Source organism: Pseudomonas sp. CC120222-01a (assembly GCF_003097235.1).
GTDB lineage: Bacteria > Pseudomonadota > Gammaproteobacteria > Pseudomonadales > Pseudomonadaceae > Aquipseudomonas.
On the sequence record NZ_QEQQ01000008.1, the window covers coordinates 171914 to 222750 of the forward strand.

A 50837-nucleotide genomic window follows, 5' to 3' on the forward strand; every position below is an offset into this window, starting at 1 on the left:
ATTGCAAGTCTTATGTTAGAGGCTTTCTGCCATACCCACAACCAACGCACGGTCATGCATCAGGTTTCAGGCGCACACAATCAGATCCTCATGTGCTTGCAGCTACTGTTGGCCCAGCTTGGTAAACACGGCACCATAAGGATCCTGCAAACGCTCATCGCTGATGGGTAGCGGTCTGCGCAGAAAGCTACGCCACTGCTGCGCGTCACTGATCCTTAGCTGTTTGTCGAAGTGCACCTGTACGCACGCATCCATTTGCTCTTCCACCTGATGCTTGCGCTCGATGAACGAAGCAACCTGGTCTTCATCAACCGATCCCTGCAGAAACGGATAGTGAATGCTCAACTCCGCGTTACCTGACCGCTGCAGCCGCTGGTTCACGCAGCCAAACAGGCGATCCAACCGGCCCACGCGCTGCTCATTGTCACCGGGTGAGCCGGCTAGGCCGTAGTGATGGATCTGGTGGCACTGCAAATGCAGGTTAACCCCTTCCTGGAGTACCGAAGTGGACACCAACACGTTGGGATAGAACGGGCTATTGAAGCCGAGGATGAGACGCTGACGACCTTCGCTGTTGTCTCCACTGGCGTACCAGCATGGGCTGGTGAGGCGCTTGAGGCTGCGCCACTCCTCGTCCCATTGATCCAGGCCATGGTCGATGATCTTGCCGCATAGCGTGTCAAACGTTTCCAACGCGGCGGTGAAATAGCGCAGCATCAACGAGCCATCGACCCGTAGGCTTACCCAGTCATGAAAACCACGGTACGCACGCTGCACCTCACGCTCGCGGGTCTGCTGCCGGTATTCGACAAACCAGGCGTAGAGCTCGACGACGACAGGGCTCGCATAAAGAAACCCGGCCTTGATGTAGTTCGCGAAGTTCTCCGCAATCGCCTTGTTGTCGCGCGCCCAGCCTTCGAGCTTGCGATACAACGCCGGCGGCAGGCGCGGTACCAACAGCGACCAGACGCTGTGGAGCGGATGTTCCAGGCGGTCGCGCGGTGCACCTCGCATGCGGGCGGCGGCATCGTGGACCCCCGGCACGTCCCAACCGTGCAAGCGTACGTACTTGGCGGCATTGGCATAGTCGATCCGACCTGTCTCCGCCTTGGCGTAGAACGCGGAGTAACCGCCAGTCAGGTAGTCCGATGCCGGCTCGAGGAACAGTGCAAAGACGCTTTCCGGCTTGCTGAAGCGCAGGCGCACATTGGCGCAATCGGTTTGCCCACCTGAGCCTTTCTTGACCACGAACAGCTCGGCGATGCGCGATGCCAACTGCGTACCCTCCCCCTCGCCCTCGTCTTGCCCTGCCTCCTCGTGCGCGTCCACTTCGGCAAGCGAGTGCTTCACGCCTTCATGAAACTGGGCATAGCCATCGCGTGACCAACCCTGATGGCGCCAATGCCTGACTGCGGGATCGTCCGCTTGCTTGCCCCATGCATTGACGATCATTCCGACCAACAACTCGTCGTAGCGCTCGTTGATGCGCTGGGTCAGTTCACGAACAGAAGGTATACGGCGAACGAAAATCAGGTGCTTCAAGTCCTCGAGCGCAGTGCCGAGGCCATCAGCCGCCTTCGGCACGCACTGGTCGATCATCAAGCCGTACTTGGGGTGATCCGGGAAGGTGTGAAACTGGTCGCGATAGCGACGGGTAAGGTCGCGCAACAGCTCGGTATCGGTAGCCTTTGAGAAATCCTCCACCATCCGGTCTTCGACCGCATCCTGATAATCCGCATCGGCACCAGAATCGATCTGCGGTTTCCAGCCAAACGACTCGAACCCTTCCAGGTAGCCATAAGTGAGACTCTTGTTCTCCTTCTGCCGGCCCAGGTCGGCCACCAGCCGCTTCTGATACAGAGCAAAAAACATCTCGGCATCCGGACGCCCATCGAAGCTCGCAGGTACGGCTTTTTCGTGGCGGTAGTGCCGCTTGCCGTACAAACCGCCCTGTCCCTCCATCAACCGCAGACGCCGCAAGGCATACCGTTGCAGCAACTGACGCGTGCGCTCGGCGCCGCTCATGGCTTCAAGGGCAGGATCACGATCGAGCTGGGTAAAATAACCCAGGATGTTCTGCACATCATCCAACCGGGTATGGCTGGGCGTCGCAGTGAGCAATAGGTTCCAGACACCCAGCCGGCTGTCAGCGTTGCCAAACAGCGCCTTTGCGGCACTCACACGCTGCGATCCACCCGAGACGTTGCGCAGGTAATGCGCCTCATCGACGATGATCAGGTCAAAGCCCGAGGGCCCCAAGTGCTGCTTTAATCGATGATGGCAATTGGCCGCGATACTGCCTGCGCCCTCGGCACCTTCCGCGCGCCGCTCGGGGCCGAGCAAGCCACTGAGCGCGTAGACCGTGGTGAGGTAAAGCTGCCCCTCATTGTTTTGCACCGACTGCACCAGGTGCTCCAGCTTGTAGCACTCACAGACCGTGGCTACGGGCATGCCATCTTCGGTTTTAACTCGGTCATCGGCTTGGCGAATGTGCTCACGAATGAAGCCTTCGAACTCCCTGCGCCAATGCCCGCACAAATGTCGATTGGGCGCCATTACCAGCACCTTGGCATCAGGCTTGTTTTTCCACAGCCATGCAGCCACACCCAACGCCTGGAAGGTCTTGCCCATGCCGACTTCATCCGCCAGTAGCGCCACTTTGCCCGCTACCAACAGGTTCCACAGGTAAGCCACCCCTTCGGTCTGCTTGGCCGCCATGGATTCGCGATCATCTGCCTGATAGGTCCAGTTGGAATCCTTACGCCCTTTGAAGTTGATCCACTGGGATACGGTTTCAGGGATGAGCACACCCTCTTCAAATCGACTCATGTCCCACCCCACTTGCTTTCCAATCCGCCGAGCTCCTGCTCAAGCATTTGCCGAAAATCATCATTGGTCTCGGCAGGTAACGGTGGCATATCGACCTTCAGTGTCCGCCAACGCGACAAGGCAATCCTGCTGTCATCCTTGGGCAAGCGTTGACGGAGTGCCAGCGCCAACTTGCAGAGCGCGTTAACCTCCTGGACCAGGAACCAGTCGAAAACATTGGGCGTAGATCCACGAAGTCGCTGGCGGGTCTTGTCTACCCATTCCTGCAGGCATCCCGGTCGCACGAACACCCAGTGTTCAAGCACTGACAATCGTTCAACCCCACGCAACCGGGCCGCGAATTGGTAGCTGGCCGTGAATAACCGAAAGTAGCTGATATGCGCAGAGTCTGAACCGTCTTGCTCGCTTGCCACGGCGCCTAGGTCGGCGCTCAGCCCATCAACCTGTGGCTCACCCGTTGCAGATTCGCGGACACGAAATCCGACATCATCCTGATTGGGCACAATATCGATTTGCGCCATGGCGTCGACCAGGCCAACCAAGTCGTCGTACCGCTGCGCGCGTCGGAACTCGGGGGTAGTCTCCAGCAACATGCCGACGAAGCACTCCCGGCCGTCCTTGAGCACCTGGAAGCTGTGATCGAACAACAGTGCATGCACGTGCGCCACCGGCACTCTGCACGCCTTCAATTCGTGGCTTCGTGGTTTCCAGTCGAGCGCGAATGCAGCGTCGATATCCGGCAACTTGATCCTATATCCCTGATCTGGTTCTTGCCCTATATGCCATTGGCCGCGCAGTTGGTAAACCTGCTCCGCCCAGTCGAACTCCACCACGATGTCAAAGGGAAGGTTCTGCGGGATTTTCAACGCTTGCGCCTGTAATGCTTCGTCGCTCAAGAACAATGCCGGGCTGGTGTCCATCGTGGCGCCGAGGACGCTTTCCACTGCACTGTTGTTCGGCAAGATAAAGCCCGCCTCGATGTTGTTGCCGGGTAGCCTTTTACCCCGTGAGTCGAGCAGCGAATTGCTGCCCGCCCGGGTGAAGTTCCACGAGCCGATGGCCAGGTGCGTGGAGGTTTTCCAGAGCTTGGCATGGGTCATTGGTGTGCGCTCATCGACCGTGGTCGGGTTGTGCCGCAAGCGCAACTCATCGTTTGCCAGCAGGTCTCCAAGCGCCTCGGTCCAACCGGTACGCAGGAACTGCCCATCGAGCCGGTCCGGCACCAGGCTGACCTTCATGCGCGTCTGCTCGTAGCTGCTCCTCAGGTGGCTGACGAACAGAGCCAGATCCTTCGGTAGATAAGGGGACCAGACTGCCAGGTGATGGCAAGCACGCTCGCCCAGCAACTGGACGAGAAACGGTTGCCTCTGAAAACTGTGGCAGAACCGCACGGGTGACTCAGCGCTGGCGAACGAGCTACTGCGCCTATTTTCCAAGGGGCACGGTACGCCCACATTTGTGAACAGTGCCTGGAAGAACGCTTTAACGGACTGGTAAAGCGAAAGCGCATTGATCGGCTGGAAGTGGAATACCTCCTGATTGCGCGCCCATCCGCTAAGTGTGAGGTTGGCACTGCCCGCGCCGAGCACGCGCCCCTGCTCACCTTCCAGATAGATCACCTTTGCATGCAACAAGCTGTCTTCGCCAACACCTGGGTAGCTCCATTCCGTTTTTTGCGCAGTACAGACTCCGTGCACCTGGAGCGCGGTGCGCTTGTTCTGGTCGGCACCGATGAAACGCCGGTCACAAAAGACCCTGAGGTCGATTTGCTGCTCCGTCAGCGCCAACTGAAGCGCCTCGTACTCCATGCGTGTGCGGGGAGTCTCGGCACCCAGTACGGTTGGCAACACATAGGTTTCGATGAATTCGATATCGATGTTGAAGCTGGTAAGCCAAACCCTGCGCAACCGGCCGCAGGCCTTCACTTGCTCGCTGAATGCTGAATGCAGTTTCATGCCTGGCCGCCCCGATAACCGGTCACCAAATGGTCAAACTGGGGAATGTAGTACGTGTTCACCCAGCGCTGCATGGGCGTATCCTGCGCCTCAGGCAATGCCCTGGTACGAGCACTGAGCTTGACCTTCTCGGCCTGGTCGATTTGAACCCAGGGTATCTGGCCACGCTCGCGCATCACCGTCGCGTGGTAGTCCACCATGCCGAGAAACTGGTCACTGAAGCGTTCCTGACGCGCCAAGCTCATGAGTCGCTCCAGCCGTCGGCGGCCGGTGTGCGAAAGAATGCCGAGCAGTTCTGAATGCGCATCGATACGCGCGGCGGCCGCCGGCAAGGTTGCGGCATCGCGCCCCAGCCCTTGCCAGTGCGCCTCGATTTCGCCAAGGCTCTGGTGCCGGCCATGACAGGCCAGGGTAAACAGCAGATCGACCTGAGCAAGGAGTGGTTCGACCTGCTGCACGTGCACGAGCTTGCGTCGCTCGGGCGTTTCGCTGCAGTTTTTTTCGGCCAGGGCGAACAACTGCTGGATCGGCAGGTGGCTGTCTGGATTGTGTTGAGCTTGATCATCCATCACCCGCAGCAGTGCACCCGCAGCGCCCGTGTCGAGGCCGGTCAAGGCTAGCCAGAAGTCGCGCGTGTCAGCGCCTACTTGCGCGGAGTTCGGCAGTGCTGTTCGGTAGGCCTTGATCAGACTGCCCGGTACTTGCTTGAGCGCGCTTCCGCCACCTGCCTTGAAGCGCAGGAAAATCCCCTGCAAATGCATGCGCGCTTCTTGGAACAACCTGTGAAACGGCTCGTGAGTTTGAATCATCCCCTTAACTTTCACCCACAACAGTCCTGCTTCTTGACTGTGGTGGTAGTTGTAGCGGTCGTTGAAGAAGCCTATCTGCATGAACGGTGTCTTGTAGCGCCCACTCACACCCAAGCCCAACTGACGCACCAACAGGTGCCCGGCTGGTTCATGGGTGAAGCGCAGAAATGGGTTACTGTCGACCTCCAGACGTGCACGAGCCTTGCTGGCGCCCAGCACGCCTTGACTGTCAACGCCGGTATCGGGCGCAGCAGTCACCATGGCATACGTGAATATGTTCTCCAGATAGACTAGACAAGCCTGGCACAGCGCCAGCCCATAACGTCCTCCTGACTGCTCACGCAACGCTTTGCTCGGGCCGGTATCAACATCGTCGAACAGGTCCTTAATCACTGCATGATGCAGCAGATTGAGCGTGTAGTTCCGTACGTCGTTCGAAACCGAGTTGACCCGGTTGCGAAAGATTTCCTGGCCAAAGGCAGACCAGATGGTCAGTACACCCAACGGATCAATCTGGCTGTCGCCACTGAGGTCTTCATCGTATTCAGTCAGGTATTGGCTCAACCGCATGAGGTTTCTCAAGACAAAGGATATCAACAACGCGACCGAGCAGCAGAGATTATGCTACGCCAGTCTCACGATACAGATTTCAAGCGAGGGTTAGGTGCTGCGGGCGACAGGGCAGGCGCGGGTGCAAGGCCTTCGACGCACCTCGTACGGATCGCCGACACCACGCTCGCGTCAGTCGCGCAGCCCTGTTGCACTCTAGACATGGTATTGCGACCGCTTGCGGTGCTCCTCCCCGACCCATCACCGCTCCTTGATTCTGGGCTTACGCAGCTTCGGCGCCTGCTGCTGGACCAGTTGCTGCTCCAGCGTATCAGCACGCGCCTGCTGGGCCACGCCCGTATGTCGCACCTCGTCAAGCATTTGCTGCATGGCATGCAAGCGGCCTTCCAGAGCTTGCCGCTGCTGCTCGCCCTGCTCCGCCGCCACTTCGGCCCGCGCCTGCTGGGTGGCTGCCTGGCGCTGCGTCTCGCTCAAGACGTGACGGTCTTGCTCCGATCGTTGCTGAAGTTGGTCGAACTGGCGCTGGAGCTCTCGACGTTCAACCTGGCGTGTTTTGCTCTCCTCGCGCGCCCGGTCAATTTCGCGGTAGGCGCGCTCCTCGACACCGCGCACGTAGGCTTCTTGTGCCAGCCGAGCCTGCTCGACTTGATGCAGGGTGTCGTGCTGTTCGGCCTGCAGACCATGCAACTGCTGTTGCAAGGTGTCGCAGGTCAATTGCAAGGCGCCACGTTGTTCCTGCAGATCCTTAATCTGCGCCTGACGCTGGGCCAGCAGTAGCTCTAGATCGGTCAGGCGGGTTTCAGCGCTCTGCCGCGCAGATATTGCCTCTGCCGTCTGCTGTCGCGCCTGAGCAACGTCCAGCCGGGCGCGGGCATCCAATGCTACGAGTTCCTCTCTTTCCTCTGCGAGCACCTGCCGCTGGATGGCCAGTGACTGCTCGACCACGCCTTGAGCCAAGGTGGTCGCCTGCTGCCAGATAGCGACAAAGGCCTGGGCCACTTCCGCCGGCAGTCCGGGCAACCGCGTTTCACCGCGCAGGCGGCCGGCCAACTGTTCCCACCATTGGTCGAGCAAGGCACCGACCCGCGCCGGGCTGCCGCGACCCAGTTCCAAGCGCACCCGTTCTACCGTCGGCCGCTCGCCACGGGCCAGCACCGCGTCTGCCGCGGCAAACACGTCGTTTTCCGGTACGCCTACCGCCATGCCCTGCCCTCCGCTATATTAGGTCTGATAAAGAAAGATTATCCGACCTTATAAATTTAAAACTCAATTTATAATACGTTGAACGTAATGAATAATACAGATGCACTGCAGGCACGGTTTGATAACCCACTAGCCCTGCACGAGATCGCTGACACTACCCGCGCGGCCGCCGAGGCGTTCATCGCCGCCGGCACGGCCGTCAACACCGTGCGCAGCTATCGCAGCGCCCTCGCCTATTGGGCCGCCTGGCTGCGCCTGCGCTACGGCCGGGCGCTCGGCGACGGCGCCCTACCACCGGAAGTGGCGGTGCAGTTCATCGTCGATCACCTGGCTCGCCCGAACGCCGACGGTACCTGGAGCCACCTGCTGCCGGCGAACGTCGATGCAGCGCTGGTCGCCGCTGGGGTCAAGGGTAAATTGGGTGCTCTGGCGTTCAGTACGGTGAGTCATCGTCTGGCGGTGGTGGCCAAGTGGCACCGGCTCAAGGATTGGGACAATCCGTGCGAAGCCGCGGCGGTAAAGACCTTGCTTCGTGAGGCGCGCAAGGCGCAGGCGCGCCAGGGTATGGCGGTGCGCAAGAAAACCGCGGTGGTGCTGGAACCCCTCCAGAGGATGCTCACGACCTGCACCGATGGCGTGCGTGGGATCCGCGATCGCGCCCTGCTGCTGTTGGCCTGGAGTGGCGGCGGCCGGCGCCGGTCGGAGGTGGTGGGCCTGCAGATCGAAGATCTGCGCCGCCTGGATACCGACACCTGGCTGTACGCGTTAGGCGCGACCAAGACTGAGACCAGCGGGATTCGCCGCGAAAAACCGCTGCGTGGGCCAGCGGCACAGGCGCTCGCCGCCTGGCTGGCAATAGCGCCGGCTGTCAGCGGACCGCTTTTCCGACGGCTGTACAAAGGCGGCAAGGTGGGTACCGCCGCGCTGTCAGCGGATCAGGTGGCGCGCATCGTTCAGCGCCGCGCTCAGTTGGCCGGCCTGGAGGGCGATTGGGCAGCGCACAGTTTGCGCTCGGGCTTCGTCACTGAGGCCGGGCGTCAGGGCGTGCCGCTCGGCGAGGTCATGGCCATGACCGAACACCGCAGCGTGAATACGGTCACGGGGTACTTCCAAGCCGGAGCCATGCTATCCAGCCGCGCCACCTGCTTGCTGGGTGACGAAGAGCTGCATCGCCCTGATCAAAATGCCTGAACCGCAGCGTCACCGTCATTACGCGATAGGGACATACCTCTGCACGCAGCACCGACAGCCGATACCGCGCCACGGCGTCCCACTCGATCCACATTATCTAGCCAGGAACCGCAGAGAGGGAGGCGCACTCATAGAGCTGGCACAGGACAGCAAAAACGCAGTGGCGCTTGGCCACGTGGCTCAATGGTGTGGTACAGCGTAGTGCTGGTCAGTCCCTTCTCTCGTGTAAATCTCACCATCCGACCTAAAGCACAGCTTCGTTCTGTTCAAGAGCCCCGTCTTGCATTGGTCCCAGTCGAGATTGACCCCTTTCTTCGCCAGCACCGCGGCCTTCGCTTCCATCTCGGCGATTTGCCTGCGACGGAACTCAATTTCCTCGTGGCTCGGTAACAGAGGGCTGGCCAGGAACCATGCGGCCGCACCGATCACGGCAAGAGCACCAACCAAGGTCACAAATGTTTTCACCCCCAAGAGGCGTCCTGCTTTCTCATAGCGCTTTGTTGCCACCGCTGCAGCTTCATTGGCCTGGTCGAATTTCTCAGTTAGCAATTTCGCAGCCTCGGTAGCAGTTGCATCCGCAAGGTTCGATAGGTCATTTCTCGCGCTTGAGATCTGCCTGTGCACCTCTTGCTGAAGCCTGCTCAGCGCCAGAACGGCTTTGTCAGCGGCGTCCTGTGTCTGCAATCCTGCCGAGAGTAATGAAGTGAGCATTTCAGCTTGCGCTCGAATTTTCTCGTCGTAGCTTTCGTATTCTCGCGCAGTCACGAGGGTCGTCATCGGCTCAAACCTCGATCGTAGGTCATCTGTTTGGCAAGCTCCTTTTCTTGCTCTTGCCGAAGCAGCAGTTCGTGGCTGCGCTCAGCACGGGCGATCCGCTCCATCACCCAATCGCGGTGGTTCATATTAAGCTCAAGCATGTCCTCCAGCGGCGCGAACTTCAGTACGCCACCGGGTTCAGCCAAAAGCAGCAGTCCGCCAGTGCCTGAAGCGGCTTTGCCACTGACAGTCTTGATAGCCAAGAGGTACTGGTTGATTTGCGCACCGGAAAAGCGGGTTTGCTGAGTGGCGATGGCTTCAGCTGTCGACTGAACAAGGGCCTCAAGCCGGCCGCTTCGTGGATGATGATCCCTGGGGAAGGCATCCAGATACGGGACCGTCAGCAGACCTAACGTATCAGCGGTGGCTTTAGTCTCAACGTACCAATGCACTTCTCGGGAAATTTCGGCGAGACCCAGGTCGTTAATGATTTGCTTGAGTCCTGCGTGTTTGCCCCGCTCCTTCCTTAAGTCCGCTCCCTCTGCTTTGAACTCCAAGAGCCGGACCACTCCGCTAAACTTCACCAACACATCGCCCAACAGTTGGTCGGCAGGCGTTTGTTGGAGCAAGTTGACAGATCCCGCCGCTCCCAGGCCGGAGGCTCGTTGCTTATCGCGTATCGAGTAACCCAACGAGAAGAGGAAATTGCCGATGGTGATGTTTTCGTAAAGCTTCATGGGACGTATTGATCCTATCTACCGGAATCCTACCTACAGGCGCCGTAACAAAAGCGGCTAAGCACGAACGTTGGGCGTCGGATCAGGAGCCGATGCGGATAGCACCGGTTGAATAGCGCTGCTTGAAGGCCAGGTCGATGGCCGCGACGTATTGGCTTGGAGAGACGTCGAGCGAGCGTCCCAGCAAACGGTGCACGGCTTTCACGGTATCAGCGCGCGCCTGATGACTGCTGACAAGCTGGACCGTTAGCTGAAGATTACCGGGTTCGAGAAAGTCGTTGAGCAGCGTGGCCTGGGCATGCAGTTCTCGCTCGATAACAGCCAACTCAGTCATATCATTGAGCGCCGCTTCGGCTGACTCCAGTTCCGCAGTGTTCAATCGTGATTTGGTTGGGATTGCCTCAAGCCGCTTGCGCATTTCAAACAAACGCTCCTGATACCGCTGCCCCCCTAGCTGTAACCACACTCCCAAGCCCTTGAGCGTGCCGAACGAATGCGGGTACCAGTGGCGCTCCTCGTAGGGTTTGCCTTTCTCGTCGCCCCCCTTCTTGACGACTTGGTAGTCCCAGGAGATTCCCAGCACATTACTCTTCCAGCGGTTATTCAGAAGCTCCCCAATGCGCTGAGGAAGGGAAGACAGAACCTCACTGGCGCGGCCTTGCAGTTCACGGTGTTTGCTATTCGCCGCGCGAACTCGCTCAATCAAAGATTGCCGCTGGCTAAGCAGGGTTTCGACCCTGTGGCGCCGGATGTTCTGCCGCTCGGTAGCGCTCAGCTGCTTGAACTGTCCCCTGACCTGCTCGTCATCCAAACCCAGGTGATTGAGCGCGCAGCAGTTACCGATCAGCACTTGTGAAGCATCATGAAGCTCGACGACGTAACCATGCTGATGCAACTGAGCACAACGCCTTCCATGCTTCTGGTACTGACAGCTCGCCTCGGCCTTTATCAACCGATAGGGTCGCAGTGGAGTCCGATACTGCTCCTTGGTAAAGGTGCACTCGGCTGCAAGCTGATAAAGCGAGTTCAAATCCGCAAGCGTTCTCAGCTCAACAATTTCAATCGAAGTAGTCATCAGCGTCCTCGTGGAAACCCAGTCGCGCATATAGCTGTATATTAACCCAGTACTCGCATAATGCCATCAATTGCGTTCAATACGCCGAGCCAGGATTCCGTGCTGGCTGGGCTACTCAAGGCGTAAGGGCCGCGCCCTTTCCAATCGTTTACGGTCGAGTCGCCACAGGGTTGTAATGTCCGCTACGTGGAACCCATCTCCTCCTCGGCGAAGGTGGACCTGGCAGGTCCCTCGTGATGGCAATACCGCCTACGCTCACCGGCACGAGCACGCGGTGTACTGCCCGGCCAAGGTCCGACGCAGTCCACCAATGCCATCCCCCTACGAGTGGGTAACACCTCTTCCTTGCCCTGCATGAACGCCTCAATAACGGCTTACTGATTCACTTCACCGCACAGGCTGGCCAATGCGGATGCAGCAACTCAGGCGGAGAAACGTGAGCAGTGAAGTGGTTAGGCTGCGGGCGTTTCGAACGTGCGGCCGACAAGCACGCCGCGAGCCGTGCCGCTCTGCCCCAAGAGGCCTGGTCTATACTCTTAGGACGGTGCATGCCCCCCCGATTAAAAGGAATTCACGCGAGGGTGTGGCGAGTCACTCCACGACGCGATCTATCTAAGTCGAGGGGATGGCTATGCCTAATAAGACACCGGAAAATGCCTTTTTGGCGCGGCTGCGGGGACGCAAGTCGACGCGCAGCAACTTGTGGCTGGTCTACAGCCATAAGATTCGCTCTGACCTCATTTTGGAAAGCAATCAGGAGCTCGCTCACTGGTTGCTGCACCTGGAGTTTGAACCAAGCATCGTCAACTTCTGGATTCCAGGAGCGAACGAACTCTACGCTGACCAACGCGGCGGTCGAAAGACCCGGCCGGACGTGATTGCCACGAATGCTTCTGGCGGGCTGGAGTGGCACGAAGTCAAGGCAGGATACGTCGAGGAAAACACAGTCAGTGAGCAGATCATCGCGCAACGTCAGATGGCTGCCGACAATGGCGCTACCTACCGCTTGTTTGATGAATCAACACGCCTGACGCACCGCTATGAGTTAATGCCCCGACTGCGACTCATGCATTTCGTCGCCGTTACCCGCAGCCAGTCCATTGATCATGTCCGACAAGCGCTCCTGAATTATGTGAGCGAAGCACAGTCGGGGACCCTGGGTGAGATGCTGCAAGCCAACCCTGTACTACCGCCCACCCATCTCATTGCAGCGTTGATCCAGCTCTCGATCGAAGGCCGCGTGACACTCGATATTGAGCAAACCACTCCGACGCGGCAAACGCGGTGGTCAGCGAGAGCGTCGCTATGAAGCGTGTTGGCATTCCGCAAGCAATTAAGGACGGCGCTTGGCCACGCGTCCAACCAGCGTCCGTCCCGCAAGAACAGTGGCCGTTTTTCGCCCGCAAACGGCTGGCGGTGGAACTGTACATTGACGGTCGCCCGATGACTGAAATCAGAGTACGAACCGGTTTTCCAGCCAGCGAAGTCAATCGAATCGTTGATCGTTTCTGCGCCATTGATGCGGACGGACATTACTTTGGCGAACGGGCCTTGCTGACTCACGCACGAGTGACGCTCTACGAGCGCCGGAAAGCTGCAGGGCCAAAACGGACGGAACAGCGGGGTGGCATGTCTGGCTTGCTCAACAAGCTGCTGGGCGAATACAGCAACATCGAATTGGCCATGATCGAACGCTTACGTAGACCTGGCGCTCCGCACGATAGCACTCGAAGCGAACTGAGCTATTTGATTAACGAGTTTTATAAGCTGCTGAATAAAGCAGGGATCACAGCCCCCGCTTGGCCGTTCAACACCAAGCATGCAGGGCGCACCAGTATCCGCAAGTACCTGAAAAGGCTACGAGCACGGTACGCAGTTCAATACATACACAGTCACGGAAGTCCGGAAGCTGTGGCGCATCTCGCCACGGGTACCGGCCATGAACGTTACATCAAAGCCCAACGACCCTTTGATTGTGTGCAACTGGACGGCCATTACATTGACGCTTTCTTTGCCTTGCGGGTCGAGCAGGCACCCGGCATCTACCAATGGATCACCATTGATCGAATCTGGCTGCTGTCAATCATTGAAGCTTTTTCCAATGCTGTCTTGGCGTACAAGCTGGTATTGAGAAGTGAGGTGTCGGCAACTGATGTCCGCGAAGTCATTGCCCAAGCGTGTCTTGGCCGCTGGCGGCCGAGGGCGCTGGTTAATCAAGCATTTCCCTATACGGCAGGGGCAGGACTGCCCTCGGGCATTCTGGATGAGTGCCATGGGATTGGTTGCGGTGTGTTTTTCGCTGACAGCGCCCTGTCCAACCTGGCCAAGAAGATCACCACTGTGGCGCGCTGCGACTTCGGTTTCCACGTGTGCATCGGGCCGGTGGGACACTTCGAGACTCGCGCAGAAATAGAACGCTCCTTCCTGGAAGTGGCGCGTACAGTACATCAGCTCATGTCATCGACTGGCAGCAGCCCTCACCAAGGGCGTGCCGCGGAGGCGGAACAGAAAGCAGTCACGTACGAAATTGACCTTCTGCTGATGGAGGATGCGATGGATGTCTTCCTGTGCAATTACAATGCTAAGCCGACTGAGGGTTTGGGATGGCTCTCCCCCCTGGCTTACCTGCGGCAGTACTTCGATCAAGGCATGCTCCATCCCCACTATGAGGCAGACCAGATTCAACGCCTAGAGGCGGACATGAGTACGGTCAAGGCGACAGTACGGGGCGGATTAAACAGTGGCCGCAGACCGCATATCCAACTGGATCGGGCCCGCTACACCAACGAGGTGTTAGCAGGTGACTTTGGGTTTGTGGGGATGGAACTGCTGATCAAAGTGGATTATCACGATTACCGAGCCATCGAAGCGTATCTGCCGAATGGTGAGTGCCTTGGTTTTCTTCGCGCCCAGGGTTATTGGGGGACCTTTAAACATACGCCCACAGTGCGGCGCAGGATCAATAGTTTGATCCGTACTGGCGACTTGAGAATTGATAGCGAACGTGACCCCGTGCCACAGCTCGTCGATTACTTCACCCAGCACGGGCAGGCTGCCGTGGCGCTGTCCATCAGTCGAGACGCCGCCCCTCTAGCAGAAAAAACCACCTCGAAAAAGCAACGAGCACTGCGCCCGGACTATTTCTTACAGCCGGATGTCGAGTACGGAGAGCTACCCACACCCGGAAAAGCGCTGAACCGAGGTGAACGATGAAGGCTTCCGGCCACCCTCTGGTCACCGCTCAGGCGCAGATCATCACCCAACAGATGGTGCGAGTCTATCAACTGTGTCTGGACCGCGTTGGTGCGAGGCGGGCCGCAGTATTGTTCGAAGGATCGTCGCGGACTGGAAAAACCTGCTGTTCCGAGTTCGTTGCCGCACGTATGAGAATTCAGTTACCGACAGTACTGGTAATACTCCACGTGGCCCGTTCTCGACTAGCCCGACAACGGCAATCCGTATTGAAGGAACTTTGCACTTCGGAAAATATCCTTCCACAAGCGCACGGCGTAGATCACCTTCAGCATTTTTTAGCGTATATCGAGGCCCATGTAACCGGCCAGGTGGCGCCCCATTGCATACTGATTGTTGATGAGATCCAGAACTGGGAGCCCACTGACTTCCATATATTGGCAGACTTGCATAATTACCTGCACTTGCAGGGTATCACGCTCACACTGATAGGCTTCGCCCAACCCGAAATATACAGCCGCCTCAGTGGGCTTAAGGCGGTGAAACATTATCAGATCATTGCGCGTTTTTTCGCCGAAATCATCCCATTCAGGGGCTGTCAAAGTGTCGACGAATTAGCAACGATTTTGCAGGCGTGCGATACCGGTTCAGAATTTCCTTTTGGCTCCGGCATAAGCTACACCGCCTACTTTATACCCCAAGCCTATGCGGCTGGATTTAGACTTGTCCCTCTGGCCGAAATGTTCTGGAACGCCTTCAGCGAGAGCGTTACTGGTAAATATATAAAAAATTTACCCATGCAGCACCTACGCGAATCAATCGTCTGCCTATTGCTTCTTCTCGCCCCTCATGACAGCGAACTGCTCGAGACTGATGACAAGCTTGTCAATGAAGCGGTACGGCGCTCAGGTGTCGGGGTATTTTGCGATGCATTATAAGAAGGGTCTCTTTTTTCCCGATAATTTTCCGTGGCCACATGACTCTACAATAACCACCCTGCATAAAATTGCAGTGATAAATGGTGTCAGCGGCAGTGTATTACTGCGCACCTGCCCCATGAAAAAGACGCGTGATAAGTCAGCAATTGGCAGAAGGAATCACATGTCTATGGTTCTGGATGAAATTTACGACTCTAAACATCAATATTTTTCGCTACTCAACGAAGGTGACTGGATAATTAATCACTTTCCAATCAGCACCAGGGGCGTGGCAAAGTATTGTCCACGGTGCGTAGAAGAAGCTGGATTTGTTCCAAGCTTTTTTTCACTACAGTTTATGGTCCGTTGCCCATGGCACAATCAAGCACTCAAGCCAATGTGTAAAATTTGCTTGAATATCCATAAATTTGTACCGCGCCCATTTGGCAGTTCGATAGGTTATACATGCCCTGAGTGTGGATATTGGGTGCCGAAGCGCGCAGCTATTTTCGAAATCTGTCGTTATCGTGCTGCTGATCCGTTGCTCAGGGCCTGCGGAAACTTCTTCTTAAACTTAGAAAGATTAGCGAGGTTGTCGGTGCTGGAGGTACTCCATTACGGCCCATCGGCCGCGACTGATCCCAACGCTTCGAACATTTATGATGCTCGTGAGTTCTTGCCAGACAATACTGTAACAATATGGTGCAAACGATTGGAGATTACCGCACCACGCTTCTTGCCTCCTTCCTCTGATTTGTATTATCGCAGGTTCATACATTTTCATCAGCGTCGGCTGCTTAAGGCACACCATGACTGCGCCTGTTGCAGCTCGCTGTCGCGACCTGATCTAGGCGAGCAACAACGCAACATGTGCACTTACGCCGCAGCGCTCTCCTTGTTTCGGCAAAAATTTGAATACTTGAGTAATGACTTGCACCCACACTTATCAGGACCAGCTGCATTAGCGTTAAGCAAGCTTGCCATGATGCCCTGTACGGCACATCACTTCTTTCAGATAGTGTTTTACCAACTCGTTTCCCGACTTTGGTTCTGGAGTCGCTCGGCATCTAGATTTGTCGTACATATCGATCCCGAACATTTCTTCGAAATACTGAATAATGGGACGACTTCGGGGATGCTCGATCGACTGCTGGGACAGCGATTAGAGGGGCACTACCACTGCTTACTGGACCTTCCCGCCGATCGAACGTCTCTGCGCCGACTCATCGGGGCCGTGACGGAAGACCAAGGACTTATGATGCGTAACTTCGGCAATCGGGCCGAACTCACTACAACCGCTCAGCCCCATCTGTTCTTTGGATCGTTGAAAGCGACCGCCATGTTCTATCTATAGCTCGTGGGCTCTGACGCTGATAGTCATAGACTGCGATATGCCTCAGACCAAACACTTTACCTGACACCGGCGGAGGTATGCGACAAACCGATGCGGAGCAAGCTGCTGGCAGAGTGCGTTCGGGTGAATACGTGTCGAGGCACCACATCATCATGCAGTTGACGATCATTGATACACGCCGTATCGAATGCCAGCCAGATAATGCTGGACGGCTTGATAGCCAAGTACGTTGCCGACCATTTCCAGCGGTACATATCCCTCAAGATAAGGGCACGGACGAATGAGCCATTTCACCGCCAACTCTCGGGTTCCAAATACTGCGATTGCCTGTTCGAAAACCTCCGCATACAGATACGCCACTGCGCTTTGTTGAGGACTGAGCCGCATAGGACTCTTACTGCTGGGCCGCCTCTGATTTATGGGGATGGGCACACCGAGAATGCAGTTCATGACCTGTTTTCTAAAACTAGCGTCATAAACCGACAGCATGCCCCATACATCTTTCAGGTTGATGCCTTGCCGGATATGGCGGTAAAACACAATGCAGCTGTGCTCACCAGGTTCGCCAGGAATGAGACAGTTTGTTGGCGTTCGATCTCCGTACTCGGACCTTAGCACGTCTACATCGATGGGTAGCATCGCGCATTCCCCTTTGCCAGGTTGTCCTACAACGTGTCCATACTACACACGTTACCCATATTATATCCTGTATGGCACAGCGGCGCATGAGGCCGTTACATCTGAGCTGAGGTCGGATTCAAATTACTATCCTAGGGCCCGCCCACCCGCCCGGACATGGACAGTGCACACGCGGTCCACAGGAGGCGCAAATAAGCTGGCCGACCAAGAGCTATGCTAAACAGTTGAAAGGATGCCAACCCTAGGAGGTAAGGCACATATGAACAGGAGTGATCTAAACTCTCGTCGGGAAGAGCTCCATTGTCAGGGCGTGATACAACACTACCTCCAATCACCCCAGCGAAATTTGCCGGCGCTGCCGTACGAGGTCTGCATTTACCTGGCGGAATGCTACGCCTGTGGCAACGTCAGACTACTCAAGTCCAAGCTCTTGGCGATCAGGCGCTGGCACACGGAAAACGGATTTCCCGACCCTACCGAATGCCGAGCGGTTATGCAATTAACGCAACTGATCCGGGCTAAAACAGAACTAAAGGCGAACGCGCTACAGCCTCCCCCAACAATCAGCGATATCAAGTGCATCGCGGATGTACTACAGCAACATTATCACCACACTGGCGCTACTCCACGTAGACTCACATTCCACCAAAAAACCGCCTGTAGAAACAGGGCGATTTGGGTTATAGCCTTTTGGTTCGGATTAAACACTTCTGATGTTTGTCGACTAAGAAGGCGGGATGTGCATTTGGATCAAAACTCTTTGACGATCACCACGAAATGGATAAGCGACCAAAGCGAAGAAAAGCTTTCGTTCAGGTTAACTCGCCTTCCGGTTATCTGTCCCGTGTCAGCACTAGAAGTTTGGCTTAGAAACTCCATCGACCCGGTTGATTACTTGTTCCCGAGGACTACCCGAAAATCACTGACTGGCCCTGTCAGCTCTCGATCGGTTCACGCTTACGTTAAAAAATTAATGGCAGCAACTCCTGGCACGAGCGCAAACACAAGCGATCAACGCTACAGTCTATATTTTTTCTTAGCTGCCAACGGTTGGTCCCGGCATGAAATCCTAAAGGTACTGCCTCTCTATAGTAAATCGCCGTCAAAAACACGCATTCTGAAAACCAAAAATCGGTTGGATTCGGAGAATGTACCGCCATGGCTAAACGATGGCGATATGCTCACAATCAATCAAGCGCTCATGGCTAGCCAAGCTCACATATAGAATTATATTATTTTGGAATATCCATGCTTCATTTTTGTCCCGCACATTTACCAATCTTTAGTTATCACCCAGCAAAGGCCCGCCGAATGCGTATTGTTCGCATAACTAATTCTTTAAACAGAAGAGAGACCGGGGCGATCCCAGCCCAAATTGAGGGCTTTCTTTATTGTGGCAATTTCTAGTTATTAGTTCTGAGCACTTGAGCCACCATCGCGAGGCCTAGGATAAACACCACAAGTCCATGTTCCCGCGCCTCAACTCCACAGGAAGTCAAAAATGATCGCTAACCTCGTCAAAGTTTCACTGGTGGCCGGTGCTGTGTTGCTGAGCGCCTGCTCGGCTTCGGGTGTGAGCACCGGAAACGATTACTCGGTCGACTCCGTGGTGCCGGCCGGGTTTGGTCCGGGGCCGACGAACAGTGGAAAGCAGATGAATTTCCACGGTAGCGCGTTGAGCAACAGCTTTGGCGAGTACAGTTCCGGATTGCTGCACGACGATTGAATGAGCACTGCATCTACCACGTCCTGAGCTTTTCACTCGCCGCTGGCTCGCTTCGTTCGGATGTCAGCTGCAGGTTGCTTGCAATCACGCGTCCTGAATCACACCCCTAAACGACGTTTATGGACCGTCGTGTCGAGGTCAGGATGGCAGGCAACCTCATCCAGGATGTGCAAATCATGAAATCTTCAGCCACTGCCATTACCGCTCCAACCCAATTTGTTGAGGTGAATGACCGTCGCCTGGCTTATCGAACCATCGGTAGCGGCCAGCCACTGGTACTGCTGGTGCGATACCGCGGCACGATGGACGACTGGGACCCGCTGTTCCTCGACAAGCTGGTCGAGCGCGGTTTTCAGGTAACCCTCTTTGACTACAGCGGACTGGGCCAATCGAGTGGCACAGCTAGCTACAATCCCGGAGCACTGGCCAAGGATGCAATCGAGCTGATCCAGGCGCTGGGGCTTGGCAAAGTTGTGATTGGTGGGTGGTCGCTCGGGGGAATTGCCGCTCAGGTGGTACTGGCGCAGGCGCCACAACTGGTAAGCCATGCCGTACTGATTGGTACGACGCCACCCGGTCAGTTGGCCAAACCCGGTGAAGCCCTGTTCTATGAACTGGCTCGTCGAGAGAACGACTTTGAGGATTTCGTAAGCCTTTTCTTCGAGCCAACCTCAGATACCAGTCGAGCGGCAGCCGAGGAAGCCTGGGGACGACTGGCTTCACGCATGGCAGATCGCAGCCCCCAAGTGCCTGTCGAGTGGGCGGCCCAGCAACTCGGAGACGGTCCCAAGAACCCGGTGTTCCCAGTTGAAGCGGTGTTGCATGCACTGAAGCGTACTACGATCCCCCTACTCCACTTGGGCTCCGACCACGACATCGTATTCCCGGTCGAAAACTGGTACGCCCTGAACAGTCAGCTGCCTACGCTGACTCTCGTGAGCTTCCCAAGCGCTGGCCACGGGCCTCATATGCAGTATCCGGAGGCCGCGGCTGGTCACATTGCTGCTTTCATCTCGGCTTAGGCTATTTGCGGGGCCACACGTGTGGCCCCTATCATCGTTGGGTTCGTCCTACCCTGCTGGTCAAAGCCGTCGCGCCCAGCAGCATCAGCCCGCTGGCAATGAATGTCGCCTGGTAACCGACGTGGTCATAAAGCATACCGCCAAACGTTGCGCCCGCCGTGATCGCCAGCTGTATCACAGCGACCATCAATCCGCCTCCGGCCTCGGCATCCTCGGGCAGGATCTTGGCCAGCCAGGTGAACCATCCCACTGGCGCACAGGTGGAAATCAAGCCCCAAGCCCCCAATAGCACCGCCGCTGGAATAATCCAGGCGCCCATCGAGACGACAGCGAAGGCAATCAAGGCCATGAGCAGTGGTATGCCGAGCAGCACCCTGAAGAGGTGCTTGCTGACAAGCGCCCCCACCCACATCGTGCCCAGCAACCCCGCAACGCCGATGATCAGCAGTACAATCGAGAGCGTTGGTGCATCAACCAACGTAACCGTTTCCAGAAACGGTCGTAGATAGGTAAACAGCGTGAACTGCCCCATGAACAGAAGCGCTACCGCAGCCATGCCAAGGGCGACCTTGCTGTCCTTCACCAGGCGCAGGGCCTCGGTCGCTGCGACGGTACTACGCTCGCTCGGCATCTTTGGCAAGGTGAACGCCTGCCAGATCAACGCCATGGCAGCCAAAGGCACTACGCAGATGAATGCCCCTCTCCAGCCAATGATACCTCCCAGGTAACTTCCGACCGGGGCCGCAATGGCGGTGGCCAACGCAGTGCCACCCTGCATGAGCGCAATGGCTTTTGGGACGAGCGCTTCAGGTGCGATTCTCATCATGACGGCAGTGGACATCGACCAGTAACCACCAATGGCGATTCCGAGCACGGCGCGGCCCACCATCAAGGTAAGGTAGTCCGGAGCAAACGCCACCATTGCACCGGATAGGATCATCAAGGCAGTCGTGACCAACAGCACGGGCTTGCGATCAATGCCTTGTGTCAGGCTGGAAAGCAGAAGACTGGTGACTACGGCGAACAAGCCCGAGATGGCAATGGCTTGTCCGGCCTGGCCTTCAGTCAGTGACAAATCAGAGGCAATCGGCGTGAGCAGGCTCACGGGTAGAAATTCAGACGCGACCAGGGCGAACGCACACAGGGACATCGCCAGGACTGCGCTCCAGACCCGGCGGCTGGATTGAGGAAGCGGTATGGCTGAACTCGTCATGACAGTACTCAATCTACAAATTACACGTTGCAATGGCTCGGCCCAGCCCGTTTTGGGCTGAGCCGATGCCTCAGCGGCAGTTACTTGAGGTTTTCGTGGAAGAAAGTGGCCAGCTTGCCGAAGGGAATCAACTCGACACGATCATAGAGATCGACATGGCCGGCGCCGGGCACGATCACCAGTTCCTTCGGCTGACCCGCCAAGCGATAGGCCTCCTCACTGAACTCGCGCGAATGGGCATGTTCTCCCGCGATGAACAGCATCGGACGTGGCGAGATCGTCTCGATGTCATTGAAGGGATAGAAGTTCATGAACCTGACATTGCTGGTCAGCGTTGGATGAGTCGTCATCGAGGGCGACATGCCCTTGGGCGTAAACTCACCGCGAGGCGTGCGGTAGAAATCGAAAAACTCGCGCTCGATGGCATTGGAGCGGTCAGTCAGTTTCTCGACCGTGCCGCTGGTGTATTGCGTTTCTCCTCCCGCGTACTCGACATCGCGCTGAGCAGCCGCTGCGGCAATGGCCTGCTTGCGCTGCTCGACGGTTACGCCATGCTTGAGGCCGTTACGGTTGGCAGCGCCCATGTCGTACATGCTGACAGTGGCAACCGCTTTCATTCGAGGGTCGATCTTCGCCGCACTGATGACGAAGCTGCCGCTGCCGCAGATGCCCAGCACACCGATCCGGTTGCGATCAACCATCCCTTGGGCGCCAAGAAAATCGACAGCCGCACTGAAGTCTTCGGCGTAGATGTCCGGCGAAACCAGATTGCGCGGTCGGCCATCGCTCTCCCCCCAGAACGACAGATCGATTGCCAAGGTCACAAAGCCCTGTTCGGCTAGCTTCTGCGCATAGAGGTTCGAGCTCTGTTCCTTCACCGCCCCCATCGGGTGGCCGACGATGATGGCCGGGTAGCGGGTGCCAGGCTTCAGATTTTCAGGAACAAAGAGGTTGCCAACCGTGGTCATCTGAAACTGGTTCTTGAAGGCCACCCGTTCGGACGAAACCTGTTCGCTCTTGTAGAAATTGTTGGCGCCATGGGACATGTCGGCAGCTCCAGCTGAAAGTGAACTGGCCATCAAGGCAAACGCTACGATCAAGGACTTCATGCATATCTTCCTGTCTGCTCAGAATGGAGTGAGTAACGCCATCCATGATCGAAGGAGGAAGGGGCAAAACAGTAGAGCAATCGGTTGGTTTTCTTGCCTAAACGTCCAGCCATGCTGAGTGGGCATGTACACCTGGTGCGCCACGCAGATACTGTACGTCCACGAGATGATCGGAAGCCTTTGTCATGCCCAGCCTCATTCAACCCCCTCCGTTGGCTAACCCGGTGGCGACGCTGTGCAGGATCATCGGCGCCCACGCGAATACCGCTGGAGACTTCTCGACCTGCATTCCGGGCTTGAGCGTATATCGACGTGACGCCCCTGCCCCGCCGATCACGTGCATTGTCGAGCCGAGCATCGTGCTCGTGGTACAAGGCGCTAAAGAAATGGTCATCGGTGCAAACGCCTACCCCTACGATACGACCCGTTTCCTGGTCACCTCGCTGAACATACCCGCCCACTCGGCAGTGACGATTGCCAGCGACACCGCACCTTGCCTGGGCCTTGTGTTCAAGCTTGATCTGCGCACACTGGCGGAACTGATCGCGCAGGACGGTCGCCTGCCGATCAGCGAGCACGCCCTCCACACCAGTGCAGGAGTGGGTGCCTTGAACCCAAAACTGCTGGGGAGCTTCACCAGGCTCATTGAACTGCTGGAAGAAACCGACGCGATACCTGTGCTCTGGCCCCTGCTGCAGCGTGAAATCCACTACCGACTGTTGCTGAGCGACCAGGCACCGCTGCTTCGCAATATCGCTTCGGTAGGGAGCAAAGGCCACCGGATTGCAAAAGCCATCGACTGGTTAAAACTCAACTATGCAGCGCCCCTGCGGGTGGATGCCCTGGCTTCCCAGGTGCAAATGGGCCTTTCCACCTTCCATCAGCACTTCCGCCAGCTCACGGCGATGAGCCCCTTGCAGTATCAGAAATGGCTGCGCTTGAACGAGGCGAAGCGCTTGATGCTGAATGAAGACTTGGATGCCGCCACTGCGGCCTTCAAGGTGGGCTACGAGAGCCCTTCCCAGTTCAGCCGTGAATATGGGCGTCAGTTCGGTACGCCGCCCAAGCGCGATATTGCCGAATTGCGTCAGGGCGCCGAAAGAAAAGCTGCCGCGTCGCACAGTGTTTCAATTGAATGAAGACCTGATTAGGCAAATCGATTATCGCTGGCTGTCCCCGGGTGGCGACGCCGGGGCGTTGTACCAGCTCTCCCTGGGTACGACCTTGTCCTGCTCAGGGTCACCCAGATAATGAGGCGACATGATCTGCACGCCGTACTCGTTGAACACGTCCTGGATATTGGCATGCAGCATGGTCAGCAGCTCTGCCCGTGGGCGCGGCTCGCTCGGCACCGCCTGGGCCACCAGGCGATATTCGGGGTAGAAATCCGACAGGGCAGTCTGGAACACCTGGGGCTGTGGGGTCTGCAGCACCCCGTCCGTGCGTTTCGCCGCCTCCAGCAGCATCGCCTCGACCTGGCGCCATGGCGTGTCATAGCCGATGGTGACCGTGGTATCGACCACATACCCCTGCCCTTGCACCACACGTGAATAGTTCTTGGTCACCGCTCCGGTGATCATCGAGTTGGGCAGCGTCAGTACCTCGCCCAGGCCAGTACGAATGCTGGTGGTGAACATCCCCAGCTCGGTGACCGTGCCTTCATGCTCGCCAATGCGTACGTACTCGCCGGGGCGCAGGGTGCGTGTGTAGGTGAGGATCAGCCCGGCGGCGGCCTGGCCGACCACACTGGTCGCGCCAAGGGAGATCATCAGGCCGATCAGCACCGAAAGCCCCTTGAACGCGTCGGTGTCGGCACCGGGCAGATAGGGGTAGGCCATGGCCACGGCGAACAGCCAGATGGCCAGGGCCGTCAGCCGGGTGGTCGGTTGCAGGGTTTCCTGGGTCAGCCAGCTGATCGTGCCGGGCCGCGCCAGGCGCTCGAGCAGGCGCTTGCTGAAGGCACTGAAGCCACGGGCGATGAAGAAGATCAGCAAGGCGATCAGCAGCCCGGGCACTGCATCGACGATACCGGTCAGTACGTGGCGCAACAAACCCAGCAGGTACAGGTTCAGGCTCTCGCCCCACGGCCGCGTGTAGGGGAATCGTTGCAGGACGAAAGTAAGCCATTCATAGGTCAGCAGCAGGATGAACGTCCAGCGCAACAACGCCAGCAGGCGCCGCAACAAGGGGTAAAGGTTGCTCGAGTCGACCAGCTGGGTACGCCCGATGCGCAAGGCGCTGGTGTGTTTGCGTACACGCTGGGGCAGCCACGACAGTGCCTTGCCGTGCAGCCACAGGCAGAGTTTGACCAGCGCCAGGTAGATCAAGGTTGCAGCGGCGCTCAGGCCGAGCGCGACCAGCAGGAAACGCAGGCTATGTGCTTGCCGGGCTTCTTCGACGACCTGGCTCAAGCGTTGGGCTGCTTGCTCAGCGCCCTGGCGAGCATCCAGGTCGCCGCCAATCAGGTCCCTGGGCGAGACGATGAACGCCCGACGATCACCCAGCAGCACCATGTAACTGTCCTGAATCGGGTCTACGCTGACCCGGCCAGCAAAGCCATCGTCGAGCTGTTCATTGATGACCGCTTCGGCGCGCCGGACACGGGCAGCCGGCACTTCACCCAGCAATGTGGCATGAAAGACCACGATCGAACGGTTGGCGATTTTCAGCTCAGCAGGCTCGGCGCTTGCCGACGCCACTTCCTCGATTGCCTGACTGCTGCCGCACAACAGTGTGGCTGCCAATGCCAGGCACGCCGCCAGGCCGGCGAGCATCCGCCTAGCCATGAGCGCGCACTCCGAAGGTGGGCATGGGCAGCATCGGCGCTCTCCTGGCAAGCGTGGGTATCAGCAGCGTAGTACACCGCTTGTGGCAAGCAAACGGTGTAACAGGCAGTGGCCAGTCCACGGCTACACTTAATGCCACACGCCTGCACAGAGACTGCCGCCATGACCACGCAAACCGCAATCGTGTTCGCCGGTGGCGGCAGCCTGGGGGCGGTTCAAGTGGGCATGCTGCGGGCCTTGGTGGAGGCCAATGTTCGATTCGACAGGGTGATCGGTGCCTCGGTGGGCGCGATCAATGGCGCCTACTTTGCCGCCAGGCCCGACGCGCAGGGTGTCGAGACGCTCGCCGATTTCTGGCGAAACCTGAACAGAGCCGACGTCTTTCCCCTGTCCTGGCTCGATACCTGTAGAGGGCTGATCAAACGGCGCGGTTTTCTGCTGCAGCCGGCCGCGCTGCACCGCTTGCTTGGCCAGGCGCTGCCTATTCATCGCATCGAGGATGCGCAACTGCCCCTGCATATCGTGACGACCGACTTGCTCAGTGGTGCCGAAACCGTCCTGTCCAGCGGTGAGCTTGAACAGGCGTTGCTGGCCAGCGCTGCCATCCCGCTGGTGTTCCCCAGCGTGCAAATTGGCGACCAGTTCCTGGTCGATGGCGGTGTGGCCAGCAACACGCCCATTTCCACCGCTGTCAGCCTCGGGGCGAACAAGGTCGTGGTCATCCCCACGGGGTTCAGTTGTGCCTTGAAACAGCCACCCAAAGGGCTGGTTGCCCTGGCATTGCATACTGTCAACCTGATGAGCATGCGCCAGCTGGTAAGCGATATCGAACACTTCCGTACGCTCACCAGCCTGCACATCGTTCCGCCGCTGTGCCCCGTGGATGTCTCAGTGTTCAACTTTGACCAGACCGACGCTTTGCTGGAGCGCGCCTATGAGCAAACGCTTCGATGGCTGGACCACGGCGGCCTCGAGCGCACCAAGGTGCCGGGTGCGTTGACCATTCACTCCCACGCCCATGAGCACTGAAGCACGCTGACTGGCTTTTCCGCCCGTCCCCCCTGTTCCGCCGTTACAGCCGGAACAGATATTTAACCCTGGCAAATGACCCGATATAGGGTGCCGCGAACCCGAACATGGGTGCCATGGCCTGGCGCGCAGATAGCAATGGTCTACAGGGAGCATGGCCGGATTACCCACTTTGTGGCGTTTCCCTGGCTTACAGCAAGTCCTGTTCCAACGCTCAGCCAGTCGCCGCCTCCGGCATCTCAAGCGGACAACGTGATGCCTTGTTTCTCAACATATCGGCTCAAAACCGCCAGGTCGCCCTCAGGATCAACCAAGGCGACATAGGTATCAGGCCGCAATAGATAGATGGCATTTCTGGCAATGCCGGCCTGCTCGTACACAGGCTGCCAAGGGAAAACCTGCAAGGTAATGCCTTGCTGCGTGCACCATTGGGCCAGGTCTGCCTTGGCTTCGCCGTACACGTGCACGTGCCACGCAATGGCTGTCAGTGATGCGTAGTTGTCCGCCGTGGCCCCAGGCAACCAAGGCAGGCGATCACCGCCCTGAACCTCGCCAGCCTTGCCTTGGCTCAGCGGGCTGTCGCGATAGTCGATGCGGGTTTGCGAGACCACGCGAAACAGGTATTCACGGACACTTTCGCGCTTGTACGCAACGCTGGCGATGACTGGCGCGACGTGTGTGCGCACAAATTCGGCGAAGCCGCCCTGGGCGGTAACCAGTGCGAACAGCCTGTCCGTGGTCTCCACCAGTTTGCGGGCAAACGCCTGACGCTCGATCGGGTAGCTGTCGAGCAATCTATCGGGCGCCTTGCCCTTGATTACAGCAGCCAGCTTCCAGGCCAGGTTGTTCGCATCCAGAATGCCGGTGTTCATGCCCTGCCCGCCTGCCGGACTGTGGACATGCGCGGCATCACCTAGCAGAAACGCTCGGCCACGGCGGAAATGGTCCGTGACACGATGGTGAACCCGATAGGCGGAAAACCAGTTCACCTCAGTGATCTTCAGCTTCAAGCCATTGATGGCGTCATGCCCGACGTCGGCGAACGTGAGCTGCTCAGGATGCTCCGCACGCTCGTCCCGTACGGTGCCAATCAGGCGGTATTGGTCTTTTTCGCCGTAGCACAGCAGCAACACGAAGTCGGACTTATCAAACGCGATGTGCGCCTCGCCTGCAGGTTCGATTCCCGTTACCCGTACATCCGCGACATAGAAAAGCTGCTTGTAGGTACCGCCCTCGAAACCACTGCCAAGGGCATGACGAACCAGCGAATGGGCACCATCACACCCGGCCAGATACGCTGCAGTGCATGCCACTTCCTGCCCATCAGCCTGTTTCAGGGTAGCGGTGACGTGGCCTTCCTCGTCTTTGAAGCACAGCAGTTCGGTTTGCCGTTCCACGGTCACGCCCAGCGCATGGAGCTGCTGCTCCAGCAAGCGCTCATGACGGTCCTGGGGATAGATCAACACGAAGGGGTAGGCAGAAATCGATGCGCCGGCATCCATCAAGGGAATGCGCGCTCTGCGCCGGCCACGGGCCCACAGGTTCATGGCCGGTGTCTTGTAGCCGGCATCGATCACCGCCTCGGCGAGGTCGAGTTGGCGGTACAGCTCCAGCGTGCGGGCCTGCACAGCCATGGCACGCGACGCTTCGCCCGGGCCGCTGCTTTTGTCGATGATCCTGACGGCAACACCCTGCCGGGTGAGCCAAAGCGCCAGCGTCAGCCCGGTCGGGCCCGCACCTGCAATGAGAACGTCGGTTTGCGCCATGATCTCATCTCGCACACTAAAGGTTGTTTGAGGCCAGCACGCCCTGAATCTCGGCGACCACCTGCTGTGTCGCGTCTTCGACCGTTCCTTCGTTACGGCACAGCACCCAGCCATGGTCGGCAACCGCCCGCTCGAATGCTTCGGTACAGGCGATCTGCTCATCCAGCCGGCGGATCACCGTACTGCCCAGCCCCCGCGTACGTGCCGCTGCCCTCGCCCACGAGGTGTCAGGCGTAGTGACCACGCCGACATGCAGGTCCGGCACTTGCACATTGCGCTCGCGGTTAATCTGCAGGATCTCGGCAAACGGGACTGACCGGCGAAAGGCGGCATCGGAGGGGTACCAGCGATCGATCAGGATGATGCTGTTGGCCGGTTGCCTGGGCAGCACGTTGCGGGAAATCCACGCACGGCTGTCAGCCAGGCGCGCACAGACTTTCAGTTCCAGCTCCTGGCAGGGGTTTCTTGCCAAGTGATTGACCAGCGCCATGGTCTCGCCCCTGAAGGGATCACTTTTCTTTTCGCACAGCCGGATCACCTTCCTGTTGTCTGCCCTCAGGGCTTGGGTAACAGCCTCCAGCAAGGTGGTCTTGCCGGTGCCTTTTGGGCCATCGAGTGCGATGAATAGTGGTCGATTCATTTTTCAGTACTGACGGGAAGCGGATCTGGATATCGAGATGACCATGATGCACCGAAAGATGGCCTTGGTCTTGGTTATCAGCTTGGTGGTGTTCGCCGTTAGGTTTTCAGCGCCTGTGAGATCGAGCGCCGCCCGCGCGGCGCATCGCGGGCAAGCCCGCTCCCACATCTGTTTCGGGCCAGTTACTCCTGTGCCGCCAACAGGATTCGCCTTGGTGCATGACTGGAGACAGGTGGGGCTTCATCAGCGCCACCGAAATGTATTGCCATGCAAACAAGGCGGTCCCTGTTGGCTTCACAGGAGAGATTGGCCTGAAACAGATGTGGGAGCGGGCTTGCCCGCGATGCGCCGCGCGGGCGGCGCTCGATCTCACAGGCGCTGCAAAACTACCGGCGAACACCTGCCAGCCCTCACACAATCACAAGCAATCATCCATTGAGATGAGTGGAGCACATTTGTACTCCAGCCCATAAACAACCATCATCCTGCTCAGATCTGCGCCTGGCCACCGTCCACGAACAGCTCGGCACCGTTGACGAAGCTGGCATCATCGCTGGCCAGGAACACGGCCGCGTTGGCGATCTCGACCGGCTCCCCGACCCGCCCCAGCGGCACCTGAGCCGCCAGGTAATCCAGCAAGCCTTGCTGCTGGGCGGCATCCGGCCCGGCGATGTCGACCAACCCTGGCGTACGTGTTGCGCCCGGGCTGAGGGTGTTGACCCGGACTGCGCGGTCCTTCAGGTCCAGAATCCAGCTACGGGCAAAGGCCCGCACGGCGGCCTTGGATGCCGAGTACACGCTGAATGCCGCCGTGCCGGAACTGCCGGCCGTGGAGCCCGTCAGAATGATCGAAGCGTTCTGCGCCAGCAGTGGCAGCGCCTTCTGCACGGTGAACAGCACCCCTTTCACGTTGCGGTCGAAGGTATCGTCGTAGTGGTCCTCGGTAATCTCGCCCAAGGGCAGCATGGAACCACCGCCCGCGTTGGCGAACAGCACGTCCAGGCGGCCCTTTTCCTGGCCGATGCGGGCATAGAGTTGGTCCAGTTGCTCCAGCCGGGTGGAGTCGACCGCAATACCCGTGGCATTGCCCACCAGCGCCACCGCCTGGTCCAGCTCCGCCTGGCGGCGCCCGGTGATGTAGACATGGGCGCCCTCCTCGGCAAAGCGTTTTGCCGTGGCCAGGCCGATGCCGGTGGTGCCGCCGGTGACCAGTGCGATCTTGCCTTCGAGTTTCTTGCTCATGGTGTTTCTCCCGTTGAGGTGGTGAGTTGCTGTGGGGAGAAGCGTATCGACGGGTGATCCATTTCAAAATAGAATCATTTGAAAGACATCATTGCAGAAATGAAATGACAAGAATTCCGGATTTCGAAGGCCTGGCGATGTTCGCCAAAGTAGCCGAAGAAGGCTCCTACGCCGCCGCCTCACGGGCCATGGGCGTGTCGGTACCCACAGTCTCGCGGGCGGTTGCGCGCCTGGAAGAACGCCTGGGTGCGCGCCTGTTCAACCGCACCTCGCGCCAGCTCTCACTGACGGAATTCGGCCAGCGCATGGTTGAGCAAGCCAGCGCGCTGTATCGCCAGGCTGAAGAAATGGAAAGCGCGGCCCAGGAGCTGTCGGTACAGCCACGCGGGCTGGTGCGCCTGGCAGTGCCGATGTCCTTCGGCTTGCGCTGGGTGGCGCCGCTGCTGCCCGAGCTGCTGGCGCAATACCCTGAACTGGAAATCGACCTGCACCTGTCCGATTCGACCGTCGACCTGGTCGCCGATGGCTTCGATGCCGCCTTGCGCATCGCCGCCCTGCCCGACTCATCGCTGGTGGCGCGGCGTATCTGTTCGGTCAGCCAGTATCTGGTGGCCGCGCCGTCCTACCTTGCCCGCCACGGCCAGCCCACGCACCCGCGCGAACTGGCTGGCCATGCCTGCATGAGTTACGCCTACCGTGCCCGCAGCCAGGTGTGGCGCTTTACCCACAGCGACGGCAGCGAGCACGACGTGACGCCACGTGGGCCGCTGCGGGTGACCAACTCGGATGCCCTGATCGCACCCTTGCTGGCGGGCATGGCGATTGCCGAGCTGCCGGAATTCATCGCCGCCGAGTACCTGGCCGACGGCCGCCTTGAGCACCTGCTGACTGAATGGCGGATGACCCAGGGTGGGCTGTACTTCGTGACCCCGTCCGCCCGCACACGGCCGCGCAAGGTCCAGGCCCTGGCCGAGTATTTCGTCGAGCGGTTGTCGAACCCGCAGTGGCAATTGCAACCATCCGGGTAGCGTCGAAGCTTTCTGCTGTACTGTACGTCAACTGTTACCTCTTTCTTACCAGGCATGGGCCCAATGACCTCCGACCCCCAAGTGAACCTGACCAACTGTGATCGCGAACCGATCCAGATTCCAGGCAGCATCCAACCCCACGGCTGCCTGCTTGCCTGCGATGCGTCAGCAAGCGTCGTGCTGCGTCATTCGGCGAATCTGCCGCAGATGTTGGGCGTATCCGGCGAAATCAATGGTCAGAAGCTGAACGCCCTGCTGGGTGATGAAGTGGCTCACACCCTGCGCAACTCGCTTGCCCGTACCCGTGAAGGCGCGCGCCCCTCGCAGACGTTCAGCGTGCAACTGCCTTCAGGCCAGGCGTTCGATGTCTCGGCCCATGTGTTCAAGGGCAGCGCGATCATCGAGTTCGAACCCGCCGGCGCCAGCATTGCCGAACCCATCGAGCTGGCGCGCACGCTGATCGCCCAGCTGCGTGAAGTCGACCAGACCCACAAGCTGTTCCGCGACGCTGCCCGTTTCGTGCGGGCAGTGCTCGGTTATGACCGCGTGATGATCTACCAACTGGGCAGCGACGGCGCCGGTAAAGTCGTGGCCGAAGCCAAGCGAGGCGACCTGGAAAGCTTCCTTGGCCAGTACTTCCCGGCATCCGATATCCCTCAGCAGGCCCGCGCCCTGTACCTGCGCAACCCGATCCGGATCATCTCCGACGCCAGGTTCAAGGCTGTTGCCATCGAGCCGATACTGGACCCGTCAGGCGAGCCTCTGGACCTCTCCTACGCCCACTTGCGCAGCGTTTCGCCGATCCACTGCGAATACCTGACCAACATGGGCGTGGGTGCCTCGATGTCGATCTCGGTCATTGTCGATGGCGCGTTGTGGGGGCTGATTGCCTGCCACCATTACGCGCCGCGCACCCTGGCCATGGGGCAACGGGTGGCGGCGGAGATGTTCGGTGAGTTCTTCTCCCTGCACATCGAAACCCTGCGTACGCGGCAGAACCTTGAAGCGGCCGTCAACGTTCACAGGGCACTGGACTCGCTGCTGCGCGATGCCAACCATGTGCCTGATATCGAGGCGTTCTTCCATTCCCGCCTAGGTGATTTTCAGTCATTGATCCCGTGCGACGGCATCGGCATGTCGATGCAGGGGCGCTGGTCGTCGGCTGGCATGACGCCGCCAAAATCCTCAATCGCGGAGCTGCTGAGCTTTGCGCAAGGGGTCACCGAAGGCAAGACCTGGGCGTCCAACCGGCTGTCGATGGCCCACCCCATGGCGAAGGACTACTTCACCGAAGTCTCCGGCGTGCTGATCATCCCGATGTCGCAGCAGCCCAGGGATTACCTGATGCTGTTCCGCAAGGAAGTGGTCGAGACGCTGGACTGGGCCGGCGACCCGAACAAAACCTACGAAATTGGCGCGCTGGGCGATCGGTTGACGCCGCGCAAGAGCTTTGCCATCTGGAAAGAGACGGTGCACCAGCAATCACTGCCTTGGAGCGAACAGGACCGCCAGTTCGGCGAGGCCATTCGCACGGCCATCGTCGAAGTGGCCTTGCATAACAGTGAGCTGCTGGCCAATGAGCGCTCCAAGGCCGAAGTCCGTCAGCGCATTCTCAATGAAGAACTCAATCACCGGGTCAAGAACATCCTTTCGCTGATCGGCGCGCTGGTGGCCCACCCGACGTCCGAGAGCCAGACGCTCAAGGACTACGTGGCGACGCTCAAGGGCCGTATCCACGCACTGTCCCTGGCCCACGACCAGGTCGTGCGCGGTGACGGCGGCGGGCGCCTGGCCACCCTGCTCGAGGCCGAGCTGTCGCCTTATCGCACGTCGGCCGAAGCCATCGAGCTGACTGGGCCCAATGTGATCCTCGACGCCCGCGCCTATTCGGTGATGGCCCTGGTGCTGCATGAACTGGCAACCAACGCGGCCAAGTACGGTGCGCTGTCGAGGGCCGGCGGCAGGCTGTGCGTCAGCTGGGCAGTGGACGCGGGCAATGCCTGCGACATCACCTGGCGCGAAAGCAATGGGCCGACGGTTCGCCCGCCGAGCCGCAGTGGCTTCGGTACGGTGCTGATCGATCGCAGCATACCGTTCGACCTGGGTGGCACCAGCCGCGTCGAATACCTGCCCGAAGGCCTTCAAGGGTTCTTTCGCATCCCGGCCCGCCACCTCTCGGTGGCCGACGCACCTGAAGCATTGCCAGCCGCGTCGCTGGCGCCGTCGAGCAGCGCACTTGCTGCGCGCACGGATGCCTGCGTGCTGATTCTCGAAGATCAACTGGTCATCGCCGTGGGGCTTGAGCAGATTCTCAACGACGCACGGATCACCGATGTCATCACGGCCGGCTCCGAAGATGAGGCCATGAGGCTGCTGGGCAAGCGGGCACCGGATGCCGCGATTCTGGATATCAACCTGGGCACCGGCACATCGATCTGTGTGGCCGATGAGTTGGTACGGCGCGGCATTCCGTTCCTGTTTGCCACCGGCTACGGCGATGGCGTCAGCATTCCGCAGCACCTGCAGCAGGTGGCGGTGGTCCGCAAGCCCTACGATGGCAATGCCATTCTGGCCAGCCTGCAGACGCTGCTGGTGCCATAGTCACGGGGCACTGGCATCCGCCTCATGCTCATCGGCAAAGGCCATGAACATCGGCAGGTCGAGCACATCCAGCCTGATCTGGGCGATGAAGGCGGAGAACGCCAGGTTGGCGGCGAGCCGGCGCATGTCGCAGGCCCAGCCCGGGATGTAGGCCGGCGGTTGCAGCCAGCCGGACTCGAACAACGGTGCAAGGCGCACGGTATCGGCCAGGGTCAGGCGCCCGGCGAACAGGTGGCCGACCAATTCCGGGCGGTTGTCACGGATCGCCACGCGCAGCAAGGTATGCACGCCCAGCAGGCCGGTCAGGTAGGCGGCATCCTTGGTGAAGGCCGAGCCGCCGCGCAGGTCCGCACCGCGGAAGATCCGCTGGGTCGAGCGGAACGACTCTTGCGGCGACTGCCCGGCGTTCACGAACCCTTCGAACACCTGGATGAAGTCGGCACCATCCAGTGCCTGCTGGACCGCCAGCGCACGCAGGGCGACACGGCGCAGGCGGTTGATGTCCATGCTGCCGGTGAACAACTCCGCCAGCGTGGCAATGCCCTCCTGGGTCTGGGTGGTACGCGGCGCACCGAGCCCCAGGCACTTGAGGTTGGGCTGGCTGGCGCCGTTCTGTGCGGTGGCGACATGCACGAAGGCCTCGTGCTGCAACAGCTGCTGCTTGTCCAGCTCGCTGAACAGCGCCCCGCCACGCAGGCGAATGCGGCTGGTCCCGGCGATGGCCTTGGAGGCGAGGTTCGGGTCCAGCACGATCCTGATCCGCCCGGCACCAAAGAAGCGGTCTATTTCCGGCTGCATCCAGGCAGCGAAATCTTCAGCCGGAATGTCAGCCTCGCTGGGCGGAATCTGCTCGCTGCCCAACAGGGCGTCGGTGGTCTTGAGGAAGAAGCCGGCCGCATCGAGCATGGTCAGGTTCTGCCTGGGGTAAAGGAAATCCGGACGCCGGTACAGCGCTGCGGAACAGCGGGTGAATTCGGGGGGGCCGATGGCCCCCAGCATGCGCCCGGCGGTGGCGTAACTGCGGGCGGTCATCGCCAGGAAGCGCCCGGCCGGATGGCCCTGATCGCACTGCCCGATAAAGGCCTCCAACGCGGCAATGTCGGCGCTGTGCTCGCGGGGTTGCAACTGCACCTGAGGCAACTGGGCGTTGCCGGCGCGCCACTGGCTGAGGAATACCTGCTCGATGCCATCCGGCCAGGCCAGGGCATCGAGCACGCGGATCTTGCGGGTCAGGCCGGGTAGCGCGTCATCGAGCTCGGACAGAGAGGCGGTACCCATGGCAGTTTCCTCGAGACGCCCGGCGGCATCTCGAAAGCTTAGCCCGTTTACACCACTGCCGTTCCGCTGCGCCGAATCATCTGCGGCGTCTGGCCGATCGTCCGCAGGAACGCCCGCCTCATCCGCTCCCGGTCGGCGAAACCTGCTTCCCTGGCAACGACTTCGATGGAGTGCCCACTGTCTTCGAGCAACATCCGCGCCGCCTCGACCCGCAGATGCTCCACTGCCTTGGCCGGCGACTGCCCCGTCTCGGCGGTGAAGGCGCGGCTGAACTGCCGGGGACTAAGGTGCGAGACCTCGGCCAGCTCCTCCACGCTCAAGGCGCTTGTCAGGTTGCGCCGGGCGTAATCCAGGGCCTTCTGGATGCGATCGGACTTGGGTTCGAGGTCCAGCAACACGGAAAACTGCGACTGCCCACCGGCCCGGCGGTGGTAGACCACCAGCTTGCGCGCGACGATGCGGGCGGTTTCCAGCCCGTGGTCTTTCTCGATCATGGCCAGGGCCAGGTCGATGCTTGCGGTCATGCCTGCCGAGGTCCACACCGGCCCGTCGATGATGTAGATCCGGTCCGGTTCGACCTTGACCTTGGGGTATTGGTCCTGCAGTCGCTTGGCAAACAGCCAGTGGGTGGTTGCCCGGCGGCCGTCGAGCACACCGCTTTCGGCGAGGACGAAAGCGCCGACGCAAGGCGCGGCAACGCGGCGAGCGGAGGTCATCGATGCCCGCACGAAGTTGGCAAGGCCGGCCGTGACCGGCATCACCGACGTGCCGGAGCCGAACATCACGGTATCGAACACCTGTTCGCTGGCAAATGCGCGGGTCTCGATGCGAAAACCTGCCGAAGACATCACCAGCCCCCCGACTTCCGACAGCAGGGTGACTTCATACGCGGGCTTGCCCAGGGTCAGGTTGGCGATCTCGAAGGCCGTGATCGCGGTCAGCCCCATCAGCTGGAAGCCTGGAAGCACGACAAAACCGAGCGTGTGCATGGCTGAGCCTCATGTCCTAAAAGGTGTCTTATATGACATTTGAGGCATGTCAACAAGGCCATAACATGTCCTCCAGACCAGCGCACAAGCCGTGCGCGGGCAACCTCTGGAGACTGTCATGATCAAGCACATGGGTACCGCACTCGTCACCGGCGCATCCTCCGGCATCGGGGCGATCTATGCCGACCGACTCAGCCGTCGCGGTTACGACCTGATCCTGGTCGCCCGCAGCGAAGCCCCGCTCCCATCGAAGTGGTGGTGGCAGACCTTGGCGGCCCGGCTTCCGGATATCGCCGACCTGGATGCCTATGAGGCCGCACGGCAAAAGCTGCTGCCGCAGCTGTCGTTGCGCGTACCAGCGCCCCGCTACAGGGCGTAAGGCCCTGTTCCCCCGAAGCCCAAGCAGAGGACTGACCGCCATGAACGCTCAGGTCGACATCGAACCCGGCACGGCCCTGAACAGCGCCACTGCGCGCGGCAAGCGCTTTGGCCGCGCCACCTTGCGCCTGGGCGCACTGGCGCTCGCCATCGTTGCTGGCGTGGCCTACGCGAGCCACTGGTGGCTCAGCGGCCGCTTCATCGAAGACACCGACGATGCCTACGTGGGCGCCGAGGTGACGGTGATCAGCGCCAAGGTCCCCGGTTATATCAGCGAGGTAGCAGTGGTCGACAACCAGTTCGTCAAGGCCGGCGACCTGCTGGCGCGGATCGACGTGCGCGACTACAACGCCGCCCTGGCCAAGGCTGACGGCGCCGTGGCGGCGCAGCATGCGCGGCTGGCCAATCTCGACGCGGTCGAACTGCTGCAACAGGCCCTGATCAGCCAGGCCAAGGCACAGATCGACGCACGCAGCGCCGAGGCCCAGCGAGCCATGGACGACCGGGTGCGCTACCAGAACCTGGTGCAAAGCCAGGCAGTCTCGGTGCAAAGCGCCCAGCGCGTCGACACCGCCTGGAAAACCGCACAGGCCGACCGCGTCCACGCACAGGCCGGCCTGGTGGCCGCACGCCAGCAGCTGACCGTGATCGACACCCAGCGCCAGCAGACCCGTGCCGCCCTGGCCCAGGCCGAAGCGGACCGGGAACAGGCCCGGCTGAATGTCGGTTACACCGAATTGCGTGCGCCGGTCGATGGCTATGTCGGCAACCGCCGGGCCAAGGTCGGCGCCTATGCCGCAGCCGGTAGCCAACTGATTTCGGTGGTACCGGCCCACGGGCTGTGGGTGGACGCCAACTTCAAGGAAGACCAGCTGGCACGCATGCAAGTGGGCCAGGCGGTCAGCATCACCGCCGATATCCTCCCTGGCCGTACCTTCCACGGCCGCGTCGAGAGCATCGCGCCGGCCACCGGTGCGCAGTTCAGTGTGTTGCCGCCCGAGAATGCCACCGGCAATTTCACCAAGATCGTGCAACGTGTACCGGTGCGTGTGCGTCTGGCTTATGACGACGCCGACTTCGGCGCCCTGCGCCCTGGCCTTTCGGTGTATGCCGAAATCGACACCAAGGCCCCGCGCGCGACGCAGCCTGACCTTGCAGCGGCAAGCCGGCCATGAACAGCGTGCTGCCGGTCCTCACACCCCGTCAGAAGGTCGCGGCCTTCGCCTGCATGTGCGTGGGCATGTTCATTGCCCTGATCGATATCCAGATTGTTTCGGCTTCGCTCAAGGACATCGGCGGTGGGCTTTCCGCCGGTGCGGACGACACCGCCTGGGTGCAAACGGCCTACCTGATTGCCGAGATCATCGTGATCCCGCTCTCCGGCTGGCTGTCGCGGGTAATGAGCACGCGCTGGTTGTTCGCCGCCTCGGCCGCCGGCTTCACCCTGACCAGTCTGCTGTGTGCGGTGGCCTGGAACATCCAGAGCATGATCGCTTTCCGCGCGCTGCAAGGCTTTTTGGGTGGTTCGATGATTCCACTGGTGTTCACCACCGCCTTCATCTACTTCAGCGGCCCGCAGCGAGTGATTGCCGCCTCGGTGATTGGCGCCATCGCCTCGCTCGCGCCCACCCTGGGGCCCGCAGTCGGCGGCTGGATCACCGATGTTTCATCCTGGCACTGGCTGTTCTACATCAATCTGGTGCCCGGCATTTTCGTCACCCTCGCCGTACCGATGCTGGTCAAGGTGGATCAGCCCGAACTGGGGTTGCTCAAGGGCGCCGACTACCTGGGAATGGCCTTGATGGCGGTGTTTCTGGGTTGCCTGGAGTACACCCTGGAAGAAGGCCCGCGCTGGAACTGGTTCAGCGATAGCACCATAGCCACCACGGCCTGGCTGGCCGGCCTGTGCGGTATCCTGTTCGTCTGGCGCAGCCTGTGCGCCGCGCAGCCCATCGTCGACCTGCATGCCCTGCGCGACCGCAACTTTGCCCTGGGCTGCCTGTTTTCCTTCATCACCGGCATCGGCATCTTCGCCACGATCTACCTGACGCCGTTGTTCCTCGGCCGTGTGCGCGGTTACGGTGCCCTGGATATCGGCCTGGCGGTGTTTTCCACCGGCGTGTTCCAGCTCATGGCCATCCCGGTGTACGCCTTTCTCGCCAACCGGGTGGACTTGCGCTGGATACTGATGTTCGGCCTGGCGCTGTTCGCTATCTCGATGTGGGACTTTTCGCCCATTACCCATGACTGGGGTGCCAGGGAGCTGCTGCTGCCCCAGGCCATTCGCGGCTTCGCCCAGCAGATGGCGGTGCCGCCGACGGTCACGCTGACCCTGGGCGCGCTGTCGCCGGCACGGCTGAAGCTTGCGTCGGGCTTGTTCAATCTGATGCGCAATCTGGGCGGCGCACTGGGTATCGCGGCTTGCGCCACGATACTCAATGACCGTACCAACCTGCACTTTCTGCGCCTGGCCGAGCACCTGAACGTGCGCAACGAAACCCTGAACACTCGGCTTGAACAATGGAGCGACAGCGCCCAGACACTGGGCCAGAACAGCCCGGATGCTGGCCAGACCGCGCTGCATCAGCTGTGGGCGTTGACCTGGCGCGAAGCGCAGACGATGACCTACGCCGACGCGTTCCTGGTCATCATGCTGTGCTTCGTGTTCGCCACGCTGCTGGTGCCGTTGATGCGCAAGGTCCAGCCACCGCGGCAGCCGTCAGCTGACGCCCATTGAACCGGCCTAGGCATCCGCCAGGACCAGGTCGGCCCCCTTCTCCACCACCATCAGCACGGCCGCATGGGTGTTCCCCGAGGTCACGTTGGGTAACACCGAGGCAGCATGGCGGTATCCCTTGGTAGTCGGGGTTGCAACGCAAGCACGCGTGTCTTCGACTACGGCGCATGCACCTTCAGCGCCAACACACCAGCAGCATTGATTTCGCGCGTGGGAATGACCGTGCGATCGGTGCCGATCAGCACTGCGAACAGATCCGTGGTGAATGCGCGATTGCCGAAGTACCAGGAATGGCTCTGATACCCGACAATCCCGCCGGGCTGGTCACGCGCATAGGTGGTGGAACTGGGGCTGACAAGCTCGTCGTAATAGTCCGTGCAATCGACATTGACGGCCTTCTGCGGAGCGTCGCCCGGCAAACCGATCCTGCCAACCCGTGGCGCTGTGCCGACACGCTTGACGTTGGACAAGTCCAGCGCCTGATCATGCCGGCTTGAGTAGTTGGTCAAGCGCACACAGTGGCGATAGAGGGATTCGCAGCTGCTGTTGCCGGCCGACATCGAGTCCGCAGAAACATCGCCCGCCGCAAACACCAACTGGCTCACGTTCCAGGCAGCATTGGGCATTGCGCTGTCATCGGCATCGTCAAACGCTTCACGAATCACATAGGCGCCAGTGGAATGCCCGAGCACATGGACATTGATCGTGCAGGTGGGTGTTTGCTGCCCGGACAAATAGGCAATGCCGTCAGAAACGAGTTTGAACGCCGCTTGCTTGGCCCGATGGCGATCAGGCAGGTACGCCAGCGCCTTGTCATCGCTGGGCCAGTCGAATGATACGACTGCCCCCTTGAATCCGAGGTTGACAAGGCCATCCTTGATTCTCTGATGGCGCTCCATGACCTCGTCTTCACTGTTGTTGTAGCCATGCACCACAAACAGGATGTCACCGCGCGACTCACCCGTGCTGTTGGTCCAGACCGCATCGGCGCGCACCGCCTTGTACCAGGCCGCCGCCGATATTGCCTGGCTGGGTGACAGCGGCTGACCGGGGGGCACTTGCAAGAAGCTGGTTGGCCCCACATCGGCTACGAACGCGCCGCCAGCCACCGCCCGAACTGACATCACATAATCGCTCATGGTGATTCCCTCAGGGTACAGGAAGAATTAAAGCAGAGCGCCCAACCTTGCGTAGATATCCCCTGGGGCACTTGATGGCACAGTGCCACTCACTGATAATCACGCTCTTTTCATGACACGCAAGGATCCGCCGTGAACAAGCTTTACCTGGTCGCCCCACTTGTCCTGCTGCTGCAAGGCTGCGGTGTGACAATGGCCCGCTACGAAGCCAACTACCAGAACGTTCAGCAATTGAAGCAGAACGCGCCCCTGCAAGCGGTGCGCGAAGCGCAGGTGCAGGCCGACGCCGGGCAAGGCTCGCTGATGGTGCGCCTGAACCCGATTTCATCACCCGAAGGCAACATTCCGCTGCACATTCAGGCAGCCATCAACGATGAGCTTCGCCATGCAGGCCTGCTCGATCCCAAGGCTGATCGACAGCTGCAGGTACAACTGGTGAAGAGCCAGCTCAACTCCGGCGTGGCCAACGGGCATGGCGAGCTTGCAGCACGGTTTACCCTGCGCCAGGGCGACCAGGTGCTTTACGAGTCGACCAAGGACGTGACCCGTGACTGGGACAGCAGCTTCTTCGGGCCGATTGCGATACCGACAGCGGCCAACAACTACAACCCCATGCTGCAGTCATTGCTCAAGTCGCTGTACAGCGACCCGCAATTTGTACAGGCATTGAAGTAAGCAAAAAAAGAGCCGCGATCGCGGCTCTTTCTGTTTTGGCTCAGACGCGTGGAATGCGTGGTTCGCGAGCCGAATATTTCAGGCGGTTGTTTTCCACCCAGTTCTTCAGCAATGCGTTGACCTGGCGGTTGAAGGTGTCTGTAACGGCCGCTTTCGGTGTGTTGCCCACCAGCGGCAGGAACCAGATGCCCATCCAGGTGTTGATGGCGTCGTGATTCTGGTTCTTGGTGAGCAATGCGCCCTGCTCGTCCAAGGTCTCCAGGCTCATGGTGTACTGGTCGGTGGCCATGGCGGGAATGACAGTGAAGGTCAGGCCACTGATGAAGGCCAGCACCAACTGCCCGCCACTCGGCGCATGGTTGTAGACCTTCAGGCGCAGGCTGTAGTCGCCTGGCTGCTTTTCGAACTCATCGAAGGTCACGCGGCCGAACAAGCCTGACTCGTTGAAAGCGCGTTTGAGTTCCGGCTTGAGCATGTCCCGGGCTTGCGGCATTTCGTTGGCCTTGGCGCCTTCCGGGTCACCCTGGAAGAAGTCGAAGTCCACATAGACATTGGGTTTGTTGGCATAACTGGCCATCGACGGCAGGTCGACAGGTGCCACCTCGTCCTTGGTGAAACTGGCGCAACCACCGAGGCTCAGGGCGAGGGCCAAGCCTATGACTTTTGCAAATTGCATTTCGACTTCCTTGAAAATTACAGGGCACCCTTCGAGCGAAAGGCGGCCTGCATTCTAAGGAATGTTGAGTGATATCAAAAGGCCTTCATTTGCAGATCTTGGAGTGGAGCACATTTGTACTCCGCTCCCCAGAATCGTCGCTCGGACAGATCTCTATTGCGGGTCAGGCATCCGCCAACACGAGATCAGCCCCCTTCTCCGCCACCATCAGCACTGCCGCATGGGTGTTCCCCGAGGTCACGTTGGGGAACACCGAGGCATCGACAATCCGCAACCCTGCCAGGCCATGCACGCGCAAACGATGGTCGACCACCGAGGTCGCCTCGTCGTCGCCCATCGCGCACGACCCGCAGAGGTGGTAGATGGACCCGCAGTTCTCGCGGAAGTACGCCAGCATCTGCTCGTCGGTCTGCACCTGCTTACCGGGCAGCACCTCTTCCACCGTGATGTCGCGCAACGCCGGTGCCTGCATGATCTGGCGGATCAGGCGGCTGCCTTGAATGGCCTCGTCGATGTCCTTGTCGGTGCTCAGGTAGTTCGGGTCGATCAACGCCGCATCGCGGGGGTTGGCCGAGGCGATCTCGACGTGGCCGCGGCTGGTCGGCCGGCACGGGTTGAAACACAGCAGGAACCCGGAATATGGCTCGGGCTTGAGGCTGGCCTTGTTGTTCTTCGGAATCTGGTAGGACAACGGGTTGAAATACAGCTGCAGGTTGGGGTTCAGCTCGGTTTCGTGGCCACGGAAGAATCCGCCCGCCTGGTTGACGCTCATCGCCAGCGCGCCCTTGCGCGTCAGCAGGTACTGGATGCCCAGCTTGAGCTGGCCCAGCAGTGAGCTGAGCTCATCGTTCAGGGTCGGCACCTTGGCCTTGTAGTAATAGCTGACGCACAGGTGGTCCTGCAGGTTGCGGCCCACCGCCGGCAGTTGCTTGACCTGGGCGATGCCGTGGCGGTCCAGCAGTGCGCGGTCGGCGACACCCGAAAGCTGGAGGATTTTCGGCGTGTCCACGGCCCCCGTGCACAAGATCACTTCCTTGCGTGCGCTGAAGGTACGGCTGACGCCATTCTGGCTGACCATCACCCCCGTGGCGCGCTGGCCGGCGTCATCGAACAGCACGCGGTCGACCAGCGCATGGTGCTCGACCTTGAGGTTCGGCCGCCCCAGCGCCGGGTGCAGGTGGGCAAAACTGCTGGAACAGCGCTGGCCATTGCGGGTGTTGACGTCGTAGATCCCGGCGCCCTCGAACCTTGGCCCGTTGAAATCGTCGCTGTGCGGGTAACCCAGCTGTTCGCAACCTTTGAGGAACACATCGCAGATGGCGTGGGTCTGGCCCTTCATCGGGGTGATGCTGATCGGCCCGCTGCCGCCGTGGTACTCGCTGTCACCCAGCGGGTGGTTCTCCAGCTTGCGAAAGTACGGCAGCACATCCTTGAAGCCCCAGCCCGGGTTGCCATTGGCCGCCCAGTCGTCGAAATCGTGGGCCTGGCCGCGCACGTAGATCATCGCGTTGATCGAGCCGGAGCCGCCCTGCACCTTGCCCCGCGGGGCATACAGGGCACGGTTGGCGAGCTGGGCTTGCGGCTGGCTGTAGTACATCCAGTTGTAGGTCGGGTTGTAGTACATCTTGGCGAAGCCGACCGGGATCTTGAACCAGAACGAATCGTCCTTGCCGCCCGCCTCCAGCAGCAGCACCGAATGTTCGCCCGAGGCCGACAGGCGATTGGCCAGGACACAGCCAGCAGCACCCGCGCCGGCAATGATGTAGTCGTAAGTCATGCAGGTTTACCACGTGAGTCTAAATGACGCCGCCCGCAGCGGACGGCGCTTGGGTCAGCCCTTGGCCGGCGAGGTGTCGCGCACGTCGGCCGGGGTCGGCGCCATCTGCAGGTGCAGGCGCTGGCCGGTGTACGGCGTGTGCTTGCGCACCACGTCCATGTTCAGTTCCACGCCCAACCCCGGCTCGCTGGACGGGATGATGTAGCCGTCCTCCCACTGCAAGGGCTTGCGCAGCACCTCGGCATGGAACCCGCCCCAGGTCTCGATGCTTTCCTGGATCAGGAAGTTCGGCGTGCAGGCCGCCAGCTGGAAGCTCGCCGCCGCGCCTACCGGGCCGTTGTACAGGTGCGGGGCGATCTGTGCGTAGTACACCTCGGCCAGGCTGGCGATTTTCTTCGCCTCCAGCAGGCCTCCGCAGCGCGCCACGTTCATCTGCAGGATCGACGCGCCGCCGGCCTGCAGCAGCCGGAAGAACTCGTACTTGGTGGTCAGCCGTTCACCGGTGGCAATCGGAATGCTGGTCTTGCCGGCCACCTGGGCCATGGCGTCGTCCAGCCCCGGCGGAATCGGCTCTTCGAACCACAGCGGGTCGTACTTTTCCAGGCGCTTGGCCAGGCGGATCGCCGAGGACGGCACCATCTGCCCGTGGGTGCCGAACAGCAGGTCGCATTTGTCACCGACCGCCTCGCGGATCTTGCGGCAGAAGGTTTCGCAGCGCTCCAGCACTTCCAGCGAGATCTGGTGCCCGGAATAAGCGGTGTACGGCCCGGCCGGGTCGAACTTCACGGCGGTGAAGCCCTTGTTCATGTTCTGCACGGCGCACTCGGCCGCCAGGTCCGGGTCGTCGTAGTCGTATTCGCCCTGGCTGTTGACCGGGTACAGGTAGGTGTACGAACGCAGGCGTTCATGCACCTTGCCGCCGAGCAGCTCGTACACCGGCTTGTTCGCCGCCTTGCCGATGATGTCCCAGCAGGCCATCTCCAGGCCGCTGACCACGCCCATCATGGTCAGGTCCGGGCGTTGGGTGAAACCGCTCGAATAGGCCTGGCGGAAGAAGCGCTCGATGTGGTGCGGGTCCTGGTCGAGCAGGTAGCGCTCGAACACATCCTCGATGATCGGCAGCATCGCCTTGGGGCCGAAGGTGGCGGCGTAGATCTCGCCGACGCCTTCGATGCCACAGGCGGTACGCAGTTTGACGAACAGCCAGTACATGCCGCCCACGTGCGGTGGCGGAACGGCGACGATATGGGTTTCAAGGGCGACGATTTTCATCTCAGGCACCTGTGTTCTGCAGAAGAGTCTTGTGTTTTACCCGGGCCCGCAGGGTAACGGCGGCCAGGGTGCCGATCAGGCCCACAGTGCCGACGTAGCCGAAATACAGCTTGTAGCCCAGGGCCCCGGGGAAGTGTTCGGTGAGGTAGCCATTGATCAGCGGGATGAAGGCGTCGGGCAGGTAGCCGACCACCGAGACAATGCCGATCGCCAGGCCCGTGATGCGCAGCGGGATGTCGCAGGTGTCCAGGATCGCCCAGTACAAGCCGCGGATGGCGTAGGTCATCAGGCCGATGAAGATCACCGTGGCGATCAGCAGGCCCAGGCTGTTCAGCGAAGGGAACACGATCAGGCCGAACACCCCCAGCGACGCCAGCAGCATGGCCACGATCAGAACCGAGACATTGCTGAAGCGGTCACCCAGCCAGCCACCGCCGATACCGCCAATGGGGCGCATCCACAGCTTGATGGTGGTGATGGTGCCGGCCATCACCGCCGTCATGCCGCTGCCCTGCAGGTAGTCGGAGAAGCTGTAGGTGGCCCAGAAGATGTGGTAGCCGCAGAACACGATGGCGGTCACCAGCCACAGCTCGGGGATCTTCACCAGGGTGGCAAGGTCGGCCAGCAGGTTGAAGCGGCCCTTCTCCACTGGCGCGGTGCTGTCCAGCGACTTCGGGTCCTTGAGCAGCACCAGCACGCAACCGATCGCGATGCAGGTGAATGAATACAGGTACACCACGTGGCGGAAGCCTTCGGCCACCGACTCGCCGCGGGTTTCCGTGGCCAGGGCGAACAGCGCCAGGGCCAGGGTGGCCAGCAGCGCCTCGACCAGGCCACGGCCGCCATCGAGAATGCCGAAGAAGCGGCCCTGCTCGGACTGGCGGGCAATCATCTTGACCCGCTTGAGCACCGAAGCCCAGAACGTCAGGCCGGTCGTCAGCCCCCAGCAGGCGAAGATCACCAGCAAACCGCTCATTGACGGCGCGGTGGAGTACCACAGGCCCAGCGCGCCGGTCGCCACCAGCGAGAAGAAGATCAAAAAGCGCGGTGCGATACGGTCGGCCAGCCAGCCGCTGGGCAGGTAACTGAGCAGGAAGATGGTGCCGAGCATCGAGTACAGGTACCCCAGCTCGCTGTGGTTGATCTGGAACACTTCGAGCATGGTGGTCTGGTAGACCTGGCGCAGGTAGAGGATCGGGTAGATCGCACCCGCAGCCAGCACCAGCAGCATCAGTTGGAAATAGCGGCTTGCCTTGTCGCTTTCGCTCGTTGCAAGGGCGACAGCGTCTTGGGCGGCCGCAGGGGCAGCAGGCTTGGACATGAAGAAGACCTCGGGCAGCCCGCCTGGCGGGCCTGCCGGTTCATTGTTTTTATTGAGGTGAAACGGCTGCACGCCTGACGTGCAGCTTGCTACCAACCACTCAGTACTTCATGACCACCAGTCGGGTCTGGGTGAACTCGAGCATGCCGTGCTTGCCGTCGTCGCCGCCAAGCCCCGAGCGTTTCCAGCCGGCGTGGAAGCCCTGATAGGGGTCGGCCGGCGTGCGGTTGACGTACAGCTCGCCCGCTTCGATCGCGCCTGCCACTTTCATGGCCGTGCGGTAGTTCTCGGTGTACAGCACCGAGGACAGGCCGAACTGGTGGTCATTGGCCATGGCCAGGGCGTGGTCGATATCGCGGTAGCTGAGCAGCGCCAGCACCGGGCCGAAGGTTTCTTCCTGAACGATTTCCATGTCCTGGCGGCAATGGCTGAGCAGGGTCGCCGGGTAGAAATGCCCTGGGCCAGGCGGCAGCACACCGCCCGCCTCCAGCACCGCGCCCTGGGCCACGGCGCGCTCGACCATGGCGTGGATGTTGCGCCGGGAAGTGGCGTTGACCAGTGGCCCCATCAGGCCCGGGTCGGTCGCGCGATCGCCAAAGCGCACAGCGGCGAAACCGGCCTTGAGCAGTGCCAGCAGGCGGTCATGCACGCTTTCGTGCACATACACCCGTTCCACGGCCGTGCACAGCTGGCCGCAGTGGGTGGTCTTCGAACCGATGATGTCGCGGGCGGCTTTTTCCAGGTCGGCATCGGCCTCGACGATCACCGGGGTCTTGCCACCCAGTTCCAGGGACGGCTTGGCGATGTTGGCCTTGCAATAGTCGAGCACGACACGCCCGGCACCGACGCTGCCGGTCAGGGTGATCAGCCCCACCGCCGGGTGGGTGCACAGGCTGGCGGCCGTGGCGTGGTCCATGGTCAGGATGTTCAGCACACCTGCCGGCAGGCCAGCCTGTTGTGCGGCGCGGGCAATCTCGAAGGCCGACAGCGGCGTGTTGTTGCTCGGGCGCACCACCACGGTATTGCCGCTGATCAACGCCGGGGCGACCTTGCGCAGCAAGGTGTAGACCGGGTAGTTGAACGGAATCAGGCAGGCCACCACGCCAATCGGTTCGCGGTGCAGGAAGAGTTTTTCGTCCGGAGTGTCGCTGGGAATGATCTCGCCTTCGATGCGGCGCGCCCATTCGGCGTGATAGCGGGTGATCTGCGCCGCGTAGCGGGCTTCATTGCTGGCATCGTCCAGGCTCTTGCCGGACTCGGCGGCCAGTGCCTGGCCAATCTCGACCGCGCGGGCTTCCAGGGCATCGGCAAACGCGCGCAGGTGCTCGCCACGTTCGATGCTGGTCAGCGCCGACCAGGCCTTCTGCGCCCTGGCAGCGGCCTCGACGGCAGCGATGGCCTGCTCGGCGGTGGCCGCGCTGACCTCGCCGACCACCCGCTCGCTGGCCGGGTCCTGGACGCTGATCAGTGCCGCGCTCGCCGGCTCGATGAAGGTTCCATCAACAAAATTTCGCTCGAATCGCATGGCAGTTGCCCATCGTTGTAACGTTGTTATGTCCGCGCAGTGTTGTCATCCGCAGGCCGATGGACAAACGATTAAATGCGCGGGCAAACATTCGAAAAACGCATGTTAGGCAGCAGCGGGCTCAACTGGCGGCGGTCGATGGCTCCAACTGGCGCTGGGCGAGCCAGATCTCCTCCTGCAGCCACTGGCTGAACACCTGCAGTTGCGGCAGGTCCTGTTGCTCGGGGCGGGTGACCAGCCAGTAGGACTGGTGGCCCTCGACATGCACGTTGCGCAGTTGCGTCAGCTGCCCGCAGGCCAGCTCCGCCGCCACCATGTGCCAGTCGGCGATGGTCACGCCCAGGCCATCGATGGCCGCCTGGATGGCCAGGTCCAGCAGGTCGAACTCGTAACCGCCCTGGGTATCCACGCCGCTGATGCGTGCGGCATCCAGCCAGTGCTTCCAGGTCAGGTAGCGCTGGTCTTCACGGGCCAGCACATGCAGCAGGGTCATGTGCTTGAAGTCGATGCCCTGCCCGCTCTGCTCGCGGGCATACAGGCTCGGCGCGCACACCGCGATATGCCGCTCCTGGAACAGCAGCGAGCTGTCCAGCCCGTCCCATTCGCCATTGCCGAAGCGGATCGCGCAATCCAGCGTGGGTGCTTGCGCCAGGCTGTCCTGCAGGCGCGTGGTGATGCTCAGCTCCAGTTCCGGGTGGGCTTCGCGCAAACGCGCCAGGCGCGGCATCAGCCAGCGCCGGGTGAAGGTGGGCGGTGCATTGACGTGCAGGCGGTTGGCGTGGGTCTTCTGCTGGATGCTGCGCACGGTCATCTCGATCTTGTCGAACGACTGATGCAAGGCGCGCAGCAGCGTACGCCCGGCGTTGGTCAGCTCCAGGTGATGGTGGCGACGCTGCAGCAGGTCCTCGCCGAGCTGCTCTTCCAGTTGGCGTACCTGGCGGCTGACCGCGCTCTGGGTGACGTTGAGCAGTTCGGCGGCGCGGGTGAAGCTGCCGGTACTGCCGGCCACCTCGAAGGCTTTGAGGGCGTTCAGGCCGGGCATTTTGCGTTTCATGAAGGGACTCGGGCAACGGACCAGGAGCGCCTAGCATCCCATGACTTGTAGGAGTCGTCCTACAATTTCTGCCAGTAACCTTCATTTATCGAAGGTTCTTCCCGCCATTTAATCGTTTGTCGTGGCAAGGGCCACTGGCAACACTGCGCGCGTCTCACATAACAATAAACGAGAGCCGCCCAATGCCCTTGCCTGCGTCACTGCGCCTTCGCTGCGCCTGCCTTGCCACCCTGTCTTCGCTCGCCGCTCCGGCCATGGCCGTGCAGGTCACCGAGAACCTCGACCTGGGGGGCGCCGTACGCGCCCGCTGGGACTACGACCCGGACCGCGACATCCAGAAGTTCAACTTCGACACGGTGTTCCTCACCGCCCGCTACAACTCCGATAGCTGGATCGGCGCGGCGAAGTACCGCTTCTATGGCCACGCCTACCCGTACCAGTACACCAACAGCGTCGGCGATGTGGCGTTTGCCGAAACCGCGTGGGTCGGATACCGGTTCAACCCCGACCAGCAGGTCCAGGTCGGCCTCAACCAGGTACCCTTCGGCCTGCAGCCTTACTTCGGCAGCACCTTCTTCGAGACCCTTGGCAACGTGGTGGGCCTGGAAGACGTGATGCAGGTCGGCGCCAAGTACATCCAGCAGGCCGGCGACTGGAACCTGCAGGCCGGTTACTACCTGCGCCCGGCCTGGCAGGGCAAGGGCACCAGCCATGGCCGCACCTATTCCACCGTGGTCTCCTCCGCCGACACCTACGTCGAAGACGGCAGCGACAACCGCGAGCGCAACACCGCGGTAGTGCGCCTGGCCAGGTCGCTGGAGCTGGGCGAGTGGAAGTCGGAAGTCGGCGTGTCGGGCATGACCTCGACCCTGAAGAACAACGACACCGATAACGACGGCCGGCGCAACGCCGTGGCCGTGCACTACGTGGGCAGGAACGGCCCGTGGGGCGTGCAGCTGATGGCGGCCCGGCAGCAAATGTCGCCACGCAACCCGGGCAGCGACGAGGTGGTGACCTTTGGTGGTTATGACGGCACCTTCAACGTCGCCAGCCGCGGCAACTTCTACGTGGCCGACCTCAGCTACGACGTGGCCGGCAAGTACCTGTTCGACCAGCTCAGCGGCATCAAGCTGTACGCCAACTACAGCGCGTTCGATAAATCCGCTGCGGGCTTCGACACCTCCGAGCGGCTGATCCTGGGCTCGTCCTTCTCCCTGAGCAAACTGTGGATCGCCACCGAATGGCTGTTCGGCAAGAACGACCCCTACATCGGTGGCAGCAGCTACACCCAGAGCCTGGCCGCCGGCGGCAGTGACCAGTGGGAAAACCAGCTCTACGTGAACATCGGTTACTACTTCTGAGCCCCTGCCCTGTGGGCAGGCCTGGTGCGTTTCGGAGCAGCCCCCATGCGTCACCTGCCCTCGCTAAACATGCTGCGCGTCTTCGAGGAAGTCGTGCGACACCGCAGTTTCAGCCAGGCCGCCATGGGCCTGAACGTCACCCAAGGTGCTGTCAGCCGGCAGATCAAGCAGCTTGAGGACCACCTGGGCGTCGCACTGTTCGTACGCACGCCCCAGGGCCTGAGCCTGACCGAAGCCGGTGCGGCGCTGTCGCCCCAGCTGGCGAATGCCTTTGATCAGATCGAACAGGCGCTGCAAGCGGTGCGGGTGCCCAACCTGCGCCAGCACCTGCGTATTCTGGCGCCGCCGACCTGGGCCACGCGCTGGCTGTCGCCACACCTGCGCGGCTTTTGCCAGCGCTATCCGGACATCAGCCTGAGCGTCGCCAACCAGGCCAGTCACGAGAGCCTGGCCGAAACCGACTGCCGCATCCGCTTTGGCCTGGCGCCTGCCGAACCCTGGCGCAGCGAACTGCTGGTGATGGAGCGGCATATCGCCGTGGCCAGTGCCGAACTGTTCGTCGGTGGTCAGCCGCCTGAGCTGCACCGGCATCCGCTGCTGCATATCCTGCACGAGGGCAAGCGCCTGAAGGTCTGGGAGAACTGGCTGGCGGCGATGGGGCGGGATGATGTGGATGCCCGCCGCGGGCTGGAGTTCAGCACCCTGGACCAGGTGATTCACGCCGCCGTGGCTGGGGGTGGGCTGGCCGTCATCGACCGGCAGATGATCGAGCGGGAGCTGAAGGATGGCAGCCTGGTGTCCATCGCGCCGCTGGAAGTGGTCGGGCCTTACGGGTACTGGCTGGATGTGGCGGCTGAAAAGGAAGGGTTGTCGAAGGTGAGGCTGTTTACCGAGTGGTTGCGCAATACTACACATTGAAGGATCGCTTTTTGTAATCGATGGACTCGCCCCCGCCGAGGCATCACAGTGCCACGGTGGCGTTCGAAGAAGCCAACGGCAGCGAGGGCGAGACCATGAAAAAGCATAGTTCGAAGCAAGGTTCCCTGTCTTCCACTGATGTGGAGCTTTGCACAACCATCTGCGTAGACCTGGCCAAACAGGTCTTTCAGTTAGCGGGCGAAGACGCAACCGGTCGAGTGATCTACGAAGATCGCATCAAATCCCGACAAGCCTTCCATGATTTCCTGCTCAAGTTGCCAGCGACAGTGAGCGTCTTGATGGAGTGTGGTCCAGGTGCACAAGCCTGGGCCAGGCTGCTGCAGGCCA

General features: G+C 60.4%; 39 protein-coding genes and 2 pseudogenes. 18 read left to right on the forward strand and 23 right to left on the reverse strand.

Going from position 1 to position 50837, the window contains the following annotated elements; genetic code table 11:
- Window positions 1-102: 102 nt before the first annotated feature.
- The 4 genes from N430_RS13105 to N430_RS13120 form a co-directional block, all read right to left on the reverse strand.
- Window positions 103-2829: a DEAD/DEAH box helicase gene (locus tag N430_RS13105; protein WP_110637564.1), complete on the reverse strand. Its 2727-nt coding sequence runs from the start codon at window positions 2827-2829 to the stop codon at window positions 103-105.
- Window positions 2826-4784, reverse strand: a complete 1959-nt coding sequence (locus tag N430_RS13110; RefSeq protein WP_110637563.1) for a hypothetical protein — start codon at window positions 4782-4784, stop codon at window positions 2826-2828. The genes N430_RS13105 and N430_RS13110 overlap by 4 nt, the downstream gene beginning before the upstream one ends.
- Entirely contained in the window at window positions 4781-6163 is a 1383-nt protein-coding gene (locus N430_RS13115; protein WP_110637562.1) for a hypothetical protein, read from the reverse strand. The genes N430_RS13110 and N430_RS13115 overlap by 4 nt, the downstream gene beginning before the upstream one ends.
- A 240-nt stretch (window positions 6164-6403) precedes the next feature.
- A complete protein-coding gene (locus N430_RS13120) occupies window positions 6404-7366 on the reverse strand; it encodes a DNA-binding protein (protein WP_110637561.1) in 963 nt (320 codons plus the stop codon).
- A gap of 87 nt (window positions 7367-7453) precedes the next feature.
- Here N430_RS13120 and N430_RS13125 point away from each other — a divergent pair, with 87 nt between their 5' ends.
- Entirely contained in the window at window positions 7454-8557 is a 1104-nt protein-coding gene (locus tag N430_RS13125) for a site-specific integrase (protein WP_110637560.1), read from the forward strand.
- A gap of 180 nt (window positions 8558-8737) precedes the next feature.
- Here the strand turns inward: N430_RS13125 and N430_RS13130 are convergent, their stop codons facing one another.
- From N430_RS13130 to N430_RS13140, 3 genes are all read right to left on the reverse strand, one after another.
- Entirely contained in the window at window positions 8738-9334 is a 597-nt protein-coding gene (locus tag N430_RS13130) for a hypothetical protein (RefSeq protein WP_110637559.1), read from the reverse strand.
- Entirely contained in the window at window positions 9331-10050 is a 720-nt protein-coding gene (locus N430_RS13135; protein WP_110637558.1) for a hypothetical protein, read from the reverse strand. The genes N430_RS13130 and N430_RS13135 overlap by 4 nt, the downstream gene beginning before the upstream one ends.
- Window positions 10051-10132: 82 nt before the next feature.
- A complete protein-coding gene (locus tag N430_RS13140) occupies window positions 10133-11125 on the reverse strand; it encodes a hypothetical protein (protein ID WP_110637557.1) in 993 nt (330 codons plus the stop codon).
- Window positions 11126-11756: 631 nt separating this feature from the next.
- Here N430_RS13140 and N430_RS13145 point away from each other — a divergent pair.
- From N430_RS13145 to N430_RS29290, 4 genes are all read left to right on the forward strand, one after another.
- Window positions 11757-12434, forward strand: a complete 678-nt coding sequence (locus N430_RS13145) for a hypothetical protein (protein ID WP_116583642.1) — start codon at window positions 11757-11759, stop codon at window positions 12432-12434.
- The gene (locus N430_RS13150; RefSeq protein WP_110637555.1) at window positions 12431-14338 is read left to right on the forward strand and encodes a hypothetical protein; all 1908 of its coding nucleotides are present in this window, start codon (window positions 12431-12433) and stop codon (window positions 14336-14338) included. Before N430_RS13145 ends, N430_RS13150 begins: the two co-directional genes overlap by 4 nt.
- A complete protein-coding gene (locus N430_RS13155; protein WP_110637554.1) occupies window positions 14335-15255 on the forward strand; it encodes an ATP-binding protein in 921 nt (306 codons plus the stop codon). Before N430_RS13150 ends, N430_RS13155 begins: the two co-directional genes overlap by 4 nt.
- A 163-nt stretch (window positions 15256-15418) precedes the next feature.
- A complete protein-coding gene (locus tag N430_RS29290) occupies window positions 15419-16588 on the forward strand; it encodes a hypothetical protein (protein WP_133248849.1) in 1170 nt (389 codons plus the stop codon).
- 165 nt (window positions 16589-16753) lie between these two features.
- Here N430_RS29290 and N430_RS13165 read toward each other — a convergent pair whose 3' ends face one another.
- Window positions 16754-17227, reverse strand: a complete 474-nt coding sequence (locus N430_RS13165; protein ID WP_110637552.1) for an MbcA/ParS/Xre antitoxin family protein — start codon at window positions 17225-17227, stop codon at window positions 16754-16756.
- 1501 nt (window positions 17228-18728) lie between these two features.
- Between N430_RS13165 and N430_RS13175 the strand changes: the two genes are divergently transcribed.
- Window positions 18729-18953, forward strand: coding sequence for a hypothetical protein (locus tag N430_RS13175; protein ID WP_110637550.1), 225 nt, complete (start codon window positions 18729-18731; stop codon window positions 18951-18953).
- A gap of 119 nt (window positions 18954-19072) precedes the next feature.
- Window positions 19073-19975, forward strand: a complete 903-nt coding sequence (locus N430_RS13180) for an alpha/beta fold hydrolase (protein ID WP_256592132.1) — start codon at window positions 19073-19075, stop codon at window positions 19973-19975.
- A gap of 31 nt (window positions 19976-20006) precedes the next feature.
- On the opposite strand, the gene N430_RS13185 is transcribed toward N430_RS13180, so the two are convergent.
- Window positions 20007-21188, reverse strand: coding sequence for an MFS transporter (locus N430_RS13185; protein WP_110637549.1), 1182 nt, complete (start codon window positions 21186-21188; stop codon window positions 20007-20009).
- A gap of 80 nt (window positions 21189-21268) precedes the next feature.
- Window positions 21269-22297: an alpha/beta hydrolase gene (locus N430_RS13190; protein WP_110637548.1), complete on the reverse strand. Its 1029-nt coding sequence runs from the start codon at window positions 22295-22297 to the stop codon at window positions 21269-21271.
- A gap of 185 nt (window positions 22298-22482) precedes the next feature.
- Here N430_RS13190 and N430_RS13195 point away from each other — a divergent pair, with 185 nt between their 5' ends.
- A complete protein-coding gene (locus tag N430_RS13195; RefSeq protein WP_110637547.1) occupies window positions 22483-23436 on the forward strand; it encodes an AraC family transcriptional regulator in 954 nt (317 codons plus the stop codon).
- A 21-nt stretch (window positions 23437-23457) separates the two neighbouring features.
- On the opposite strand, the gene N430_RS13200 is transcribed toward N430_RS13195, so the two are convergent.
- Window positions 23458-25083, reverse strand: coding sequence for a mechanosensitive ion channel family protein (locus N430_RS13200; RefSeq protein WP_110637546.1), 1626 nt, complete (start codon window positions 25081-25083; stop codon window positions 23458-23460).
- Window positions 25084-25245: 162 nt separating this feature from the next.
- Between N430_RS13200 and N430_RS13205 the strand changes: the two genes are divergently transcribed.
- Entirely contained in the window at window positions 25246-26112 is an 867-nt protein-coding gene (locus tag N430_RS13205; RefSeq protein WP_110637545.1) for a patatin-like phospholipase family protein, read from the forward strand.
- A gap of 239 nt (window positions 26113-26351) precedes the next feature.
- On the opposite strand, the gene N430_RS13210 is transcribed toward N430_RS13205, so the two are convergent.
- From N430_RS13210 to N430_RS13230, 3 genes are all read right to left on the reverse strand, one after another.
- A complete protein-coding gene (locus tag N430_RS13210) occupies window positions 26352-27878 on the reverse strand; it encodes an FAD-dependent monooxygenase (RefSeq protein WP_110637544.1) in 1527 nt (508 codons plus the stop codon).
- A gap of 16 nt (window positions 27879-27894) precedes the next feature.
- Window positions 27895-28518, reverse strand: coding sequence for a dTMP kinase (locus tag N430_RS13215; protein ID WP_110637543.1), 624 nt, complete (start codon window positions 28516-28518; stop codon window positions 27895-27897).
- A gap of 489 nt (window positions 28519-29007) precedes the next feature.
- The gene (locus N430_RS13230) at window positions 29008-29760 is read right to left on the reverse strand and encodes an SDR family NAD(P)-dependent oxidoreductase (RefSeq protein WP_110637541.1); all 753 of its coding nucleotides are present in this window, start codon (window positions 29758-29760) and stop codon (window positions 29008-29010) included.
- A 104-nt stretch (window positions 29761-29864) separates the two neighbouring features.
- Between N430_RS13230 and N430_RS13235 the strand changes: the two genes are divergently transcribed.
- Together N430_RS13235 and N430_RS13240 are read left to right on the forward strand one after the other, a co-directional pair.
- Window positions 29865-30788, forward strand: coding sequence for a LysR family transcriptional regulator (locus tag N430_RS13235; protein ID WP_110637540.1), 924 nt, complete (start codon window positions 29865-29867; stop codon window positions 30786-30788).
- 63 nt (window positions 30789-30851) lie between these two features.
- On the forward strand, window positions 30852-33389 hold the full coding sequence (locus N430_RS13240; RefSeq protein ID WP_110637539.1) for an HWE histidine kinase domain-containing protein: 2538 nt from the start codon (window positions 30852-30854) through the stop codon (window positions 33387-33389).
- On the opposite strand, the gene N430_RS13245 is transcribed toward N430_RS13240, so the two are convergent.
- Window positions 33390-34667 carry a flavohemoglobin expression-modulating QEGLA motif protein gene (locus N430_RS13245; protein ID WP_110637538.1) on the reverse strand — a complete coding sequence of 426 codons (1278 nt, stop codon included), beginning with the start codon at window positions 34665-34667 and terminating at the stop codon, window positions 33390-33392.
- A gap of 47 nt (window positions 34668-34714) precedes the next feature.
- On the reverse strand, window positions 34715-35656 hold the full coding sequence (locus N430_RS13250) for a GlxA family transcriptional regulator (RefSeq protein WP_110637537.1): 942 nt from the start codon (window positions 35654-35656) through the stop codon (window positions 34715-34717).
- A 118-nt stretch (window positions 35657-35774) separates the two neighbouring features.
- On the opposite strand from N430_RS13250, the pseudogene N430_RS13255 reads away from it, so the two are divergent.
- From N430_RS13255 to N430_RS13265, 3 genes and pseudogenes are all read left to right on the forward strand, one after another.
- Window positions 35775-35900, forward strand: a pseudogene (locus N430_RS13255) (SDR family NAD(P)-dependent oxidoreductase); the annotation flags it as partial.
- A 175-nt stretch (window positions 35901-36075) separates the two neighbouring features.
- On the forward strand, window positions 36076-37209 hold the full coding sequence (locus N430_RS13260; protein WP_110637536.1) for an HlyD family secretion protein: 1134 nt from the start codon (window positions 36076-36078) through the stop codon (window positions 37207-37209).
- Window positions 37206-38771: a DHA2 family efflux MFS transporter permease subunit gene (locus N430_RS13265; protein WP_110637535.1), complete on the forward strand. Its 1566-nt coding sequence runs from the start codon at window positions 37206-37208 to the stop codon at window positions 38769-38771. Before N430_RS13260 ends, N430_RS13265 begins: the two co-directional genes overlap by 4 nt.
- Before the next feature lie 158 nt (window positions 38772-38929).
- Here the strand turns inward: N430_RS13265 and N430_RS13270 are convergent, their stop codons facing one another.
- A complete protein-coding gene (locus tag N430_RS13270) occupies window positions 38930-39910 on the reverse strand; it encodes an alpha/beta hydrolase (RefSeq protein WP_218278055.1) in 981 nt (326 codons plus the stop codon).
- Between the two features lie 132 nt (window positions 39911-40042).
- Between N430_RS13270 and N430_RS13275 the strand changes: the two genes are divergently transcribed.
- The gene (locus N430_RS13275) at window positions 40043-40585 is read left to right on the forward strand and encodes a hypothetical protein (RefSeq protein ID WP_110637534.1); all 543 of its coding nucleotides are present in this window, start codon (window positions 40043-40045) and stop codon (window positions 40583-40585) included.
- 40 nt (window positions 40586-40625) lie between these two features.
- Here the strand turns inward: N430_RS13275 and N430_RS13280 are convergent, their stop codons facing one another.
- The 6 genes from N430_RS13280 to N430_RS13305 all read right to left on the reverse strand — a co-directional run bounded on the left by N430_RS13280 (window position 40626) and on the right by N430_RS13305 (window position 48210).
- The gene (locus tag N430_RS13280) at window positions 40626-41261 is read right to left on the reverse strand and encodes a hypothetical protein (protein ID WP_110637533.1); all 636 of its coding nucleotides are present in this window, start codon (window positions 41259-41261) and stop codon (window positions 40626-40628) included.
- Between the two features lie 163 nt (window positions 41262-41424).
- Window positions 41425-43038 (reverse strand): GMC family oxidoreductase, encoded by a 1614-nt coding sequence (locus tag N430_RS13285; protein WP_110637532.1) that lies wholly within the window; start codon window positions 43036-43038, stop codon window positions 41425-41427.
- A gap of 54 nt (window positions 43039-43092) precedes the next feature.
- A complete protein-coding gene (locus tag N430_RS13290) occupies window positions 43093-44310 on the reverse strand; it encodes a mandelate racemase/muconate lactonizing enzyme family protein (protein WP_110637531.1) in 1218 nt (405 codons plus the stop codon).
- A gap of 1 nt (window position 44311) precedes the next feature.
- Complete coding sequence (locus tag N430_RS13295) at window positions 44312-45631, reverse strand: nitrate/nitrite transporter (RefSeq protein ID WP_110637687.1); 1320 nt, start codon at window positions 45629-45631, stop codon at window positions 44312-44314.
- A 100-nt stretch (window positions 45632-45731) separates the two neighbouring features.
- A complete protein-coding gene (locus N430_RS13300) occupies window positions 45732-47156 on the reverse strand; it encodes an aldehyde dehydrogenase family protein (RefSeq protein WP_110637530.1) in 1425 nt (474 codons plus the stop codon).
- Window positions 47157-47277: 121 nt separating this feature from the next.
- Window positions 47278-48210 (reverse strand): LysR substrate-binding domain-containing protein, encoded by a 933-nt coding sequence (locus N430_RS13305; RefSeq protein ID WP_110637529.1) that lies wholly within the window; start codon window positions 48208-48210, stop codon window positions 47278-47280.
- 182 nt (window positions 48211-48392) lie between these two features.
- Here N430_RS13305 and N430_RS13310 point away from each other — a divergent pair, with 182 nt between their 5' ends.
- From N430_RS13310 to N430_RS13320, 3 genes and pseudogenes are all read left to right on the forward strand, one after another.
- Window positions 48393-49571: a hypothetical protein gene (locus N430_RS13310; RefSeq protein WP_110637528.1), complete on the forward strand. Its 1179-nt coding sequence runs from the start codon at window positions 48393-48395 to the stop codon at window positions 49569-49571.
- Between the two features lie 45 nt (window positions 49572-49616).
- Complete coding sequence (locus N430_RS13315) at window positions 49617-50489, forward strand: LysR substrate-binding domain-containing protein (RefSeq protein ID WP_110637527.1); 873 nt, start codon at window positions 49617-49619, stop codon at window positions 50487-50489.
- 95 nt (window positions 50490-50584) lie between these two features.
- Window positions 50585-50837, forward strand: a pseudogene (locus tag N430_RS13320) (IS110 family transposase); the annotation flags it as partial.

Excerpts from the sequence above, each read along its gene's own strand:
- N430_RS13270 (WP_218278055.1), bottom strand. The coding sequence starts at position 39,910 with ATGAGCGATTATGTGATGTCAGTTCGGGCGGTGGCTGGCGGCGCGTTC.
- N430_RS13300 (WP_110637530.1), bottom strand. The coding sequence starts at position 47,156 with ATGCGATTCGAGCGAAATTTTGTTGATGGAACCTTCATCGAGCCGGCG.
- N430_RS13140 (WP_110637557.1), bottom strand. The coding sequence starts at position 11,125 with ATGACTACTTCGATTGAAATTGTTGAGCTGAGAACGCTTGCGGATTTG.
- N430_RS13145 (WP_116583642.1), top strand. The coding sequence starts at position 11,757 with ATGCCTAATAAGACACCGGAAAATGCCTTTTTGGCGCGGCTGCGGGGA.
- N430_RS13240 (WP_110637539.1), top strand. The coding sequence starts at position 30,852 with ATGACCTCCGACCCCCAAGTGAACCTGACCAACTGTGATCGCGAACCG.
- N430_RS13105 (WP_110637564.1), bottom strand. The coding sequence starts at position 2,829 with ATGAGTCGATTTGAAGAGGGTGTGCTCATCCCTGAAACCGTATCCCAG.
- N430_RS13210 (WP_110637544.1), bottom strand. The coding sequence starts at position 27,878 with ATGGCGCAAACCGACGTTCTCATTGCAGGTGCGGGCCCGACCGGGCTG.
- N430_RS13215 (WP_110637543.1), bottom strand. The coding sequence starts at position 28,518 with ATGAATCGACCACTATTCATCGCACTCGATGGCCCAAAAGGCACCGGC.
- N430_RS13245 (WP_110637538.1), bottom strand. The coding sequence starts at position 34,667 with ATGGGTACCGCCTCTCTGTCCGAGCTCGATGACGCGCTACCCGGCCTG.
- N430_RS13295 (WP_110637687.1), bottom strand. The coding sequence starts at position 45,631 with ATGTCCAAGCCTGCTGCCCCTGCGGCCGCCCAAGACGCTGTCGCCCTT.
- N430_RS13125 (WP_110637560.1), top strand. The coding sequence starts at position 7,454 with ATGAATAATACAGATGCACTGCAGGCACGGTTTGATAACCCACTAGCC.
- N430_RS13135 (WP_110637558.1), bottom strand. The coding sequence starts at position 10,050 with ATGAAGCTTTACGAAAACATCACCATCGGCAATTTCCTCTTCTCGTTG.
- N430_RS13205 (WP_110637545.1), top strand. The coding sequence starts at position 25,246 with ATGACCACGCAAACCGCAATCGTGTTCGCCGGTGGCGGCAGCCTGGGG.
- N430_RS13230 (WP_110637541.1), bottom strand. The coding sequence starts at position 29,760 with ATGAGCAAGAAACTCGAAGGCAAGATCGCACTGGTCACCGGCGGCACC.
- N430_RS13260 (WP_110637536.1), top strand. The coding sequence starts at position 36,076 with ATGAACGCTCAGGTCGACATCGAACCCGGCACGGCCCTGAACAGCGCC.
- N430_RS13195 (WP_110637547.1), top strand. The coding sequence starts at position 22,483 with ATGCCCAGCCTCATTCAACCCCCTCCGTTGGCTAACCCGGTGGCGACG.
- N430_RS13120 (WP_110637561.1), bottom strand. The coding sequence starts at position 7,366 with ATGGCGGTAGGCGTACCGGAAAACGACGTGTTTGCCGCGGCAGACGCG.
- N430_RS13250 (WP_110637537.1), bottom strand. The coding sequence starts at position 35,656 with ATGCACACGCTCGGTTTTGTCGTGCTTCCAGGCTTCCAGCTGATGGGG.
- N430_RS29290 (WP_133248849.1), top strand. The coding sequence starts at position 15,419 with ATGTCTATGGTTCTGGATGAAATTTACGACTCTAAACATCAATATTTT.
- N430_RS13185 (WP_110637549.1), bottom strand. The coding sequence starts at position 21,188 with ATGACGAGTTCAGCCATACCGCTTCCTCAATCCAGCCGCCGGGTCTGG.
- N430_RS13155 (WP_110637554.1), top strand. The coding sequence starts at position 14,335 with ATGAAGGCTTCCGGCCACCCTCTGGTCACCGCTCAGGCGCAGATCATC.
- N430_RS13285 (WP_110637532.1), bottom strand. The coding sequence starts at position 43,038 with ATGACTTACGACTACATCATTGCCGGCGCGGGTGCTGCTGGCTGTGTC.
- N430_RS13315 (WP_110637527.1), top strand. The coding sequence starts at position 49,617 with ATGCGTCACCTGCCCTCGCTAAACATGCTGCGCGTCTTCGAGGAAGTC.
- N430_RS13290 (WP_110637531.1), bottom strand. The coding sequence starts at position 44,310 with ATGAAAATCGTCGCCCTTGAAACCCATATCGTCGCCGTTCCGCCACCG.
- N430_RS13280 (WP_110637533.1), bottom strand. The coding sequence starts at position 41,261 with ATGCAATTTGCAAAAGTCATAGGCTTGGCCCTCGCCCTGAGCCTCGGT.
- N430_RS13265 (WP_110637535.1), top strand. The coding sequence starts at position 37,206 with ATGAACAGCGTGCTGCCGGTCCTCACACCCCGTCAGAAGGTCGCGGCC.
- N430_RS13180 (WP_256592132.1), top strand. The coding sequence starts at position 19,073 with ATGGACCGTCGTGTCGAGGTCAGGATGGCAGGCAACCTCATCCAGGAT.
- N430_RS13235 (WP_110637540.1), top strand. The coding sequence starts at position 29,865 with ATGACAAGAATTCCGGATTTCGAAGGCCTGGCGATGTTCGCCAAAGTA.
- N430_RS13175 (WP_110637550.1), top strand. The coding sequence starts at position 18,729 with ATGATCGCTAACCTCGTCAAAGTTTCACTGGTGGCCGGTGCTGTGTTG.
- N430_RS13305 (WP_110637529.1), bottom strand. The coding sequence starts at position 48,210 with ATGAAACGCAAAATGCCCGGCCTGAACGCCCTCAAAGCCTTCGAGGTG.
- N430_RS13200 (WP_110637546.1), bottom strand. The coding sequence starts at position 25,083 with ATGGCTAGGCGGATGCTCGCCGGCCTGGCGGCGTGCCTGGCATTGGCA.
- N430_RS13190 (WP_110637548.1), bottom strand. The coding sequence starts at position 22,297 with ATGAAGTCCTTGATCGTAGCGTTTGCCTTGATGGCCAGTTCACTTTCA.
- N430_RS13110 (WP_110637563.1), bottom strand. The coding sequence starts at position 4,784 with ATGAAACTGCATTCAGCATTCAGCGAGCAAGTGAAGGCCTGCGGCCGG.
- N430_RS13150 (WP_110637555.1), top strand. The coding sequence starts at position 12,431 with ATGAAGCGTGTTGGCATTCCGCAAGCAATTAAGGACGGCGCTTGGCCA.
- N430_RS13165 (WP_110637552.1), bottom strand. The coding sequence starts at position 17,227 with ATGCTACCCATCGATGTAGACGTGCTAAGGTCCGAGTACGGAGATCGA.
- N430_RS13115 (WP_110637562.1), bottom strand. The coding sequence starts at position 6,163 with ATGCGGTTGAGCCAATACCTGACTGAATACGATGAAGACCTCAGTGGC.
- N430_RS13310 (WP_110637528.1), top strand. The coding sequence starts at position 48,393 with ATGCCCTTGCCTGCGTCACTGCGCCTTCGCTGCGCCTGCCTTGCCACC.
- N430_RS13130 (WP_110637559.1), bottom strand. The coding sequence starts at position 9,334 with ATGACGACCCTCGTGACTGCGCGAGAATACGAAAGCTACGACGAGAAA.